Origin of the sequence: Microbispora sp. H13382 (genome assembly GCF_014161445.1) — a bacterium.
In the GTDB taxonomy this organism is placed as follows: domain Bacteria; phylum Actinomycetota; class Actinomycetes; order Streptosporangiales; family Streptosporangiaceae; genus Microbispora.
In genome coordinates, this window is the sequence record NZ_JABBXA010000007.1 from 283,670 (window position 1) to 339,625 (window position 55,956).

Consider the following 55,956-nt stretch of genomic DNA (forward strand, 5'->3'; position numbering starts at 1 on the left):
GTGATGCCGCCGGGATCGGTGGTCAGCCGGACACCGAGGGACCGCAGGAACGCGGCGAGCACCTCCTCGGGCCGCACCGCCCCGTCCGCGCCCCGCAGGTCGAAGTAGAGCTGGCCGTCGGGGAACTCGCCGATCACCTCGTGGGCGAACCGCGTGGCCAGCGCCGATTTACCGACGCCGGCCCGCCCGTAGAGCGACACGACCAGCGGAGCGTCCTGGTCGCCCGCGGAAGGACGGTTCCGGGCGCCGAACCGCTCGCGCAGCTCGGCGAGCACCTCACGCCGCCCAGTGAAGTGCGCGATGACCGGCGGCAGCTCGGCGGGCGGCGGCGTCCCCCTCGCCGCCCGCCGGCCGGACTCCGCGGACTGGGGCGCGAGCGTGGCCCAGGTCAGGGTGCCGACAAGCGCCGCCACCACCACGGTGATCGCCACCCGGGCGGGCACCGGCAGCGTCCAGATGTCGAGCGAGGTGCCGAGAGCGCTCGCCACGGCCGCCCCCACGCCCGCGAGGGCGGGCGCGGCCAGCGAACCACGCCGGCGGGCGGGCGGCCGGGCCGCCGGGACGTCGTCGTCACGCGTGGACGGGAGCATCCGTCTGGTCCTCCAGGACGTCAAACGGCTCGGAGAACGGTCAACGCTACAGTCAAGATTCAACCAGAATGGGATCGACCGCCGCGCCTGACGGGCAAGTTCTCACCCAGTGTTCGTCAAACAGCCGTAATGTATGGCGTCGCGGAGGCTTCTCGATCATCGGATCCGGTGCGACGATCGGGATCGCCGCCGCCACGGACCCCGCCCCAGGCAGCGACACCCCACATGGAGGACCCGGATGGCACGGCCGGCTCACCGGTTGACCATGGCCGCTCTCGCCCTCGCCGTCAGCGGCACGACCGTGGCGCTCCCCACGGCGCCCGTCCACGCGGAGTCCCCCACAGCCGCGACCGCCCGGCGGCACCCCACGTCCTCCGCCGCGCTGAGACCCGCGGCGGTTGGCGGACACCGGAAGGCCGCGCCGCGGCCCGGCGGTGAGGCGCCCGTACGGCGGCGCCTGGTCGGCTCGTGGACCACCTCGACCTACCGCGTCCCGGCGGCACTCGGCGGGCAGACCGTGCGCATGGTCGTGCGTGCCAGCATCGGCGGCAGCGGGATGCGCCTTCGCCTGTCCAACCTCTTCGGCGCGGCGCCGGTGACGTTCGCGAACGTCCACGTGGGCGTCCAGGCGTACGGCGCGGAGATCCTCACGGGCACCAACCGGCCGGTGACCTTCCGCGGGCGCGCGGCGGTGAAGGTGGCGCCGGGCCAGGCCGTCTGGAGCGACCCGATCCCCGGCCGGATCGCCGGCGGCTCCGCCGTCGTCGTCAGCCTCCACCTGCCCGGCACGGTCGACGGGGTCACCGGGCACGAACGCGCCTACAGCACCACCTATCTGTCGGACCCGGGTGACCACACGGCCGAGGAGAGCGGCGAGGGCTTCACCTACACCAGCACGCAGTGGTACTTCCTCGACCGCCTCGCGGTGGAGGCGGGCGCGGCCACGATCGGTTCTGTGGTCGCGTTCGGCGACTCGATCACCGACGGCGCGGGCCAGGCCGTCGACGCCAACCGCCGGTGGACCGACTATCTGCGGCAGCGGCTGGCCCACGAGGCGCCGTCGCGGCGGATGGGGGTGCTCAACGCCGGCATCTCCGGGAACCGGCTGCTGCGGCCCAACGTCGGCCCGAGCGGCGTCACCCGGTTCTACCGCGACGCGCTGTCCCAGCCGGGGGTGCGCACGGTGGTGGTCTACGAGGGGATCAACGACATCTCCCGGGGTGCGTACACCTCGATCAAACCCATCGTGTACGGGTACAAGCGGCTGATCCGCGAGGCGCACGCCCGCAAGGTCAAGGTGCTGGGCGCCACGCTCACCCCGTTCTACGGCTTCGGCACCTGGACCCCGGAGCGTGAGGAGATCAGGCAGCGGCTGAACACCTGGATCCGCACGAGCGGGGCGTTCGACGGCGTGCTCGACTTCGACCGGGCCGTGCGCGACCCCGAGTTCCCCGAGCAACTGGCCCTCTCGTACGACTCGGGTGATCACCTGCACCTGAGCGACGCCGGGCGGCGCGCGCTCGCCGACGCGGTGAACCTGCGCCTCCTCTGATTTCGGACCGGCCGCGGGATCGCTACGGTGTGACCCATGGTCGCCCCCCTTGAGCCAGATGACCCGCGTACGCTCGGCGGGTTCCGTATCAGCGGACGGCTCGGCGAGGGCGGCCAAGGCGTCGTCTACCTGGGCCACGCGCCCGACGGCGCACCGGTCGCGGTGAAGGTGCTCAAGACAGGGCTCGACCCCGTCGTCCGGGCCCGGTTGTCGCGTGAACTCGACGCCCTGCGCGGCGTCGCTCCCTTCTGCACCGCCCGGGTGATCACCGCGGTGGTGGACGGGCGCGAGCCGTACGTCGTGAGCGAGTTCGTCGACGGCCCCTCGCTCCAGCAGCGGGTGAGCGCGTCGGGGCCGCTGCGCGGCGGCGAGCTGGAACGGCTCGCGGTGGGGACGGCGACCGCGCTGGCGGCGATCCACAGCGCGGGCATCGTGCACCGCGACTTCAAGCCGGGCAACGTGCTGCTGGGTCCGGACGGTCCCCGCGTGGTCGACTTCGGCATCGCCCGGCAGGGCGAGAGCGAGACGATCAACGCGGGCCCGGTGGGCACCCCGGCCTACCTGGCGCCCGAGCACATCGCGGGCCATCCGGCCAGCCCCGCCTCCGACGTGTTCGCGTGGGGGGCGACGATCGTCTTCGCCGCGACCGGCCGGGCGGCGTTCGGCGCCGACAACGTCGCCGCCGTGCTGCACCGGATCATGACGACCTTCCCGGACCTGACGCCGCTGCCGCCGCCCCTGCGCGCGCTGGTCGGACGCTGCCTCGCCAAGGACCCCGCCGCCCGCCCGGCCGCCCGCGACCTGCTGCTCGAACTGGTCGGCACCGCGCCCGGGCCGCTGCCTGCGGGCGCGGGCGTGCACGGCGTCCCGCCCGCCGCGCCCGCACCGCCGCACGGCCCGTCCCTGTCGCCGGTGACGTCGCCGTCGGCGGGCCGGGCCGGAGAGGAGACCGCTCCCGGAGGAGGCCGCGGGAGATCCCGCGCCCGTGTCCTGGCCGGGGCCGGCGCGGTCGTGGCGGCCCTCGGGATCACCGCGGCGCTGCTGGTCCCGCGCCTGGCCACGCTGTCGGCCGGCCCGTCCCCCACGCCTCCGGCGAGCGCCCCCGCGCAGAGCACGTACGCGGGGGACCCGACGCCGACCGGCGCCGCGGCCACCGACGCCCCGACCGGCGGCACGGACGGGACCTACCCCACGACCGCCTCCGCCCAGGAGGCGATCCCGCAGGCGTTCGCGGGCAAGTGGCAGGGTCACATCGCGCCCACCGCCGGCCTTCTCACGAGCGAGTACGACATCGAGATCGAGTTGAAGCGCGGCGAGAAGGCGGGCAGGTGGAAGGAGCCGGCGAACTCGTGCGAGGGCACGCTGCGGCTGACCGGCGGCTCCGGCTCCGCGCTCACGTTCCGCCTGGAGGAGGTGCCGGGATGCGTCCCGGGCGACGTCGTGCTCACCCGCAAGGGCGGCGCCCTCGCCTACCGCCACACCGACGACCTCGGGCTGATCGCCTACGAGGGAACTCTCACCAGGGACTCCTGAGGTCGTCCCGGGCTCATCACCTTTCGGGAGCCCTCGCGGCCCCGACCGCGAAGGGGATCGCCAGCAGTCCGAGCAGGACAAGCTGGGTCTGGCGCTGGTCGAGAGAATTCTGGCATGGGATGGGCAGGTCGCCGTACCAGGGGGTGAACACGGCGGCGGGCGGGCCGCACCGCCACCCGGGCGGCGACAACGGCCACAGCGCCAGTGCCAGGATCACGCCGAAGAGCGCGACCAGCGCACGCTCGGCGTCGGACGTCTCGCTTCCGGGATGCCGCAGGCGGCGCCACTGGCCGTATGCCCAGAAGTAGGCGGCGAGCGCCACGGCGGTGAAGACCCTGGCGGCCCGATCGTGGTTGACGCGACCGGGCGCGCAGTCATAGCAGCCGGTGGGTTCGACGAACACGAACAGCAGCAGCGCCGCCGCCAGGCACATCAGGGCGAGCCACCACGCCGGATGCCAGGCGAACTCCCATTGTCCGACACGCGCGCGGCCCGTCTCCGATTCGCGGTTCATGGCATCGAGGGTGGCGTCCCGCGCTTGTGAGCCGGTTGAAAGGCACAAGGACGAGAGCCGGTGCTCCACCGGTGTGATCGGCGCGGCGCCGGGTAGTGCGAGCGCGTCCACGCACAGGAGGAACTCATGGCAACCGACGTCATCAGCCTGATCAAGGAAGATCACCGCGACGTGGAGTCGCTGTTCGAGCGGCTCCAGAAGATGCCGGAGAACCGGCCGGCACTGCTCGCGGAGCTGGCGGCGAAGTTCGTCGCGCACAGCGAGGGCGAGGAGGACGAGGTCTACCCCGCGCTCGCCAGGCGGCGGCCGGAGGAGAAGGAGGAGGTCCACCACGGCGTGGAGGAACACCACGAGGCCGAGGAGATGATCTCCCAGCTCCTGGAGACCGACCCGGACGGCCCCGAGTTCGACACGCTTCTGCAGGAGCTCATCAAGGCGGTGACGCACCACGTCGAGGAGGAGGAGAACGACATCCTCCCGGTCCTGGAGAAGGCCGTCCCCTTCGAGGAGCGGGTCCGGCTCGGCAAGGCCTTCAGCAAGCGGAAGGCCGAGGTGCTGGCCGCCCCGCTCAAGCCGCGCTCGCGGACCAAGGACGAGCTGTCGCACCAGGCCAAGGAACTGGGGATCGAAGGCGCGTCCGGGATGACCAAGGACGAGCTCGTCGCCGCCGTCAGGCAGAAGAAGCAGCAGGGCTGAGGACCTCCCCCATCGCGGCGCCGGACGTCTCACAGGCAGGCGTACAGCGCCGCGACCATGGGCTCCCACCTCGGGTCGGGCCCCGCCGCGCTGACGACGAGGCGGCTCGGCGTGTAGGCGAGGGCCACCCCCGCGTCCGGGTCGGCGAAGGCGAGCGCCCCGCCCGAGCCGCTGTGCCCGAAGGCGCGCGGGTTCGGCGCGAACGGCCGGATCTCGCAGGGCAGCATGTACCCCAGTGCGAACCTGGTCCGCGCCAGCAGGACCTCGTCGTGTCCCTCGCTGCGGGGCGCTACGGCCCGGCCCAGAACGTCAGGGTCGAGGATGCCGCCCTCGCCTCCGGCGGCGCGCCTCCGGCACGACACGAGCCGGCCGTACAGGGTGGCGAGGGCTCTGGCGGTCGCGTGCCCGTTGGACGCGGGGATCTCGGCGGCCCGCCAGCGCGCCGTGTTCGCCAGACCGGGTGTGAACTGCTCGGCGGGGTTGCCGAAGGCCATCATCGTGATCGAGCCGGGTTCGGACATGGCCTTCGTCAGCGCCGCCGGCGGATCGTCCCCGGCCTGCGGCGGGGCGAGGTACGCGGCGCGGCCCGCCTCCGAGGCGGGCAGGCCGATCCACAGGCCGGGGACGCCCAGCTCGTCGCGGACCAGGTCGCGGACCGGCCGCCCGCCCACCCTGCGCAGGATTTCCCCGACGAGCCAGCCGAAGGTCACCGCGTGGTAGCCGTGCCGCTCCCCCGGCGTCCACCACGGGCTCTCGGCCGCCAGCGCGGCGGTCATCGCGTCCCAGTCGAACAGGGAGCCCGGCGGCAGCTCCCGGCGTACGGCGGGCAGCCCGGCCCGGTGCGCGAGCAGGTCGGCGATGGTGGCGGGGGTGGCGAACCCCGGCCAGTAACGGGCCACCGGGGCGTCCAGGTCGAGCAGCCCGCGCTGGACGTACAGGTGCGCGAGCGTCGCCAGCATTCCCTTGGACGCCGAGAAGACGTTGACGACCGTGTCCCGTTCCCAGGGCCGTACGCCGTCCCGGTCGGCCGTGCCCTGCCAGATGTCCACGACCGGGCGCCCGCCCGCGTACACGGCGAGGGCGGCGCCGCCTCTCGCTCCTCCGCCCGTCTCCCGGAACGCGTCGGCGACGGCCGCGAAGGCCGGATCACACCACATGGACACCCTCCAAATTGTTCAACCTAAGTTGCGAAACCATGGTTGAGTATTTGAGTATCCGAACGTGGTGTCAAGCGATCTGACCCTGCTGTTCACGGCCCTCTCCGCGGCCTGCGACGCCGAGGTGCGCGCCCGGATGGCCGCCGCCGGGCACGACCAGGTGCGCACCGTGCACGGGTACGTCTTCCAGCACCTGCTCGCCGGCCCCGTACGCGTCTCCGACCTGGCCGGCCTGCTCGGCATGACCCCGCAGGGCGCCTCCAAGGTGGCGGCGGAGATGGAGCGCATCGGCTACGTGGCACGCCGGACCGACCCCGGCGACCAGCGGGCACGGATCATCGAGCTGACGCCGCACGGCAGGGCCGCGGTCGAGGCGGGCCGGGCCGCCCGCGAGGCGGTGTCCGCCCGGATGCTCGGCCTTCTGAACGCGCCCGGGGAGTTCCTCGCGTCGCTCAACCGCCTCGGGGAGGAGACCGGCGCGCTGCGCGAACTCCTCGCCCGCCGGCTGCGCCCCTGATCAGGTGAGTGCGGGGACCAGGCGGACGAGGTCGGCGAGGCCGTCGGCGACGATGTCGGCCCGGGCGGCGTCCGGGCGGCCGGCGTGGAGGTAGCCCCAGGGCCCCCGGCGCAGCAGGGCGGTCCGCATCCCGGCGCGCGCGGCGGGCAGGACGTCGTTGTCGAGCCGGTCGCCCACGTACAGGATCTGCCCGGGCTCATGGCCGAGGACCGCCGCGACCTTGGCGAAGAACTCCGGGTCGGGCTTCTCCACGCCCCAGGCGGCCGAGGTGTGGATCCCGTCGACCGGCAGGTCCATCGCGACCAGCGCGTCGTACGCCTGCGGCGGCTGATTGCCCGCGACGACCAGGTCGTAGCCGGCCTCCCGCAGGGCCGTGAGAGCGGGCCGCACGTCCGGGTAGAGGTCGTCGGCGTCGAAGTTCTCGCGCAACCCGCCGGTGTCCTCGCGCCGCCACGCCTCGATCTCGGCGTCGAGGTCGATCCCCGGCCTGACCAGCTCGAACGCCTCCAGGTGCCCACGGTCGAGTGCGGCCATGCCGCCGAGCACGCCCATGAAGGTCAGGCGCGGCACGCCCAGCCGGTCGGCCCACCGGGACCAGATCCGGGTCTCGTCGATGAGCGTCTCCCCCACGTCGAACACGAGCGCCCGGACCATGAACGTCCTCCCCATCCGTCCTGATTACGGCAGCCACTCTACGAGGTGCCGTAACATCCCCGGACGTGAGCGAGACTCGGTATGCCCTGAACGGCATGGTGTGCACCGTCGACCATCTGGCCTCCGCGGCGGGCGTCGCCACCCTCGACAGGGGCGGCAACGCGGCGGACGCGGCCATCGCCGCCAACGCCGTGCTGGCGGTCACCGCCCCGCACATGTGCGGTCTCGGCGGCGACCTTTTCGCCCTCGTCCACGACGGTGCCGTGAGCGCGCTCAACGCCTCGGGACGGGCGGGCTCGGGCGCCGATCCCGCCCGGCTGCGGGCGGAGGGTCTCGGCCGGATGCCCCACCTGTACGACATCCGCTCGGTCCCGGTGCCCGGCTGCGCCGACGGGTGGCTCGCGCTGCACGAGCGCTACGCCCGCCTGCCCCTGGCCGACCTGCTGGCCCCCGCGATCCGCCTCGCGGCCGAGGGCTTCCCCGCCTCCCCGCTGCTCGGGCCCGTCGGAGACTTCGTCGGCACCCTGCCCGGGGCCGGGGACTTCGCGGCCGCCCGCCGCCCCGGGGACGTGATCCGCAGGCCCGGCGTCGCCAGGGTCCTCACCGCGCTCGGGGAGGGCGGGCGGGCGGGGTTCTACCAGGGCGAGTTCGGCGAGGGACTGCTGAAGCTGGGCGGCGGCGAGTACACCGAGGAGGACCTGGCCCGGCCCAACGCCGACTGGGTGGAGCCGCTGAGCGTCGAGGTGTTCGGGCACCGCGTCTGGAGCGTTCCGCCGAACTCCCAGGGCTACCTGCTCCTGCTGGCCCTGGAGATCCTCGCGGAGCTCGGCCCGCCCGCCGACCCGGCCGACCCGCGCTGGGCGCACCTGCTGGTGGAGTCGGCCAGGGCGGCCGGGCACGACCGGCTCGACGTCCTGCACGAGGGGGCCGTGGCGCCGCTCGGCACGGCCGCCGCCCGCAGCGCGCTGGTCGACCCCGAAAGGCGCGCCCCGTTGCCCGACGTCCCCGCCGGGCCGGGCGACACGACGTACCTGTGCGTGGTCGACGGCGACGGCATGGGCGTCTCGCTCATCCAGTCGAACGCGTCGGGCTTCGGCAGCCTGCTCTTCGAGCCCGCCACCGGGATCAACCTGCACAACCGCGGCATCGGCTTCTCGCTCACGCCCGGCCACCCCGCGGAGTACGGCCCGCGTCGCCGGCCACCCCACACGCTGTCCCCGGCGCTGGTCACCCGGCCGGACGGGACGCTGCGCACGGTCCTCGGCACGATGGGCGGCGACGCGCAGCCGCAGATCCTGCTGCAGCTGGTCACCCGCCTGCTCGCGAACGGCCAGACGCCCGGCGAGGTGATCGGCGCGCCGCGCTGGGAGCTCGGCACCGGCGGCACCGGCTTCGACACCTGGCGGTCCGTCCCGCTGGTCGAGGTCGAGGAGGGCGCGCCGTGGGCGGACGGCTTGCGCGAGCGCGGCCACACCGTCGAGACGATGGAGTACGGCTCCAACTTCGGCCACGCCCACCTGATCGACGTCCTGCCGTCGGGCGTGCTCGCCGGGGCGGCCGACCCCCGCGCGCTGATCGGCGCCGCGCTCGGCCGCTGAGCCGCCCGGGTCACCCGGCCCGGGCGGCGGACTCGGCCTGCTGCATGGCCTTGCGGATGCGCTTGTCGGAGACCGGGGTGGGAGTGCCGAGCTGCTGGGCGAAGAAGCTCACCCGCAGTTCCTCGATCATCCAGCGGATGTCCCGTACGGCCTTGGCGTCCCGTTCGTCGGGCTTCAACCGGTCGAGCAGGTCGCGGTACTCGTCCTCGACGTCGTGCACGCGGTGCATCCACTCGCGGTCCCGATGGGGATCGTCGGGGAGCTTGTCGAGGCGGCGCTCGACGGCACGCAGGTAGCGCTGCACGTCGGGCAGCCGGTCGTAGCCCGTCTCGGTGACGAACCCGTCGTGCACCAGCCCGTCGAGCTGGTCGGCGATGTCGGCCTTGAGGTCGGCGACGCCGCCGCCCAGCGCGCCGAGCCGGTTCTGCGCCGCGTGCCAGACCGCCAGGACGCGCTCCACGCGGGAGACGACCTCCTCGGTCGTCTCGAACAGCGAGGCGCGCACGTGGTCGCGCAGCCGCTCGAACCCGGCCTCGTCCCAGACGGGCCCGCCCGCCTGCGCCATGAGCTTGTCGGCGGCGCACGCCGTGCAGTCGTCGAACAGGGCGGCGGCCCCGCCGTGCGGGCTGCGGCTGAGGGCGAGCTTCTGCGCGGTGGTCAGGGTCCGCAGGATGGCCTTGGCCGGGTTGACCACGTTGAGCAGCACCAGCCTCCTGGTGCCCGCCCACATGGCCCGGTCGCGCTCCCGCTCGGTCTCGAACATCCGCACCGCGACGCTCGTGCCCTCGTCCACCAGGGCCGGGTAGGCGCGCAGCCTGCCCTGCTCGAACACCTTCGGCAGCGTGCCGATCGTCCAGCCGTGCAGGCCGTCGCGTTCGAGGTCGTCGGCGGCCCTCGACAGCGTGGCGCGCAGCTTGGGCGCGAGCCGCCGCTTGAGCGCCTCCAGGTCCTTGTCCTCACCCACCGTCCGCTTGCGGTCGTCGATCACCCGGTAGGTGATCCGCAGGTGGGCGGGGAGCTGGTCGAGGGCCCACGCGTCGCGCGGCACCTCCACCCCGGTCAGCGCCCGCAGCTCGCGCTCCAGCGCCTCGAGGATCGGCTCGCCGCCGGGCCGTACGCGTTCCAGCACGGCCTTGGCGTAGTTGGGGGCGGGCACGAAGTTGCGCCGCAGGTTCTTCGGCAGCGACCGGATGAGCGCGGTGACGAGGTCCTCACGCAGACCGGGGATCTGCCAGTCGAAGCCGGTGGGGTCGACCTGGTTGAGCACGGCCAGCGGGATGTGGACGGTCACGCCGTCCGCCTCACCCGTCTCCACCGCGCCGGGCTCGAAGCGGTAGGTCAGCCGCATCCGCTGGCCGTTCTGCCGCCAGGCGTCGGGGTAGTCCCCGGCGCTGACCCCGGCGCTGTCGTTGACCAGCATCTCCGGCGAGAACGTCAGCAGGTCGGGCTTGTCCCGCGACGTCGTCTTCCACCAGCTGTCGAAGTGCCTGCCCGAGACCACGTCGGCCGGGATCCGCCGGTCGTAGAAGTCGAACAGCGTCTCGTCGTCCACGAGGATGTCGCGGCGGCGGGCCTTCTCCTCCAGCCGCTCGACCTCCTCCAGCAGCTTGCGGTTCTCGTGGAAGAACTTGTGGTGGGTCCGCCAGTCGCCGTCGACCAGCGCGTGCCGGATGAACAGCTCCCGGCTCAGCTCGGGGTCGATGCGGCCGTAGTTGACCTTCCGCTCGGTCACGATCGGCACGCCGTACAACGTGACCTTCTCCAGCGCGACCACGGCGGCCTGGTCCTTCTCCCAGTGCGGCTCGCTGTAGGTGCGCTTGACCAGGTGCTGCGCGAGGGGCTCGATCCAGTCCGGCTCGATCTTGGCGTTGACCCGGGCCCACAGCCGGGACGTCTCGACCAGCTCGGCCGACATCACCCACTGCGGCTGCGCCTTGGCCAGGGCCGAGCCGGGGAAGATCGCGAAGCGGGCGTTGCGGGCGCCGATGTACTCCGTGATCGGCCGGCGGCCCTCCTGCCTGCGCTTGTCGACGACGTCCTTGACGCCGATGTGCGACAGCAGGCCGGCCAGCAGCGACTGGTGGACGCGCTGGGGATCGGCGGGCACGCTGTTGGGTACGACGTTCAGCGTCCTGGCCACCTGGCGGAGCTGACTGTCGATGTCCTGCCATTCCCGCACGCGCAGGTAGTTGAGGAACTCCGCCTTGCACAGCCGCCGGAACGCGCCGGACGACAGCTCCTTCTGCTTGTCGCGCAGGTAGTTCCAGAGGTTGAGGTAGGTCAGGAAGTCGGACTCCTTGTCGGCGAACCGGCGGTGCTTCTCGTCGGCCGCCTGCTGCTTGTCGGCCGGCCGCTCGCGCGGGTCCTGGATCGACAGCGCGGCCGCGATGATCATCACTTCGCGGGCGCAGCCGTTCTTCTCCGCCTCCAGCACCATCCGGGCGAGGCGGGGGTCCACCGGGAGCTGGGCCAGCTTGCGGCCGAGCGGCGTGAGCTGCGTCCCCTTCCCGGCCTCCCGGCCCGCGCCCCTGTCCGCGAGGGCGCCCAGCTCGATCAGCAGGTTGACGCCGTCCCTGACCTGGCGGCTGTCGGGCGGCTCCACGAACGGGAACGCCGCGATGTCCCCCAGGCCGAGCGAGGTCATCTGCAGGATGACGCTCGCCAGGTTCGTACGGAGGATCTCCGGGTCGGTGAACTCCGGCCGGGAGAGGAAGTCCTCCTCCGAGTAGAGCCGGATGCACACGCCGTCCGACGTACGGCCGCAGCGGCCCTTGCGCTGGTTGGCCGACGCCTGGGAGATCGGCTCGATCGGCAGCCGCTGGACCTTCAGCCGATGGCTGTAGCGGGAGATCCGCGCCGTGCCCGGATCGACCACGTACTTGATCCCCGGCACGGTCAGCGAGGTCTCGGCGACGTTGGTGGCCAGCACGATCCGCCGGCCCCGGTGGGACTGGAAGACCCGGTGCTGCTCGGCGGCCGACAGCCGCGCGTACAGCGGCAGGACCTCCTCGGGACGGCCCTTGAGCGCGTCGGCGGTGTCGCGGATCTCCCGCTCGCCGCTGAGGAAGACCAGGATGTCGCCCGGCCCCTCGGCGCACAGCTCGTCGACGGCGTCGACGATGGCCTGGGTCTGGTCGTCGTCCTCGTCGACGGGGCGGTAGCGCACCTCGACCGGGTAGGTGCGCCCGGACACCTCGATCACGGGCGCCGGCTCCCCCCCGAGGCCGGCGAAGTGCCGGGCGAACCGCTCGGGGTCGATGGTCGCGGAGGTGATGACCACCTTGAGGTCGGGCCGTTTGGGGAGGAGCTGCTTGAGATAGCCGAGGATGAAGTCGATGTTGAGGCTGCGCTCGTGCGCCTCGTCGATGATCAGCGTGTCGTACTGCAGCAGGAGCGGGTCGGTCTGCATCTCGGCGAGCAGGATGCCGTCGGTCATGAGCTTGACCAGGGTCCCGTCGCTGGAGTGGTCGGTGAAGCGGACCTTGTAGCCGACCGCCTCCCCCAGCTCGATCGACAGCTCCTCGGCGATGCGCTCGGCGACCGTCCGGGCGGCGATGCGACGCGGCTGGGTGTGGCCGACGAGCCCGTGGACCCCCCGGCCGAGCTCCAGGCAGATCTTGGGGATCTGGGTGGTCTTCCCCGAGCCGGTCTCACCGGCCACGATCACGACCTGGTGGTCCCTGATGGCCGCCAGCAGGTCGTCCTTGTGCCGGCTGACCGGCAGTTCGGGGGGGTAGCGGAGGTCGGGGACGGCCGCGCGGCGCGCGGCCACGCGGCGTTCCGCGGCCTCCACGTCCCCCGCGATCTCCTCGACGACGGACTGGCGGGCGGCGCGGTCGCGGACCCGGCGCATGCCGTCGAGACGGCGGCGCAGCCTGCGCCGGTCGCGCAGCATCAGGTCGGGAAGGCGGGCCTGGAGATCGGCGAGCGTGTTCATTCCATGCTCAAGGATAGGCAACGCCCCCCGCCGATCTGCCAGCCGTTTTTCGGCGGCCCTCTTGGGGCGAGGTCAGTGGCGGCGCGGCGGCTGGTACTTGTACCCCACGTTGCGGACGGTGACGATGCGGCCCGCGTGCCGGCCCAGCTTGCGGCGCAGCCGCAGAACGTGCACGTCGACCGTACGGCCGCCCTCGTCGTCGTACCTGTCCCAGACGGCCGCCATGAGCTGGCGGCGGTTGTAGACCCGGCCGGGCGCCGAGCTGAGATAGTCGAGCAGCTCGAACTCCCGGAAGGTCAGTTCGACCTCCTCGCCGCCCGCGCGGACCACCCGCGCGGCCCGGTCCAGGACCAGCTCCTCCTCGTCGTGGGCGGGCCGCCGCGGCGGCGGGGCCGTACGCTCCCGCGCCACCGGCGCGTCCGCCGAGCCCCCGGCGGGCACCAGGTAGCCCACGATCATCAGCACGGCGCCGGTCTCCGGCACCGGCAGCACGCCGAGCACGGACCCCTGCCCGAGATCGGGGGGCTCATGGCCCTGCTCGCGCCTGCGCTCCACAAAGTCGATCACGTTCTGGTGGGACATGCCCTCTCCTTGCCTCGTGGCGTACCGGACGGTGGTGACCGCGGTCGTCAACAGGCGGCGGCGCAGACGCGCAGCAGGTCGATGTGCCGGCGCTGGGTCAACCTCCCCGAGGGGTTCATGGGATCATCATGGCAGCGATATTACCCGCTGTCCAGGTAGGAATAAGGGACTTCTATCGCTCAGGGGACGAGCGCGGCTCCCGCGGCGGCCATCGCCGCGCCGATGATCCCGGCCTCGTTCCGCAGCACGGCGGGCATCAGCGGGGTGTCCCCGAGGTCGACGTACGGCAGGAACCTGTCCGCCTTCTTGCTCACGCCCCCGCCGATCAGGATCAAAGTGGGCGACAGCAGGTCCCGCATGTGCCTGAGGTACTCCTCCACGCGCCCGGCCCACTTCTCCCAGCTCAGGTCCTCCTCTTCGCGCACCCGGTCGGAGGCGCGGTGCTCGGCCTTCCTGCCACGGATCTCGACGTGGCCGAACTCGGTGTTGGGCACGAGCGCGCCGTCCACGAAGAGCGCGCTGCCGATGCCGGTGCCGAAGGTCAGCATGAGCACGACCCCGCGCCGGTCGCGGCCCGCGCCGAAGGTCATCTCGGCGACGCCGGCCGCGTCCGCGTCGTTGAGCACGACCGCCTGCTCGCCGAACAGGTCGGCGCCCTTCACCCCGATCCACGACCTGTCCACGTTGGCCGCCGTCCTGATGACCCCGTCGAGGACCACTCCGGGGAAGGTCACGCCCATCGGGCCGGTCCAGGAGAAGTGCTCCGCGATCTCGCGTACGGCCTGGGCGACGGCCCCCGGCACGGCGGGCCGCGGTGTCGGGATGCGCAGGCGCTCCCGGGTGAGCACGCCGGCGGCCGTGTCCACCGTGGCGCCCTTGATTCCGGAGCCGCCGATGTCGATGCCCAGAACTTCCATGACTTTCCTCCTGGTCCGGCACGGCTACCCAGCCGCCCTCACCTCATGCGCGGTCGCGAGTATCGCACGGCGTGATGGGTCGAGCCGGGTTACGGGAGGACAGGCCGGGTACGCCCGAAATCGGGGCAAATCACCACAAGGGGGACACGCATGATCAGGACACTCCACAAGATGGGACTGCGCTCCAATCACATGTACAGCGCCGCTCTGGGGTCAATCGGCATGTCGATCGCCTCATGGGTCGTCTCGAACAAGTACGAGGCGGCCGGCATCGAACGCGCCGACCGCTGGGCGTTGTTCGTCGGCGAGTGGGCGCCGACCTTCTTCGCGATGGGGGTCGCCCTGCGGATGGAGGAGATGGCCCAGGAGAAGGGGCAGGAGACCCCCGAGTGGCAGGAGCAGAGCAGCGACATCCGCCGCCCCACCCGCGCCGGCGTGTAGCGAGGGCGGGCAAGGGCTTCCACGAGCGGCCCGGAGGGACCGGACGGCCCCTCCGGGCCGCCGCATGACCACCCCCGGCCGTTCCGGGAAGCGTCAGGCCACGGCCCGCAGGTGCTCGTACGCCCAGTCCTCGAAGGTCGTGAGCGGGATGCCGAGGGCCCGCGCGTACTCCGGGCGGGCGGGCTGACCGACCACGTTGATGAATTCGTGTGCGGCGACGCCGTAGCCCGGCATCCCCGCGGCGACCGCCTCCTCCACCGTCATGTCGGGCGCGGTCAGCTCGGTGCCCAGAGCCCGGGAGAGGACCGCGGCGATCTCTCTCATCGGCCGGTGGTCACTGGCCAGTTCCAGTTCGACGCCGTGGAACCGTTCCGGTGCCGCGAAGGCCGCGGCGGCCGCCGCTCCGATGTCGTTGACCGCGACGAGGGAGAGCCGGGTGCCGGGCTTCAGCACGGTCACGATGCCCCCCTCGACGCCGCGGGGAAGCAGGTATCCCGCGGACGGGAGGAAGTTCTCCATGAAGAAGCCCGGCTTGATGATCGTCCAGTGCGTGAAGCCCGCCGCACGCACGCGGTCCTGGGCGCCGGCCTTGGCGGTGAGGGCGGGCTCCAGCGACGCCCAGCGGCCTTCGGCCCAGCCGGGGGTCTCGGTGTGCCGCCCCGCGCCGGTGACGGACGTGTGCACGAACTGCGGCACGCCCGCGGCCAGCGCGCCCTCCACCAGGTTGACGGCCTGAACCAGCTCGCCCTCGAAGTCGAAGGCGCCTGCCCGCAACGCCGGCATCTGCACCGAGAAGATGGCCCGGGCTCCTCGCGCGGCCCTGATCACGGAGTCGCGGTCGCGGAGGTCGCCGGCGACCAACTCGGCGCCGAGCGCTTCGACCGCCCTCGCTCGTTCGGTCGCGGGGTCGCGGACCAATGCCCGGACGGGGACGCCGTTCGCCAGCAGGGCACGGGCGGTGGCGCCCCCCTGCTGTCCGGTGGCGCCGGTGACCAGAACGGGTGCGGAAGCGATTGCCATGTGGCCCTCCTGGGCGAGCACAGAAACGGCGGGGCCCGCCGTTTATGTTTCGGTACAATACGGCGGACCCCGCCACTTAGCAACCGATGAGGTGACACGATGCCCGTCCAGCGCGCGGACGCCCGGCGCAACTACGCGCGCCTGCTCGCCGTGGCCAAGGAGGCGATCGCCGCGGAGGGCCCCGACGCGTCCCTGGAGCAGATCGCCCGCACCGCGGGAGTCGGATCCGCCACCGTGCGCCGGCACTTTCCCGATCGCCAGTCGCTGCTGGAGGCGGTCTTCCGCGAACGGGTCGAGGCCCTGTGCGCGCACGCCCGCGAGCTGACCGGCAGGGCCGACACCCGGGCCGCGCTGCTGGAATGGCTGAGCGCCGTCCTCGCGGACGCCGCGACCATCCGGGGGCTGGCCACCGCGCTGACCCGCGACCGGGCGGCAGGCCCCGACGCGGCGCACGAGCACTGCTGCTCGGCGCAGCTCACCGAGGCGGGCGACCCGCTGGTGCGCCGCGCGGCCGACGACGGCGCGCTGGCACCGGGCGTGACCACCGGCGACCTGCTCGCCCTGATCACCGGCATCGCCCTGGCCATGGAACACCACCCGGACTCCGCCGCCGACGCGCAGCGGCTCCTCGGCCTGTCCATGGCGGGGATCAGCCCCCATCAGGGGTGATGGGAGTAGGCGCTCCGGTGCTCCGTCAGGCTCGGCCCGCATGACAGCAGACCCCGCGGCGGTCGCGCGCTGGCTGCGCACGCGGCCCGCCCGCGCGGCCGGCACCCGGGTCCTGGCCGTCGAGGGCCGCTCGGGCGCGGGCAAGTCGACGCTGGCCGCCGCCGTGGCCGCGGCGCTCACCGCGCCGGTCGTCCGGATGGACGACCTGTACGACGGCTGGGACGGCCTGCAGGCCGGGGTGGACGCCCTGCTGGAGTGGGTGCTGCGTCCTCTGGGCCGCGGGGACCGGGCACGCTGGCGGCGCTACGACTGGACGCGGGGCCGGTACGCCGAATGGCACGAGGCCCCCCGGGCGGACACCATCGTCGTCGAGGGCGTGGGCTGCGGCGCCCGCGAGGCGGGGCCGTACCTCAGCGGGCTGGTGTGGCTGGAGGCCGCCGAGGAGGTCCGGCGGGCGCGGGCGCTCGCCCGCGACGGCGAGGTGTACGCACCCCACTGGCGGCGCTGGGCCGAGCAGGAGGAGCGGTACTACGCCCGCCACGACGTGCGCTCCCGGGCCGGCCTGGTCATCGTCACGGGCTGAACCGCGTCGGAAACGGACCCGCACGCCGGCCTCGTCGTCACCGGCCGAGCCGCCTCGGGAACGAACCCGCTTGTCGCCGTCCCCGGCTGAGGCCCGTCAGGCACGGATGCGCACGCCGACCTCGTCGAGCCGCGTCAGCAGCTCGGCGGGGTCGGCGTACACGCGGAAGGCGCCGGCGCGCTCCAGCTCGTCCCTGCCGTAGCCGCCGGACAGCAGCCCGACGCCCAGCGCGTCCGCACGCCGTGCGGCCAGCAGGTCCCACACGCTGTCGCCGACGACCATGGTGAACCTCGGCTCGACGTCCAGCAGCGCGGCGCCCGCGAGGAACAGGTCCGGATCGGGCTTGGCCCGGCGCACCCGGTCGCGGTGGACGAGCGGCACATCGGGCGGCAGTCCGAGCATGTCCAGCGCGTGCCGGGCGGTGCCGGCCCGGCTGCTGGTCGCGATCGCCCAGCGGACGTCGTTGTCGGACAGGCGCCGCAGCAGCTCGGTCGCGCCCGGCAGCGGGCGCACCGAGTCGATCTGCTCCAGATACGCCTCGGCGTGCGCCCGCTGCAGGTCCTCGATCTGCTCGTCGCTCAGCGAGACGCCGGTCTCCCGCAGCAGCGCGTTGACGAGCAGGCCGCCGCTCATGCCGATCCGGCGGTGGACACGCCACACCGACAGGTCGATGCCGACCCCGCGAAGAGCGGTGCGCCAGGCGATGACGTGCTGGTAGACGCTGTCGATCAAAGTGCCGTCGAGATCGAAGAGGAAGGCCGGGACGGGCGGCTCCGGGTAGTCGAATCGCGTGTTCATCCGGGCAGTTCTCACCGGCCGGCGCCCGCCGAAACACGTCCGGCCGCTTTCACCGCGGCGGGCGGACCGAAACCGTGGAGACCGTGCTCAGCCGAGGCCGGCGCGGTACTCCTCGTCGGTCACCGGCCCGTGCCAGTGGGTCTTGCCGCTCGCCGTGACGGCGATGTGCACCAGCGTGTCGTCGTCGACGGCGCCGTGCCAGTGCTTCTCGCCCGGCTGGACGTGGACCCAGTCGCCCGGCCCGATGAGCGTGCCACCGGTCTCACCCCAGCGCGTCACCACGCCGCGTCCCGACAGCACGTACAGCGCCTGCTCCCCGTCGTGGGTGTGCCACCCCGAGCGGGCCTGCGGGTCGTAGGAGAAACGCTGGGCGCGCAGGCCGTCCGGCTCCACCTCCTTCAGCGTCTCCGCCTCCCACACGCCGTCGGTGAACCTGTCCGGTCCCGGCCGGGTGGCCTTGATCTCGCCTTCGCGTACGAACCTCATCGCGCACTCCCTTCGCCGCGGGCCGCGTCATGCCGGCGCCGCCCGCACCCATCCACGATCGCAGCCGAGGAAGCCCTCCATCGTGAGCCCGGCCTCGCGCAGCAGTTCCCCGAACCGGTCGTCGGTACGGCGCCTGCTGACGAACGTGTGCGTCCATCGCCGGTCCCCCACGACGTACTCCATCGTCGCGTCGAGCAGATCCGGCTCGGGGCGGCTCACGTCCGTCATCCGGACCACCCGTCCGTCGCCGCGCCTCTCCGACGGCCCCACCGTGTCGTACCACTCGGGCGGACGGCGCTGGAGGATCACGCGCCCGTCCGGCGCGACGTGACGGCGGCAGGTCCGCAGGAACGCCCGGCACAGATCGTCGTCGGCGGTGTCGATCACGTACGACATCAGCAGGACCACGTCGAACCTCCGGGACAGGGACAGGTCCTGGATGCGGGACAGGACCGTCTCCGCCCCCTGGATGTGCGCGAGCATCTCGGGCGACTCGTCCACGGCCACCACCTCGTGGCCGAGCGCGAGGAGGGCGTGGGTGATCCGGCCCACCCCCGCGCCGAGTTCGAGGATCGCCGCGCCCTCGGGTATCGCGGCGTGGACGATCCCGGGTTCGCCGTCGGGCGTGAGCGTCGCGTAGTAGTCGACCGCGCACCCGTCCGGAGTGATCGGCCCGGGGCCGGTGCCGTGATAGATCCGTTCTGGCAGCATGATCACCATCCTGCATCACGGACTCACCGATAGTCCGACTGTGGCGATTTGTCCGATTTCTGCCGGGTATTTCTTCCATGATGAGTTCTGCCGGACGGAGGTGACAGGCATGAGCGTTCCGATGCGACGGGAGTCCAGAGGTCTCGTTCCCGACCTGTTCGACCTGCTGGAGGCGCCGATGGCCGCACTGCGGCCGATGGCCGGGCAGCAGATGCGGCTTGAGGACTACGTCGAGGACGACCGGTACGTGCTGCGCGCCGAACTGCCCGGGATCGACCCGGACAAGGACGTGGAGATCAGCGTGTCGAACGGCGTGCTGACCATCCACGCGGAACGGCGCCACGAGGAGCGGCAGGCGCACCGCACCGAGTTCCGGTACGGAGCCTTCACCCGGTCGGTCGTGCTGCCGCAGAACGTGGACGAGAACGACGTGAAGGCCACCTACGACAAGGGGGTCCTCGAGGTGAGCGTGCGGCTCGCCGAGGAGCGGGAGGAGCGCAGGCGAATCCCGATCGAGAAGCCGGGAGCCGGGCAGCCGCAGAGCTGAGGCGGCTCACGCCGGGCCCGTCCGCGCCGCGCGGACGGGCCCGGGTCGTGTCCCGCCCGTCCCGGAGCGCGTCCTGACCGGCTCGGTGCCACCCGGCCCTGCTCGGGTCGGCCCCGCTCACCTGCTCAGGTCGTCGGCCCTGCTCAGGACGACGACGGGGACCGCACGACGGCGACCGGGCACTCGGCGTGGTGCAGCACTCCCCGGCTGACCGAGCCGAGCATCGCCGAGCCCAGCGCGCCCCGTCCGTGGGAGCCGACCACGAGCAGGCCGGCCCCGCGCGAGGCCTGGACGAGCGCGTCGACCGGGTGCCCGTAGACGATCTCCTCCCGCACCGGCACCTCGGGACACCGCCCGCGCGGGTCCGCCAGCTTCTCCCGGGTCACGTGCCGGTGGGCCTCGCGCACCTCCTCCACGTCGTAGGTGATCTCGGGCGCGAGCGGATGGGCGGGCAACTGCCATGCGTGCACGGCCCGCAGCGCGCCGCCGTGCGCTTTGGCCTGTTCGAGGGCGTACGCCAGGGCGGGCTCGCATTCGGGCGAGTCGTCCACGCCCACCACGATCTCTCCCCTGCCTCCGCTCCACCCGGGCCGTACGACGACGACCGGGCAGGGGGCGTGACCGGCGACGTGGGTGCTGACCGACCCGACGACGATGCCGGCGAAGCCGCCGAGTCCCCTGCTGCCGAGCACGATCTCGACGGCCTCCCTGGCCTTGTCGCGCAGGACGCGGGCGGGGATGCCCTCGACGATCTCCGTGCTGATCTTCACGTCCGGCTGCCGCTCGCGGGCCACCGCCTCCGCGGCGGACAGGGCCCGCTCGGCGTGGGAGGTGAGCGGATCGCCGCCGGAGACGGGGAACTTGGGGATGCCGTACGCCCAGTGGTCCACGACGGAGACGAAGCGCAGCGGGCAGCCGCGTCGGGCCGCGTCGTCGGCGGCCCACCGCACGGCGGCCGTCGCGGCGGGCGAGCCGTCGGTGCCGACGATGATCGAGCCGGACATGGACGCTCCTTCCTGGCCTGTGCCTTCCTCACCTGGCCTCTCCATGTCACCACCACCGGCGGCGGCGCTCCAGGGCCGCAGGTCCTCATTACCGGGCCCGATGCCGGGGCCGTCCGGCCGGGAGGGATGCTGGAGTCCTGGAGGTGGTCCGACATGGAATCGAAGCGCTGGACCGTCGAGATCTTCGTGAACGAGGACGACAACGACGACGTCACCACCGCGACCGCCGTGCTGTACACGCCCGCGGGACGACGCCACGAGAGCGTCGGCCGAGCCCGCCGCAACCCGGTCGACCGGCCCGTGCCGGAGATCGGCGACGAGCTCGCGGCCGGACGGGCCCTCGCCGACCTGGGGGCGAAACTCATCGGGGACGGTGCGGAGGACGTGGCCCAGCTCGCAGGCCCCGCCTACGAGTCGTACTGAGGTCCCGGCCCGCGTCCGGCGGCGGCCGACGCCTGCCGGGGCCGGAGCGCCGGAGGACGGGCCCGCCGGCGAAGCCGGATCCCGGGGGCTCCGCGGCGAGCCCCCGGAGTCCGGCCGCACGTCCTCATTCCGCCGGGCCGGCCGGGTCCTCGCCGAGGAGCCCCGCGGCCCGCATCTCCTCCCGCAACCAGGCCATCGCCGCCTGCTCGTACGCGGCCGGGCCCGCTCCCGCGACCGGAGTGCCGTTCGCCGTGCGCGGACCGGCGGGGACGTCGCCGGCCGCGCCGTCAGGCGCACGGCCCCCGCCGGGGCCGGGCGCGTACGGCCGCCCCGCGGCCGTTCCCCTTCGCTTGGCCCCTGTCCCGGGGCCGCCGGACGCTCCGCCCTGGTCGGCCGCCGGGACGCCACCGGCCGCCGCGGCCCGTCGGCGCGGGCCGCCGGGCACGAGACGACCTGCGGGCACCGGCCCGTTGGGCGTCGCGCCTCCGCCGTACGCCGCCTGGGGCGCCATGCCGGAAGACACCCCCGGGCCCGCCTGGCCGCCCTGGCCCGCCCGCCCGGAGTCGCCGCCCGGGCCGCAGGCTTCCGGCACGAGCAGTCCCGCGCCGGTCATCTCGGCCGTGAGCTGCCCGAGCAGCGCGTCCGCCTCGACCGGCTCGGGGGTGATCTGCGCGAGGGCCGGCGCGAGCGCGCGCAGCGCGTTCGGCATGCCCGCGCCGGTGCGGTGGAGATCGCCGAGGTTCAGCGGGACGCAACTCGACCTGATGATGTGGAAGAGGTGGTCGACCCGCCGCGCGTCCCGCCCGCTGAAGGGACCCCGGAAGTCGCCGTGGTGCGCGAGCACCAGCGCCGCCAGGCCGGCGACGTGCGGCGCGGCCATCGAGGTGCCGTCCAGCGCGGCGTACCCGTCCGGGGGCACGGCCGACAGGACGGCCACGCCCGGGGCGCACACGTCTATCTCGGGGCCGTGGCAGGTGAAGCGCGGCGAGAAGTAGCCGTCGCCGGTCACCGGCCCGCGGATCTCGGCCTCGTGGGCGGTGCCGGGCGGGAACGCGTCGGCCTTGCCGACGGCCGCGACGGTCAGCACGCCGGGCAGGGTGCCGGGGAAGCCGACCGGTCCCCCGTCGTTGCCGGCGGCCACCACGCACGCCACGCCCGCCTCGCGCGCCTGCTCGATCTTCGCGGCGACGAGCGGTGAGTGGTGCCTGCTCGCCAGGCTCAGGTTGACCACGTCGATCCGCTGCTCGACGCAGTAGTCGAGCGCCTCGATGAGGTCGCTGAACCGCCCGCCCGGAAAGATCTTGCACGCGTGCACCTCGGCCTCGACGGCGAAGCCGACGACGCCGCGGCCGTCGTCCGCGCCGGAGACTATGGCCGCGCAGTGGGAGCCGTGGTAGGCGGCGTCGACGGACCAGCCGTCCGGCTCGCCGCCCACGAGGTCGACCCCGGCACGGACGCGGTCACGCAGGTCGGGATGCCGGAGGTCGGCCCCGGAGTCGACGACGGCGATCCTGATCCCCGCGCCGCGCAGCGTGGGCGGCAGGCGGTCGAGGTTCATCGCCTGCTGGCCCCAGCCGAAGACCTGCTTGCCGGGGAAGCCGTCGAAGGTCTCCGACAGGCGCATCGGCTCGATCAGGTTGTCGCGGGTCGTGGACAGGGCCGGGCGGTCGATGTGCACGCTCCAGTAGCCGGAGCGCGGCCGGACGGTCACCCCGCTGATCGACTCCGGGGTCTCCCCCACCATCGTGACCACGGCGCGGCCGTCGGCCCCGGTGGACGTCTGGGCGGGCCAGCCGTGCCCGGTCACCAGGACGCTCGCGCCGGGCAGCGGCGTGCCGTCGGCGTCCCTGACCAGGAAGGCGAACGTGCTCTCCACGCCCGGCGGCACCACCGCCGGGGCGGGCCGCCGCCTGCGCGGCGGCCGGGGCACGTCGCTGTAGGTGAGCAACCGGTCGCGCTCGAAGTAGAGCTGCGGATACTGCCGCCGCAGCGCCTCGACGTGCTCGGCGGTCATCTCCGCCACGACCACAGCGGGGAACCCGGGCGCCTGAGCCCCCGGGTTCCCCGCCGTCCCCCGCAGGCGGCGCAGCACGCGCACCTCGGGGTCGTCCTCCAGCAGCCTGCGCACCGTGTCACCGTCGAGAGCCGGCGCGGCCGCTCCCGGCGCCGCCGGATGCGACTGGGGCAGCGCGGCCACCATGTAGCGCCGCGGCCGGGGCTCCACCGGCTGCGGCGCCTGGCGGGATGCCTGCCGCCCCCGCGGGGACGCCGGGCGCGGCTCCTCGCTTCCGTCCTTGGGCTTGTCGTTACTGGTCACCACGTCTCGACTCTCCCCAGCTCAGGCTGGTGTGGCCGACCGCGCCCCGTACGGCGCGGCGGGCGGTTCAGGCTCTGTCATCCCATTCGCCGCTCTCGGGACGGCGGGGGCCCGGACCGGCCGCCGACCGGTCCGGGCCACCGAAGTGATCACGTCACAGCAGTGGAACCGTGGGCCGTCCGGGGGTGACGACGCCGAGCGCGAACTGGATCTGCGCCAGGCACGCGTCGTACCGCCCGGCCCGGTACAGCTGTACCGCCTGCACCAGCAGCGGGATGATCCCCGCGACCTGGGGCGCCTGCGGGAGTGACGCCTGCAGCCAGCCGTACAGCCGCTGGAGCGTCACGGCGCAGTGCGCCTGTAGCGGCGCGACCGGCGCCGGATGCCCCGTCACGACTCCCACGGCCGGGGGCGTCACCGGACCCATCCCGGGACCCATCGACTCCACGGTGTTCCTCCGATCAGAGAGCGGCACCGGCCGGCACCGGGACCTGCTGGTGCGGCTGGCCGTAGGCCTGGCCATAGGCCTGGCCGTAGACCTGCGACAGCGGCTGCGTGGTCATCGGGACCTGCTGCCCGTACGCCGCCTGCACGTGCTGGGGCATCACGGGCTGGGGCATCACGGGCTGGATGCCGAGGTGCAGGGCCTGCTGGCCGGGGTGCTGCGCGTACGCCTGGGTGGCGTACGGCTGGCCGTAGACCTGCGGGATCTGCTGGGCCTGGGCCTGGATGGCCTGCAGGGCCTGCAGAACCTGCGGCGGAAGCACCTGCTGCTGAACCTGCTGCTGGATCTGCTCACGGACCTGGTGCTGGTAGAGCACGCCCTCCAGCATCTGGCGGGCCGCGGGAGCGCCGTACCGCACGCTGCACCGCGCGACCTTGGTCCAGAAGGTCACCGGGCTCACCAGGTGCTCCTGCGGGAGGATCTGCTCCTCCTGCTGCTGGATCATCGCCAGCGGCGACAGCTGCTGCTGCGCCGCCGGGATCTGCTGACCGAGCTGGAGAGGCGAGATCTGCTGCTGAGCGCCGTACCCCAGCGTGGTCGCCATGGACGCGGGGTTCATAGTTGTGAACGTCATTGTCACTCCTTCGGAGCCAGTAGGTCCGGCCCATCGCCGATGTGATTACATCGCGTGACAGATCGGTAGCACAACGTTATAGGCGTAATGAGTGGCTAAGGCGGATTTGAGACTCGATCGCCGACACGTCTCTTTGCCTTGACAAAAATATTCGTCGGAAGCCATGCTTGGGACATGAAGGATGTGGCGGTGATCGAGGACCCGGCGGCGGCGGAGGCCTCCCTGGATCCGATCCGGGTTCGGTTGCTGGCCGAGCTGGCGGAGCCCAACTCGGCGACGATGCTGGCGGCCAAGGTCGGGCTGCCGAGGCAGAAGGTGAACTACCACCTCAAGACCCTGGAGCGGCACGGCCTCGTGGAGCTGGTCGAGGAGCGGCGCAAGGGCAACGTCAACGAGCGGGTCATGCGGGCGACGGCGGCGTCGTTCGTGATCTCTCCCGCCGCGCTGGCGTCGGTCGCGCCCGATCCGTCGCGCGCACCCGACCGGCTGTCGGCGCGCTGGCTGCTGGCCCTGGCCGCCCAGCTCGTGCGCGACGTCGGCACGCTCATCACCGGTGCGTCCCAGGCGCGCAAGAAGCTCGCGACGTTCGCCGTCGACGCGCAGGTGCGCTTCGCCTCGGCCGCCGACCGGGCCGCGTTCGCCGAGGAGCTGTCGGCCGCCGTGGCTGCGCTCGTCAGCAAATATCACGACGAATCGGCCGAGGGCGGGCGCGAGCACCGCCTGATCCTCGCCGTCCATCCCGCCGTCCCCCGGACGGTTTCCCCCCAAAGTGACGAGGAGGCCTGATGGCCCACGAATTCGAGCTCAGCAAGGAAATCGAGCTGGACGCGACGCCCGAGCAGGTCTGGGAGGCCATCGCGACCGGACCGGGCGTGGACTCCTGGTTCATGGGGCGCACAGAGATCGAGCCGGGTGAGGGCGGACGCGGCCGGTTCACCATGTTCGGCGGCACCGAGACCTCCACCGTGACCGCCTGGGAGCCCGGCAAGCGGTTCGCGTTCCGCAGCGACGAGAACCCCGACGGCCTCTTCATGGCGATGGAGTACCTCGTCGAGGGCCGCGACGGCGGCAGCACGGTTCTGCGCCTGGTCCAGCACGGCTTCCTCGGCGACGACTGGGAGACCGAGTACGAGGCGATGGTCACGGGCTGGGACCTGTACCTGCACAAGCTCGCCCAGTACCTCACGTACTTCCGCGGGCGGCCCGTCACGGTCGTGTCCGCCGCCCGCCCCCACGCGCCGGAGAGGGAGAAGGCGTGGGCGGCGATCAAGGACAAGCTGGGCCTCACCGGCACGTTCCGCGAGGGCGACCCGGTGCGGCTCGCGGTGGACGGCCTGCCCCCGGAGGACGGCGTCGTCGACTACGCGGCCCTGCCGGACTTCCTGGGCGTGCGCACCGCCGACGGTCTCTACGGGTTCATCCACTCGGGGCCGACGCGCGGGAACGTGGTGGTCCTCGGGCACCACATCTTCGCCGAGGACACCGGCCAGGAGCGCGCCGAGAGCGCCTGGCAGTCCTGGCTCACCCGGCTCTTCCCCTGAACGCGCCGGACTCCTGACCGCGCCTGTCCGACGACGAGGCCGAACCACGGCCGACCGGCGGAACAGCCTGCAAGGGCCGTCGTCAGGCCCAGATGGCACAGGGGATGCCGTCGGAGAAGACCTCGGGAGGATCGGGCAGGGGCCGGGCCCGCCCCGCGGCCACCAGCAGGGCGGTCCAGGCGGCGGCGCCCGCGTCGAGCACGTCGTCCACCCCCGCCGCCGCCCCTGCCGGGCCGAGGTCGCCCGCGAGCACGACGCCCGCCGCCGCCAGCAGTTCGCGCCGGCGCTCGGCGCCCGCCCACGTCGTCTTGGGGTGCGGCAGGGGCTCCCCCGCGAGCCGGGCGAAGCTCAGCTCGGGGTGGATCTCGACGACCCGCCTGCCCGCCTCCCGCACCCAGCGCTCGACCTCGAACAGCTTCTCCTTGAGCCCGAACGCCTGGCGGGAGACTCCTTCCCCGGTCAGGCGGCGGTTGACCGCCACGGCCGAGGCGTGGTCGTCCGCCTCCAGCGCGGCGCGCACCGGGGTCATGAACACCGACCGCCACCGGGGGCCGAGCTCCGCGCGCGCCAGCACGTCGGCCCGGCGCCGGCCCCGGCCCGGCGGGCCGCCGGGGTGGGCATCGGGCAGCCCGATCGGCATGTCCACGGCCACGACGGCGACCTCGCCGTCCGCGTCCGCCAAGGCGACCAGATCGGCGACCCGGGTCGCGAAGTAGGCACGCGCCGTACTTCCGTCCCGGGGGCCGGCGGACGGGACCACCCCGATCCAGCCCGCCCTGCACGCGTCGACGCCGAGCACACGAGCACCGTTCATGTGACCATGCTCAGCCCTGGCGGGGGACGACGTGACCGAAGCGGAACAGGTTCGCCGGGTCGTAGACCTCGCGCAGCTTCACCAGCCGCCGCAGCGTCTCCTCGGGCCAGGCCCGGGAGATCTGCTCGGGAGCCAGGGCGCTGCCCTGGAAGTTGATCTGCGCGCCGCCGGTGGACCAGGGCGCGGCGGCCTCCACCACGGCCCGTACGGCGGCGGGCACGGCCGTGTCCATCAGCTCGGGCACCGGCGCGCCGATGGCCAGCAGCGTGAAGGCGGCGTCGCGCCCGCCCACGGCGTTCGGCTCCTTGGGCTGACGGGCGAGCGCGCCGCCGAGCTGGCGCAGCTCGACCACGGCCAGCGGGACCTGCGCGGCCGGCCCGGCGACCGCGAGCAGCGCCTCCACGGTCTCGGCGGTCAGCTCGCGCAGCAGCGCGCCCCGCTCCGCGACCGGCATGGGCTGGGTCGGGTCCCGGTGGATGGAGTCGATCGCCGCGTACGGCAGGGGCCCGACGGCGTCGAGCACCGGCTCGGCAACGGCCCGCATGGGGGCCAGCAGCGCCTCGGCCTCCTGCCCCTCCCCCACGTGGGCGACCCTCAGGTGGACCACGAACTTGCCGCTGAGCTGCGGCGGCAGCTCGGGCAGCGGGGGCAGGCGCAGCAGCGCGACCGAGGTGGTGGTGGTCTCCGGCAGCGTGCCGGTCCAGGTGCGGTAGGCGTGCAGGACCCGCCCGGCGTCCTCGGCGGCGTAGAACAGGCCGCCGCCGTACAGGCCGGTGAGCGGAAGCAGGTCGACCGTGATCGAGGTGACCACGCCGAACCCGGCCTTGCCGCCGCGCAGCGCCCAGAACAGGTCGGGCTCGCGGTCCGCGTCGGCGGTGCGGATCACGCCGTCCCCGGTGACGACGGTGAGCTCCCGCACGTGGTCGGCCGCGAACCCGAAGGTCCGCGCGATCGGTCCGAGGCCGCCGCCGAGCGTGAAGCCGACCACGCCGACGCTGGTCGCCGATCCGCACAGCGGAGCCAGGCCGTACGGCGCCGCGGCGGCGACGACCTCGCCCCACGTGCAGCCCGCCGCGATCGTGGCGGTGCGTGCCGAGGGGTCCACCACGACCTCCCCCATGGCGCGGGTGCTGATCAGGACCGCGCCGTCGGCCGCCTGCACGGCGCCGTGGCCGGTCGACTGCACGGCCACGGGCAGCCCGTGCTCGGCGGCGAGCCGTACGGCGGCGGCCACGTCGCCGGCGTCCCGCGCCGCGACGACCACGGCGGGCCGGTGGCGCACGGCGAGGTTGAACCCGGCGGCCTCCTCCTCGAACCCGGCCTGCCCCGGAGCCAGGACCCGGCCGGCGATCCGTCCCCGCAGCGCGTCTTCGATGGTGCTGTGCATGTCCGTCCTTCGGATGTCGTCGTCTGTGACGGGAACAGTTGTCGCATCGGGGTCTTGGTGTTCGCTTGCGCCGATCGGGCCGGCGTTCCGCCGGGCGCCGGAAGGCCGCCTAGAGATGTCCTAGTGGCTTCCAAGACGTCCCCCGCACGCTGGGGCGATGCCGCCGCCGTCCGACAATCACCAGCCGCCGTACGCCGGGGATCCGGGCCCGCCCGATCCCCGGCGCGATCCGGCGCGCGTCATGCCGGACGTCCGGCCCGACGCGCGCCCCCGCTCCGCCGACGACCCGCGGGCCGGTTCCGCGCGTGCCATCGCACCGGCCGGCACGCTGCTGCTGCGCGAGGTGCCGGCGCACGCGGGCGCGCCGGGGGCCCGTGTCATCGGCCCGGCGCTCGAAGAGGCTCTGCGCGTGCTGCCCGCCGCGCGGTGCCGCCTCTACGTGCTGACCGACCTCGCCCTCCCGGCCGCCGCCGCCCCGCTCGCCGCCGCGCTGCTCGAAACCGCGCTTTTCGAGACCGCGCTTCTCGACACCGGGGCGCCGGCGGAGACCGGGGTCCCCGGGCACGTCCCGCGGTGGGCCCTGCTGCGCGCGCTCGCCGTGGCCGCCCCTCACCGCGGCCGGGGACTGGACCGCCGCCTGCTCGACGACCTGCTCATGGAGTTGCGCGCGGACGGCGTACGCGCCGTGTGGTTCCTCCCCCGCCCCGGTGACGAGGACGTGTCCGCCCTGCTGAGGAGCGCCGGATTCACGGACGGAACCGGCCCCGGTTTCCCTCGCGGGAACGAGCGGACATACGGGTATCATGAGCCAGAAATCCGACCCTGGGCCGCCTGGCTCGTTCGGGAGTTGTGATGCGCACGGGCATCGACGGCGCGCGCTCAGGGGCGCCGCGCCAGGGCCAGGGCCAGGACGGTCGTCAGGGCCCCGCTCTGGACTTCCGCCTCCTCGGCACGCTTGAGGTGGCCGACGGCACGGGGACGATCCTCGATCTCGGGCCCCGCAAGCAGCGTGCCGTGCTGACGCTCCTGCTGCTGAACGCGCCCCACGTCGTGCCCCTCGACCAGCTCATCGACCGGCTGTGGCGGGACGAGCCGCCCTCGAGCGCCACGGGAACGCTCCAGGCGTACATCTCGCACCTGCGCAGGACGCTCGAACCCCGGCGCAGCCCGCGCTCCCCCGCCCGGGTCCTGCGTACGCGGGAGCCCGGCTACCTGCTGGACATCGAGCCGGACCAGGTCGACGCCGAGCGGTTCGGCCGGGCGGCGGAGGCCGCGCACGCCGCCCTGGCGGCGGGCCGCCCCGAGGAGGCCGAGCGGATCCTGGGCCCGGCGCTGGCGCTGTGGCGGGGCGAGCCGCTGGCCGACCTGGCCGACGAGCCGTTCGCCCGGTCCACCGTGGCCCGCCTGAGCGAGATCCGCCTGTCCGCGCTGACCGTACGTGCCGAGGCGTGGCTCGCGCTGGGACGGGCGGCCGAGGTGACGGTCGAGGTCGAGCGCCTGCTCGAACAGGACCCCTACCGCGAGGGCCTGTGGGCGCTGCTCATGCGGGCCCTCTACCGAGAGCGCAGGCAGGTCGAGGCGCTGGCCGCCTACCAGCGCTGCCGCGCCCTCCTCGGCGACGAGCTGGGCCTCGATCCGAGTCCCGAGCTGCGGCGGCTGGAGCAGGCCATCCTCCTCCAGGACGAGTCGCCCGCGGGCGTGTGGGCCCCCGTGGTCGCCGTGCCGCCGGAGCAGGGCCCGGGGGGAGGTGCGGAACCCCCGGAGGACGGCCGGGCGTACGGGAACGCCGATGACGACAGCGCCGGGGACGCGGCCGGAGAGGGGCCGCTCGGAAGAGGGCTGGTGGGGCGGGAGCCGCACCTGAGGCGCATCGCCGAGCGGCTCGACGACCTGCGCCGGGGCGTCGGCGGGGTCTTCCTGGTGAGCGGGGAGTCCGGCATCGGCAAGACCCGCCTCGCCGAGGCCGCCGCGAGCATGGCCGCCGAGCGCGGCGCCGCGGTGGCCTGGAGCAGGTGCGTCGAGGGCAGCGGCGCGCCCGCGTTCTGGCCCTGGATCCAGGCGCTCAACGCTCTGGACGCGCACGGCGCCCCGGGAACCGCCCGGGCTCCGGGAGCGGACGGCATCCGGGGAGCGGGCAACGCTCCGGAGACCGGCCAGGCAATGGCGATCGTCAATGGCGGGCAGACGGGCGGCGATCTCGCCCGGCTCGCCCACCGCCTCCTCGACGGCGACCGGACGGACACGGCCGACCCCGACACCGCCCGCTTCCTGCTGCACGACAGCGTGGCGCGGGCCCTGGCGCGGCGGGCCTCCGCCACACCGGTCCTGGTCGTGGTGGAGGACCTGCACTGGGCCGACGCCGCCTCGCTGAAGCTGCTCACCTTCCTCGGCGCCGACCTGCACCGCGTCCCGCTCCTGGTGCTCGCCACCGTACGGCCCGAGCCGGCGGTGGACAGGCAGGCGCTGACCGAGACGCTCGGCGAGCTGACCCGCCAGCGCGGCACGGAACGGATGACCGTCGCTCCGCTCACTCCCGAGCAGATCGCCGACTACCTGCGCGAGGCGGGCCGGGCCGGACTCGGGCCGGAGCTCGCCGCCGCGCTGCACGACAGGACCGGCGGCAACCCGTTCTTCCTCGGCGAGCTGCTGCGCCTGCTGACCAGCACCCATCCCGGCGACCGGGTGGGCGTGACGGACGTGCTCGCCCTGGCGGTGCCCGACGGCGTGCGCGACGTGATCAACCAGCGTGTGTCACGGCTGCCGGAGGACTCCCAGACCCTGCTGCGGGCGGCCGCCGTGATCGGCAGGGACGTGGACGCCGACGTGCTGGAGACCGCGACCGGGGTCGGCGGCGCCCGGGTGATGATGCTGCTCGAACCGGCCGTCGCGACCGGGCTGCTGCTGGAGGTGGACGGCGGCTGGGACTACCGCTTCTCGCACGCCCTCGTGCGGGAGGCGTTGTACTCCGGGCTCAGCCGCAGGCAGCGCGCCCAGCTCCACGGCCGGGTGGGCGAGGCCATCGAGACCCTGCGGTGGGGCGAGGCCGGCGCGCGGCTGCCCGCCCTGGCCCACCATTTCGGGCTGGCCGCCAGGGTCGGCTACGCGGACAAGGCCGTCTCGTACGCCGTGGAGGCGGCCGGGCAGGCGACGGCCCGGCTCGCCTACGACGAGGCCGTCCTGCACTGGGAGCAGGCCCTCGAGGCCTTCGCCGCCGGGCCCGCGGCGGCCCGCTGCGCCCTGCTGATCGGCCTCGGCAAGGCCCTGCGGGTGACCGGCGACGTGGAGGGGGCGCGCCGCGCGCTGGACGAGGCCGTGACGCTCGCGACCGGCGTCGGCGACGACGACGCCGTCATCGAGGCGGCCACCGTCTTCGGCGGCGTCACCCTCTGGAACTGGCGCTCGTACGGCGTGGTGGACCGGCGCATGGTGTCCGTGCTGGAGGATCAGCTGTCCCGGCTCGGCCCGGAGGCCGTGCGCACCCGCGCGGAGCTGCTCGGCACGCTCGGCGTGGAGCTGTACTACGGCGAACGGCGCGAGGAGGGCCGCCGCCACGCGCTGGAGGCCGTGGAGCTGGCCCGGGGGACCGGCGACCCCCTGCTGCTGGCCCGCACGCTGAACAACTTCGTCATCGCGGCCTGGACGCCCGAGCACGAGGAGGAGCGCTACCGGGCGGCCGAGGAGATGCTGAGTCTTCCCGGCCTGCCCAGGGCCACCGAGATCGTCGCCCGCCTGCACCGCATGCCCAAGTTCTTGAAGGCGGGGCTGCTCGCCGACTACGACGCGGAGCTGGCCCGCTGCCTGCGCCTCACCGCCGAGGTGCGGATGCCGGAGATCGAGACACAGGTCGCGTACGCCGCGGCCGGGCGAGCGGTTCTGGCGGGCGACTGGGCGGAGGCGAAGCGCCTCGCGGACCTCGGTACCGGGAGCTACCGCCGCACCAGCCTCTGGGGGCCGGACGTCCTGAAGCGGATCCACTCGTTCTTCGTCGACTGGGGTCAGGGCCGGGGCGGCGAATTCCTCGCCGAGCTCGTCGACACCGCGGCCGACGAGTCCAACCTGGTCGCGCGGCCCACGGCCGTGCTCGCGGCGATCGAGGCGGGGGACCGCGACCTGGCCCACCGGCTGGTCGACCGCTGGGGAACCGTGGCACCGCAGGACTGGACGTGGCAGTTCGTCGTCTGGCAGTGGGGTCTGGTCGCCGCGCGGCTCGGCCGTCCCGACCCCCACGCCATGCTCGCGGAGCTGCGGCCCATCGCCCACGAGCTGGTGATCATGGGCACCGGCTGCGTCGCCTGGGGCACGCTTCACGACGTGGTCGCCCGGCTCCTGCACCGGGTCGGCGACGTTCCGGCGGCCCTGGCGCACGCGGAGTCCGCGCGGGACGCCCACCGGCGGCTCGGCCTGCCTCATCTCATGAGTCGCAGCGAGGCCCTGCTGCGCGAGATCCGCGAGGGCGCGGCGGACTCCGGGCGAGCCGGCGGCGCGCCCACGTGACGCCGGGGCGCCTGGGCGCAGCCTTGGACCCCGTTCCGGGGTCCTGGACGCGGTTCTCATCCGGTTCCGGGCCCGGCTTCGGGGGCGGCTCTCGGCACGGTTTCGGGCTCGGCAGGTGCGGGACGCTCGCACCTGCGCCGCACCCGCTGTTGTCGAGGTGCTGCGACGGGTTTTCCGCGCCATTGTGGACGTCATGAGCCAGGAACAGGCCGCCCCCGAATACGGGCACGGGCATGGCCACGGGCACGGGCACGGGCATGGCCACGGGCACGGGCACGGGCATGGCCACGGGCACGGTGCGGGAACGTTCCGGGCGCGGATGGCGCATCTGCTGCGCCCGCACTCCCACGAGGCCGCCGACAAGATCGACCCGGTGATGGAGTCGTCCGCCCGGGGGATGCGCGCGCTGTGGGTGTCGCTGGCCGGTCTCGGCGCGACCACGCTGGTCCAGGCGGTGGTGGTGGCGCTGTCCGGGTCGGTCGCGCTGCTGGGCGACACCCTGCACAACGCGGCCGACGCCCTGACCGCCGTGCCGCTCGGGATCGCGTTCCTGCTCGCCCGCCGCCCGCCCACCCGCCGCTACACCTACGGGTACGGCCGGGCCGAAGACCTGGCCGGTGTGGTCATCGTCGTGACGATCGCCGCCTCCTCGATCGCCGCGGCGTACGCCGCGATCGGACGGCTCCTGCAGCCGCAGGAGGTCTCCCACCTGGGGGCCGTGGCGGCGGCGGCGCTGGTGGGCTTCGCCGGGAACGAGCTGGTCGCCCGCCACCGCATCCGCGTCGGGCGGGAGATCGGCTCGGCGGCCCTCGTCGCCGACGGGCTGCACGCCCGGACCGATGCCTTCACCTCACTGGCCGTGCTGGCCGGCGCCGGAGGGGCCGCCCTCGGCTGGACCTGGGCCGACCCCGCCGTCGGCCTGCTCATCACGGTCGCGATCCTGGCAGTGCTGCGGCAGGCGGCGCGGGAGGTGTACCGCCGGCTGATGGACGCCGTCGACCCCGCGCTCGTGGACCGCGCGGAGGCGGCCCTGCGGGGCACTCCCGGCGTGCTCGGCCTGGGCCAGGTGCGGCTGCGCTGGATCGGCCACCGGCTCAGGGCCGAGTGCGAGGTCGTCGTCGACCCCGCGGCCACGGTGGTGGAGGCCCACCGGGTCGCCGCCGAGGCCGAGCACAACCTGATCCACGCGATTCACCGGCTGACGGCCGCCATCGTGCACGCCGACCCGCTGGCCCGCGACGGTGTGGACCACCACGCCGTCCTCGACGGCCACCGGCACGACCCCCCTTCGGCCGGCCTCGTACGGCACCGTCCCGGCTGACCGGCGTTCGAGGGCTTCTCTGTTCAGGGGCGGGGCATCGCCATGGCGTTGGGGAAGGGCAGTCCTCCCTCGTCGACGATGCGGGCGGCGAGCGGGCGCAGGAGCCGCGCGAGCCGGGCCGCGCCGGCCTCGCCCAGGGCGTCCAGCGGCGGCCGCGCGAGGCGTTCGGTGAGGGCCTCGACGGCGTCGCGCTCCCGGCGGCCCCTCTCGGTCATCGCGCCCTCGCGGTCGAGCACGCCGCGCTCGCGCAGCCGGTCGGCCGCGGCCCGCCACTCCTCCTCGGTCCACCCCCGGTAGGCCCGCTGCTCCGGCGGCACGAGCCCGAGCGCCGACGCGACGACGTTGGCCTCGCAGCCGTCCAGTCCAGCGGTGACGAGGGCCGCGACGTGCCCGTCGCCGCGGAACTCGCGCAGCGCGGTGAGCGCGTGCCACAGCGCGGCGAGCGGCTCGCCGGGCGGCGGCAGGGCGGCGTGCGCCGCGAACAGCACCCTCCCGGCGGCGGGACAGGCCTCCACCGCGGCCCCGGCCAGGCCCGCCGCCTCCCGCACGTCCGGGTGGTCGGCGAGGCCGCCGAGGAGGCGGCGCAGGCACCGGCCGGCCACCTTCAGCCGCGCCTCGAGCACCTTCTCCGGCGGGCAGAACCGCCAGGCGTCGGGGATCGCACGGGCGACCATCGCCGGGGCGAAGTTGTAGAACGCGGCGGTGACGACCTGCGGGGAGACCGGGCCGAGCGCGGCCGACCTGGAGGCGAAATACCCCATCCAGAAGCCCTTGAGCCCCGCGGCGGCGTACGCGTCCTTGGCCTCGGGCGCGAAGTAGACCGGTGCGTGGCAGCACTCGATCAACCGCCAGATCTCGTCCATGCCCGCCAGGCTAGATCACCCCGTACGGCTGCCGCCGGGACGGGTGGAAGCCGTACGGGCACGCGTCGGCCGCCCCACCGGGCGCCGGCACCGGCGTGCTTGCCGACGCTCGGCCTGTCGTCGTCGGAGGCGACGGCGCCGAGGTCAGAACCAGCCGCGGTGCCGGGCCATGGCGGCCAGGCCGGCGCGCAGCGCCTGCTCCACCGCGCCGGGGTGGTCGCCGTACCCGACGCGGAAGCGGTTGTAAACGTCGTGGCTGGAGGTGAGGAAGCCGCCCCGCTTGTCGGCCTCCAGGATCACGTCCATCGAGTGCGGCCCCGCGATGAAGGTCAGCTCCAGCTCGTTGAAGTGGCGCCGCCACTCCGGACCGGCGTGATACTCGATCTCCTGGTAGAAGGGCATGGTCGAGCCCCGGAGCGTGCCGCGCTCCAGGTCGGCCCGTTTGAAGTGGAAGCCCATGCGGACCAGTGCCCCCAGCAGGTGGTCCTGGGCCGGCAGCGGGTTGACGTACAGCGGGTCGAGGTCGCCCTTGTCGAGCGCGCCCGCGAGCGCCAGCTCGGTGGCCACGCCGAGCCGCATGCCGGGCAGCGGGCGCCCGCCGACCGCGCTGACCGGGGTCTCCCACGGCACCGGGATCGCGAACGGCAGCGCACGGGTCTCCCCCGCGCGCAGGTCGAACGGTCCCGACACCGGCGCCTTCAGGAAGCTGTAGGTCGCGTGGTATTCCTGGTCCCCGCGCTCGACCTCCACGACGGCGGTGAAGTCCACGGTGATGTCGTCCACCTTGTGGTCGGACGACCCGCCCCTGAAGCGGACCTCGCCGTACAGGGTCTCCCCCGGGCGCACGTGCGGGTCGCGCAGCACCGTGTCGACCTCGACGCCGGCCCCGAACGCGGCCATCAGCTTACGGAACACCGATCACTCCCTTGGTCGCGGACCGTTCACCGCTGCCAACGACCCGTTCCGCCGCCCGGTTCCCGCCCCTCACGAGGCGAGCAGGTCGAAGAGGAAACCGACGGCGAACATGGCGAAGGCGAGCCAGCGCAGCAGATGGAACGGGCGCGTCCGGTCTATCCCGAAGGCGACGGGCCGCAGCAGGCTCCGGTGGACCCACCAGCGCAGGGCCGACCGCGCGTCCCCCGGAGTGACCGCGAGCAGGAGTCCCAGCGCGGCCACGACGCCGAGCGCGACCAGCCGGAAGGCCGAGGCGGACGACTGGACCGACACCGCCAGCCAGATCAGCGCGGCGGCGCCGGCGAGGAGAGAGACGACCTGGATCGCCACGGTCTGTTCGGCCGCCCTCCCGGCCCGGCCCAGCAGGGTTCGCTCACGCTTGGGCAGGAGCCGGCCGAGGAAGTCGTCGATCCGGCCGAGCACGTGATCGTACTGCTCCGGGCAGGGCTCCGCGTGGTCGTGGCGGCATCCGTGCGCCCCGGGAAGCTCGGCGATCACCTCGGTCCAGAAGGCGACCAGTTTCGCGTGATCGACGCCCTCCGGAGCACGCGCGGGAGGCTTCTTGTGGATCCCCCTCACCGGTTTGACCGCCGGTCTGCCCCCGGACGTCACCGTGTAGAAGAAGCCGTCGTACAGCTCCTTCCGCATTTTGGCGTAGCGCTGGACCCTCGCCTCGATCCTGCCCCTGCGCGTCACCCGCTCGTATCGCCGTTCCTGGCGCCCGAGCCAGCGGACGAGCCGGTCGAGGCCGATGAGGTCGAACACGGCCACCAGTCCCGCCGCGAACTGCACGATCTTGCCCAGGCGTCCCCACCACAGCATCGTGTGGCCCCACAGCACGAGGCCGGACGTGGACCGTCCGTCCAGCCAGACGGACACCACGTCGGGCAGGCCGACGTCGAAGGCCGCCATCGATGTCTCCTCCTGAGTCGGCGAGCACGCGTCGAACAATCGGGTGAACGCTCGCCACGCCGGACGAGTGCCTGCGGTGTCCTTTCCGGGCCGTCCCATTCGTCGTACGGACATGATGGGATACGGGCCCGAGGAGGACGGATGAAATACGTGCTGCTCATCTGCGGCGACGAGTCGGCGGCCGAGCACGCCTACGACGGGTGCGGCGGATGGTCCGAGACGATGGCGGAGCGCGGCGTGCTCCGGGGAGGCGCCGGGCTGCGCCCGCCGGGTGACGCCACCACGTTGCGCGTGCGCGAGGGCGAGGTGCTGCTGTCGGACGGGCCGTTCGCCGAGACCAAGGAGCAGCTCGGCGGGTTCTGCCTGATCGAGTGCGCCGACCTGGACGAGGCCATCGAGATCGCCGCCGCCCATCCCGCCGCGGCGTACGGCACGATCGAGATCCGGCCGCTCACAGACCTGTGACGCCGCCGGTCGAGGCCGCCGTCGACCGGGCCTTCCGGGAGGAGTGGGGGCAGGTCGTGGCCACCCTCATCCGCTGGACCGGCGACTGGGACCTGGCCGAGGAGTGCGCGCAGGACGCCTTCGCCCAGGCCCTGCGCACCTGGCGGCGCGACGGCGTGCCGCGCCGCCCCGGCGCGTGGCTGACCACCGCCGCGCGCAACCGGGCCGTGGACCGGCTGCGCCGCGAGGCCACCGGCGCGGCCAAGCTACGGGAGGCGGCGGACATGCTCGCGGCCCAGGACGGCGACGCCGCCGACGAGCCGGGCGTGCCGGACGACCGGCTCCGGCTGATCTTCACCTGCTGCCATCCGGCGCTCGCGCTGGAGGCCAGGGTGGCGCTGACCCTGCGCACCCTCGCCGGGCTCACCACGGCCGAGATCGCGCGGGCGTTCCTGGTCGGCGAGCAGGCGATGGCAAAGCGGCTGGCCCGGGCCAAGCAGAAGATCCGGCACGCGGCCATCCCGTACCGCGTGCCGCCTGCGCACCTGCTGCCGGAGCGCCTCCCGGCGGTGCTCGCGGTGCTGTATCTGCTGTTCAACGAGGGCTACTCCGCGACGGCCGGCGCCGGTCTCGTACGGCACGACCTCGCGTCCGAGGCGATCCGGCTGGCCCGGGTGCTGGTGCGGCTGATGCCGGACGAACCCGAGGCGGCGGGCCTGCTCGCGCTGATGCTGATGCACCACGCGCGCCGCGCCGCGCGGCTGGACGAGGCCGGCGACCTGGTGGTGCTGGAGGACCAGGACCGCGGCCGGTGGGACGCCGGTCAGATCGCCGAGGGCGTGGCTCTGCTGGACGGCGCGCTGGGGCGCGGGCGGCCCGGCCCGTACCAGGTGCAGGCCGCCATCGCCGCCTGCCACTCCACCGCCGCCCGCCCCGAGGACACCGACTGGGCGCAGATCGCCGTCCTGTACGGGCTGCTCGCGCGGCTGGTCCCGTCGCCCGTCGTCGAGCTGAACCGCGCGGTGGCGGTCGGCATGGCGCACGGCCCTGCCGCGGGCCTGGCCCTGGTCGACGCCCTGCGGGAGACACTGCGGGAGTCGGGCGCCCTGGCCGGCTACCACCTGCTGCCCGCCGCCCGCGCCGACCTGCTGCGCCGCCTGGGCCGTACGGCCGAGGCGGCGCAGGCCTACCGGGAGGCGGCCGGCCTGGCGGCCACCGACGCCGAGCGCCGCTATCTCGCCCGCCGCCTCGCCGCCCTCGAATAGGTGTCCGTACGGGCCGTGCCCGTTCGTCGGAAGGACGAACACGTACGGCACGGACGGAAGGCGACGACCGATGGATACGGATGTACGACGGCAGATAGCGGCGGAACGCCGCGAACTGGCGGACCTGCTGGGCGAGTTGCCGCCGCAGTCGTGGGACGCGCCGTCGCTGTGCGCGGGATGGCGGGTGCGGGAGGTGGTCGCGCATATGACGTCGCCCTACCGGCGCTCCGGGCTGAGCGTGCTGGCCGGTCTCGTCAGGGCCCGGGGGAACTTCGACCGGCTGGCCGACCGGCTCGCGCGCGGGGACGCGGCTGCGTTCGGCCCCCGGGAGCTGACCGCGTGCCTGCGGGACAACGCCGAACATCCCTGGCGGCCTCCGGGCGGCGGCTACGCGGGCGCGCTGTCCCACGACGTGATCCACGGCATGGACATCACCGTGGCGCTGGGGATCGACCGGCGGATCCCCGCCGACCGGCTGCGCGTCCTGCTCGACCACGGGATGTCACCCCGGAGCCTCAGGTATTTCGGCGTCGAACTGGACGGCGTCGAACTGCGCGCCGACGACGTCGACTGGTCGCTCGGGACGGGCACCCCGTTGTCCGGCGCCGCGCAGGACCTGGTGCTGGTGCTGTGCGGCCGCCGGCTGCCGGAGGGCCGGCTGCGCGGCGAGCCCGCAGCACGCTTCACCCGCTCCGTCCGCTGAACGCGCCGCTTCGGCCGCTGGTCGCAGAGCCGGGGAGGTCTGTGCCCTTTCGGGCGTCGTGCGCGTTAACGTGCTCGGGATCACGGACCTCTCCGGTCGGAGCGACGAGGCTCCCGGCGAGGTCTCCTCCGCTCTGAGCACTCCTGGAGGCCCTTACATGCCGCCCCGCTCCGGTTTCGATCCCGACCCGCTGATCAGGAAGCACCGCACCGCCGGCGCCACGCTCACCGTGACCGCGGACGGAGCGCCGCTCGCCGGCCGGGAGGTCGTCGTCGCGCAGCGCCGGCACAAGTTCCTGTTCGGCTGCATCGGGTTCGACTTCATCCCGCTGGCCAACGGCGAGATCTCGGCGGGCACCGGCGGGCGGCCGTCGCTGGGCGAGTCCCCCGCGGCCGGGTCCCAGCAGGTCGCCGACCTGTGGTTCGACCTGTTCAACTTCGCCACGCTGCCCTTCTACTGGGGGCAGTTCGAGCCGGTCCGTGGCCGTCCGGACACCGAGCGGCTGCTCACCACGGCGCGGTGGTTCGCCGACCGGGGCGTCCCGGTCAAGGGGCACCCGCTCGCCTGGCACACCGTGACCGCCGACTGGCTGATGGACCTGTCGAACGCCGAGATCGCCAAGGCCCAGGTGGACCGGATCCGGCGTGACATGACCGACTTCGCCGGCGTCATCGACATGTGGGACGTCATCAACGAGGTCGTCATCATGCCGATCTTCGACAAGTACGACAACGGGATCACCCGGATCTGCCGGGAGATCGGCCGGATCCCGATGGTCCGGATGGTCTTCGACGCGGCCCGTGAGGCGAACCCGCACGCCACTCTGCTGCTCAACGACTTCGACATGTCCGCGGCGTACGAGTGCCTGATCGAGGGCGTGCTGGAGGCGGGCATCAAGATCGACGTACTCGGCCTGCAGAGCCACATGCACCAGGGCTACTGGGGCGAGGAGAAGACGCTCGCCACGATCGACCGCTTCGCGCGGTACGGCCTGCCCATCCACTTCACCGAGACGACCATCGTCTCCGGCCACATCATGCCGGAGGAGATCGTCGACCTGAACGACTACCAGATCCCCGAGTGGCCGAGCACGCCCGAGGGCGAGGCCCGCCAGGCCGACGAGGTCGTGCGCCACTACAAGACCCTGCTGTCCCACCCGGCCGTGGAGGCGACGACCTACTGGGGCCTGTCGGACGGCGGCTGGCTGGGGGCGCCGGGCGGCTTCGTCCGCGTCGACGGCACTCCCAAGCCGTCGTACGACGCGCTGCGCTCGCTCGTCAAGGACGAGTGGTGGCTGCCGCCCACGACGATGATGACCGACGACGACGGCCGTGTCCGCTTCGACGGCTTCCTCGGCGAGTACGAGGTCAGCGCGGGCGGCCGGACGGTCACGTTCGCCCTGGACGAGCCCGGAGACGCCGAGGTGGCCGTGTCCCTCTGAGTCCCTCTGACTTTCGCCCCCGGCCGCGGGAGATTTTTCGAGATTTCCTCGTGGAGGATGTCGAGAATCGGGGAGCCGGCTTCTACCCAGGGGTGAGCGCGCCCACGAGGGGCGGGCGGCAGGAGGAGCGAGACATGAAGTACATGCTGCTGATGCAGTTCGGCCCGCAGAGCGGCATCGCCTCGATGGACACCTGGACGCCGGAGGACGTCAAGGCGCACATCGAGTTCATGCACGACGTCAACCGCGGGCTCGTCGAGGCCGGCGAGTTCGTCGACGCGCAGGGGCTGGCGATGCCCGACCAGGCGCGGATCGTGCGGGCCGGAGAGGGCGGCGTCCCCGTCGTCACCGACGGCCCGTTCCCCGAGACCAAGGAGTTCCTGGTCGGCTACTGGATCATCGACTGCGAGGGTCCGGAGCGGGCGTACGAGCTGGCGGGCCACATCTCGGCCGCGCCCGGCCTGAACGGCGAGCCGCTCAGGATGCCGATCGAGGTGCGGCAGGTGATGGCGGCCCCTCCGCAGGAACTGTGACCGCCGCCCACCCACCCGTCGGCGACCTGCTGCGCCCGCTGGCGCCGCAGGTCGCCGGCGTGCTCACCCGCAGGTTCGGCGACTTCGACGCGGCCGAGGACGCGGTCCAGGAGGCGATGCTCGACGCCCTCGCCCAGTGGCCCGCCGAGGGCGTGCCGGACAACCCGAAGGGCTGGCTCGTCCAGGTCGCGTACCGGCGGATGATCGAGCAGGTGCGGGGCGAGCAGGCGCGCCGCCGCCGCGAGGAACTCGTGGCCGCGCGGTCGCCCGCCGACCACTGGACCTCCCCGGCCACCGACCGGGCGCCCGGGACGGACGGGGACGACACGCTCGTCATGTTGTTCCTGGGCTGCCACCCCGCGCTGACGCCCGCGTCCGCCATCGCCCTGACCCTGCGCGCCGTCGGCGGGCTGACCACGGCCGAGATCGGCAGGGCCTTCATGGTGCCCGAGGCGACGATGGCGCAGCGGATCAGCCGGGCCAAGCAGCGCATCAGGGCGTCGCGCGTGCCGTTCCGGATGCCGGAGCCGGAGGAACGCGCCGAGCGGCTCGCCGCCGTGCTGCACGTGCTCTACCTGATCTTCAACGAGGGGTACGCCTCCAGCGGCGGCCCGGGTCTGCACCGCGTCGAGCTGTCCCGCGAGGCGATCCGGCTGGCCAGGACGCTGCATCGCCTGCTGCGAGGTCAGCCGCACGGTGAGTGCGAGGCGGCCGGGCTGCTCGCGCTGATGCTGCTGACCGACGCGAGGCGGCCCGCCAGGACCGGTCCGGGCGGTGTCCCCGTTCCCCTCGCGGAGCAGGACCGGAGCCTGTGGGACCGCGAGGCGATCGCCGAGGGCGTCGCGCTGCTCACCACCGCCCTGCGCCGGGGCGCCGCCGGGCCGTACCAGATCCAGGCGGCGATCGCCGCCGTGCACGACGAGGCGGCGACGGCCGAGGAGACCGACTGGCCGCAGATCCTCGCGTTGTACGGCCTGCTCGAGCGCATGTCGCCCAACCCGATGGTCTCCCTCAACCGCGCCGTCGCCGCCGCCATGGTGCACGGCCCCGCCGCGGGGCTGGCCCTGCTCGAACCGCTGGCGGACGGCCCGCTGGCGGGTCACCACCGTCTGCACGCGGCGCGCGCCCACCTGCTGGAGATGACCGGTGACCACCGGGCGGCCGTCGAGGACTACCGTGCGGCGGCGAGCCGTACGGCCAGCGTTCCCGAGCGCGACCACCTCATCATGCGCGCCGCCCGCCTCACCGCCTCCCTGTGAGCGGTCTCACCGTGGTGCTGCTCGGTCTCTCCGCCACTCGGCTGGTCCTGCCCGGCGTCAGGGGCGGCGGGAAGCCGATCCGGGCGCCAGGCGGCGGGCAAGGAACTCGAGCGCCGCGACGACCTCGGCGACCTGCGCCGGATCATCGGTGCCCAGAGCCGCCGCGAGGGGCTCTTCGACACCGGCCGCCCGCACGGCCTCCACCCGCGCGGAGTGCCCGGGCGCCTGCCTGATCACGACCCGGCGCCGGTCGGCCGGATCGGGGGCCGTGACGACCGCCCCGGCCTCCTTCAGCCGGGCGACGGCCCCCGACACGGCGCTCTGCGGCAGGCCCGTCCGCGACGCGATCTCCCCCACGGAGGTCTCCGGGTGCGCGCGCAGGTCGGCGACGACCACCAGCACCGTCCGGGCACTGGCGGCCTGCGTCGTTCTCGACGCGGCGATGTCCTCGACCGGCATGGCCTCTTCGCCGATCTTCATGAGGGTCCTGCCGAGCAGGAAGAGGTCGACTCCGTTCACCACACCAGAATACATCAGGCTTGATGCATCAAACCCGATGGAATATTGTCCGGATCACCCGAGTGAGAGGACGACCCGTGAACGGCATGCTCCGTACGACCGGCGCCACCGTCTACTACGAGGTGCGCGGCGCCGGCCCCGTGCTCCTCATCTCGCAGAGCGGTGAGGGGGACGCGGACCGGACCGCCGACCTGGTCCGCCATCTCGCCGCCGACCACACCGTCATCACCTACGACCGCCGGGGCCTGTCCCGCAGCGTCCTCGACGACCCCGGCCGGGGCGCGACCATGGCCGACCACGTCGACGACGTCCACCACCTGCTCGCCGCCGTGACCGACCGGCCGGCGAGCATGCTCGGATGCAGCTTCGGCGCCGTCATCGGGCTGCACCTGGCCGTCGGGCATCCGGAACAGCTCGGCACCCTGATCGCGCACGAGCCGGTCGCCCCCTCACTCCTCCCCGCCGCCGAACGGGTCCGTCACGTACGCGAACTGGAGGAGCTGCAGGACCTCTACCGTGCGCGCGGCCTCGCCGACGCGTTCGCCGGGATCGCCGAAACGCTGGGTATCGACCCCGTCGCCCAGGACACCGAACCCGGCCTCACCCCGCGTCCCCTGGACGACCGGCGGCGGGCCGGCTTCGACTTCTTCATCCGCAACGACTTCACCGCGATCGCCCGCGACACGCTGGACATCGCCGCGCTCAGGGACACCACCGTCCGCGTCATCCCGGCCTTCGGCCGCACCACGCCCCGGCACGTCTTCGACCACCGATGCGCGCAGGAGCTCGCGGCGCTTCTCGGCGTCGAGGCGAGGGAGTTCCCCGGTGGGCACAACGGCAACACGACCCACCCCCGCGGGTACGCCACGCGGATCCGCGAACTTCTGGCGACCTGAACCCGCAACCGGCTCGCTCATGGGCGGCGGCGCGCTTGACGTGGGAGGACGCCGCGCTCTAGGTTGCTGCCGCAGTCTGACAGTTTTCGTGCAGCAATCGAAAATTTCTGGGCGGCCGACAGTCCGCGCGGGCCGGGCACCGCACGGCTCGTCCGCGATCCCACCATTCGGAGTCCGTGTGAAGGTCCTCTACATCGGCGGCACCGGGACGATCAGCTCGGCCTGCGTGGCCGAGTCGGCACGCCGGGGTCTCGACGTCCACGTGCTCAACCGGGGCCACACCGCCCGGCGCCGTCCGCTGCCCGACGGGGTCACGACGCTCACCGCCGACGTACGGGACCGTGACGCGCTCCGCCGGGCCCTGGCCGGGAGCGCGTACGACTGCGTCGTCGACTTCCTCGGCTACACGGCTGAGGACGCGGCGGCGAGGGTGGACCTGCTCGACGGCCGCACCGGCCAGTACGTCTACATCAGCAGCGCCTCCGTCTACCACAAGCCGGTGCGGCGGGCGCCGTTCACGGAGTCGACCACCCGGCGCAACCCCTATCTCGGCTACGCCAGGGACAAGATCGCGGCCGAGGACGTCCTGCGCCGCGCGTACGAGGAGCGCGACTTCCCCGTCACGATCGTGCGCCCCTCGCACACCTACGACGACGCGCATCCGCCGCTGCCCGGCGACTGGACGGCGTGGGACCGGGTCGTGCGCGGCGACGAGATCGTGGTGCCCGGCGACGGCACCAGCCTGTGGACGCTGACGCACGCGGACGACTTCGCCGTCGGCCTGGTGGGCCTCATCGGCGCCTGGCAGGCGGTCGGCGAGGACTTCCACATCACCTCAGGCGAGGCGCTCACCTGGAACGAGATCTACGAGGTCGTCGGGCGCACGGCCGGGACGCCGGCCCGGCTCCTCCACCTGCCCGCGGAGTTCCTGCCGATCGTCGCGCCGGACTGGTTCTGGTCCGATTTGATCGTCGGCGATCTCCAGCACACCGCGTTGTTCGACACGACGAAGATCAGGCGCTTCGTCCCGTCGTTCCGGCCGGTCGTCACCTGGGCGGAAGGGGCCAGGCGACTGCACGCCCGGCGGGCCGCTCATCCGGAGGAGACCCTGCCCGACGCCGCGACCGACGCGGTGCTGGCCCGGCTGGCCGAGGGACACCGGCTCGCCGCGGCCGCCGTGGCGCGGCTGGCGCCGGGCACCGCTGACGGCTCGTGACGGAAGGACGCACCCCGATGCCCCACGACGCCCGCGACGACCTGACGGTCCCGGACCCGGCGCTGCGCCGGCCGTTCGGGCGTACCGGCCTGGCGGTGACGCCGGTATGCGTCGGCACCAGTCCCCTGGCGAGCATGCCGGGACTGTACGGGTACGAGGTCGGCGAGGAACGCGCGCGGGCCACCGTGGAGGCCGTGTTCGACGGGCCCTTCAACTTCCTCGACACCTCGAACAACTACGGCGGCGGCAGCGCCGAACGGCGCATCGGCGCCGTGATCCGCCACCGCGGCGTCCCCGCCGGGTTCGTCCTCGCCACCAAGGTCGACGCGGACACCGGCACCGGCGACTTCTCCGGCGAGCGCGTGCGCCGTTCGGCCGAGGAGAGCCTGGAACGGCTCGGCGTCGGCCACGTGCCGCTGCTGTACCTGCACGATCCCGAGTTCCACATCACGTTCGAGGAGGCCATGGCCCCCGGCGGGGCGGTGGAGGCGCTGGTCGCGCTGCGGGACGCCGGCGTCGCCGGTCACATCGGCATCGCGGGCGGCCCGGTCGGCCTGTTGCGCAGGTACGTCGCGACCGGCGTGTTCGACGCCGTGATCAGCCACAACCGCTGGACCCTGGTGAACCGCGAGGCCGGCCCCCTGCTCGACGAGGCCCGCGATCGCGGCGTCGCCTTCGTCAACGGCGCGCCGTACGGCGGCGGGATGCTGGTCAAGGGACCCGACGCCCAGCCCCGCTACGCCTACCGGGACACCGGCGAGCCGGTCCGGAACGCGGTCCGCGCCATGCGACGGGTCTGCGACGCACACGGTGTGCCCCTCGCGGCCGCCGCGCTGCAGTTCTCGCTGCGCGACCCCAGAATCGCGTCCACCATCGTCGGCGTCTCGGAACCCGAGCGGCTCGAGGAGACGCTGCGCCTCGCCGCCACCCCGATCCCACCCGATCTGTGGGACGAGCTCGACCGGCACCTGCCCTCTCCCGCCGCCTGGCTGGACTGATCGTCCGCCCGGCTTCCCGGTTGTCGGTCAGGGTTCCGCGAGGAGTCGGCCTGCCGTCATCGCACCGTGGTCCGGGTCCGCGAAGACTGTGCCATGCGCAAAACCCTCCTCGCGGCGTCCGCTCTCGCCGCGTCGCTCGCCGCCGTGATCGCGCCCCCCGCACTGATCACCCCCGCACTGGCCACCCCCGCACCGGCGCGCTCCGGCAAGGGGCCGGCGGTGACCTTCGCCCTCATCGGCGACACGCCGTACGGCGACGACCAGCGGGCCCGGTTCCCCGCCCTGGTCGACGCGATCAACTCCGACACAGACGTGCGCTTCGTGCTGCACGCGGGCGACGTGAAGAACGGCTCGAGCACCTGTGACGACGCCCGGTTCGCCGACCTCGCCGGGCTGTTCGGCACCTTCGCCGACCCCTTCGTGCTGACGCCGGGCGACAACGAGTGGACCGACTGCCACCGCACCGCGGCGGGCGGCTACCTGCCCACCGAGCGCCTCGACGCGGTCCGCCGCGTGTTCTACCCGGTGGCCGGCCGCACGCTCGGCCGTCACCCCATGCCGGTGCTGTCGCAGGCCGCGGACCGGCGCCACCGCGACTACCGGGAGAACGTGCTGTTCACCAAGGGACGCGTCGTGTTCTCCACCGTCCACGTCGTGGGCAGCGAGAACGACCTGCAGCCCTGGTCCGATCTGCCCGGCGGGGACCGTCCCGAGCTGCGGACGGCGGAGTTCGAGGCACGCAGGAGCGCGGCGCTGGACTGGATCGACACGACGTTCGACCGGGCACGCCGCACCCACGCGCCCGGCGTCCTGCTCATGATGCAGGCCGAGCCCGTGCAGAGCCCCGGCTTCGCCGACATCCGCGCCCGCCTCGTCGCCCAGGCCCGCGCGTACGGCAAGCCGGTGCTGCTCGTGCACGGCGACGAGCACGTCTACGAGGTCGAACCCGGGTACGCCGGGGTGCCGAACCTGACCAGGTTGGAGACCTTCGGCTCCACCGCGAGCCAGTGGCTGCGGGTCACGGCCGACCCCAGGACGCCATCCGTCTTCTCCTGGCAGCCCCAGACGGTGCCCGGGGCCTGACCTCCGCCCTCCCCGGGCGCCGGCTCCTGCCCGGCGCCCCGAACCTGGAGAACGGTCGCGTCCGGTGGGCGGTCCGGACGCGGCGCCGCTCATCTCGGCTCGGGTACCTGGGTCCTAGCCGGACCCGGCTCCTCCCGCAGCAATGCGGTGAGGACGTCGGCGGCGTCAGCATCTCTGCAGGCGGTCGTGACCAGGCAGTAGAGCAGGTCACGGGCCTGGCCGGGAGACTCGGCCCCGACCAGTCTGGCCAGGCCCCGCAGCCGGGTGCCGACCGGAGTGGGCGTGGTGGCCTGGGCCAGGACGGCGGGCCCGAGGGCGGGCAGGAGCGGCGCGGCGAGTGGAAGCGCCTTGCAACGGGCGGGGCAGGCGGCGCACCCGGGCAGTTCGCTGGGCGGGTCGCTACGCAGCAGCGTGTCGAGCTCCCTCCCTACCTGCTCAATGCTCTCTGCGGCCGCGCCCTCGAAATCCTCGGCGTCGCACAATACGGCACACAACCGCCCTATCCAGCGGGCCGCGCGCTCGCGGCGAATCCGCTCGGCGGGCCGAGGGCCCCCAGCGCCCACCGCCGTGTCGCGGGCCGCGACGAGCTCGCCAAACCAGCGGTGGGCGTCCTGGGTGGCGGCGCAGTACATGAGCCCCGACCTGGCCGTCGCGGTCGAGGACTCCCACCGGTCCGCCCTGGAACGCCAGATCGTCCTCCATCGGCTCCACGCCTGCCACGCGGTGTCCGCCCGGCCGTCGATCAGTTCCGTGAGAAAGGGCGCGAGATCGGGGGTCCCGATCCGCTCCGCTCCGTCGATGAAGTCGCAAGGGCTCGCACAGTAGTGGCACCCCGCGTTGCGGTGCAGGTAGGACAGGTCGTTGCTTGGGGCGCCGGTCACGGTGTCCCGCCGGTCGCCCGTCGCGTCGTGCTCGAGAGGGTGCATGCCGACCAGCACCGGCGCGGCCAGACGCGCGTCGTGCACGATGGCCTGGCCGGGCGGGAGGGTAGCCAGGTGGCGGCTCTGCGCCTCGGTGAGGTTGACCGCCACCGACACCGCGGCACGATCGTCCGACGCGACGAGGCGGTGCAGGATCTTGATGTTGGAGTTCTTCAAGGTCTCCGGCGCGAGCTTGGTCGGGATCTGATCGGCGATCAGGAACCCCTCACCGTACGCGCGCATCTCGGCGAGCATGTCCGTGAACATGGTGACCGCCTTCGCCTGCGCGTCCGCACCCTCCAGTCCTGCGGAGGACCGTACGGCGCGAAGCAACCGGTGCGACTCCTCGATGAGAGTGAGATGGCGCAGGCGCTCCTGGGTCGGCCCGAAGGCGCGGGCCTCGGCGTACTCGTAGAGGAAGCACAGCAGCAGCGCCATGACGAAGGACTTCTCCTCGTCATCACCGAGGTTGCGCAGCTCGATCACACAGGGCTGGGTGAAGAGCTCGTCCACCGGCACCGAGCGCCTGGTGTCCAGCGCCATCCCCTTGCTGCCAACCATCAGGCTCTTCAGCCGGGCGCGTAGCGCCGCGCCCATGTTCTGGTGCACCTCTCTGCCATACCGCTTGCGGTCGAGCACCTCGTCGATCTTGCTGTAGAGGTCGCTCAGGGTAGGTGTGAGCGCGCTGAGGTCCTCGGCGGACGGGGCCGGGCCCAGGGCGTCGTTGGCCGAGGAGAAGAGGTTCCACCCTCGCTCGGTGTATACCTCCAGCATCGCCTCCTCCAGCACGTACGGCATACCGGCGTACATGGGGAACGCCGCGTTGAAAACCGCCTTCAGCAGGTCGATGTGACGGACGAGTGACACCCCCGCGACGGGCTCGAAGGGATTCAGGCGGAGCGGCAGCGGGGCGTCCGACCCGATCGAGTAGACGCGGAGCCGGCCACGCAGCGCCGGATGACCGGCCAGTGCCCGGTACTCGGCCTTCACCGGTTCGATCACGAGGAACGGCACGCCGAGGCCGGCGTACGCCTCGGCGAGCAGATTCTTGGCCGTGGTGGTCTTGCCGTATCCGGTCATGCCGCAGATTAGGACGTGCCTGTTGAGCGCCTCGGCGGTCAGGGTCATGGGGTCCAGTCGACGCCCGAGCGGATCGAGCAGGAGGCCGAGCTCGACTGACCGCTCACAGGGTGGCGGGGTGGCGAGCGAGAACTGCCCTATCTCCCGCATCGGCAGCCCCGGGATGTCGTTGCGGGGTAAGTTCACGAGGACGGCCAGTTCGCCGGAGGTGACGCAGGTCGCGAGCGTGTCGAAGGCACCTCCGAGCGGGTGCCCCTGTTCTCCGGCGGCGGGGCGCAGCGTCAGAGTCTGCCCCCTCGTCATGGCCGAGCGGATCAGCCATGGCTCCGGGCGTACGACACGGAGCGGTTCCAGCGAGGTGCTCTCTCCGCTGCAGACGGCCCGCAGAGCGCCGGCCACCGCGTCCAGCGTCGACTCCTCGTCGGCCGCCAGATAGACGGAGGTGCGCCACCAGCCGTCCGCCCTGGCGCGCTGAATTCTCTCCATGTGCCGCGTGAGAAGCTGCTCGCACGCCTCGGCGGAGGCGTCGAGCCGTTCCACGGTGAGAGATGTGCCGCTGCTGTCGGAGTGACTCACCGTGCTGCTGGAACGGCTCTGGAACTGCTGCCCGAGGATGCCCGTGGCGCCCGCGAGCATCAGCGCCGGTTGCGCGAAGCCGGCCGCCGCGCCGGTCAGCAGCCCGGCGAGCCCGCAGAAGGCGGCCAGGCCGTACAGGGAGGCCATCGCCACGGCCGCGCGGTTGTCGCCCTTTTCCGTGGTGGCAGTGGAGACGGAGTCGCTCTCGCCGCGGGTCTCGCCCACGGTCTGGCGGACAAAGGAGTGCACGTCGCTCTTGAGCCTGCGGCACAGGTCCAGCGTCTCATCGGTGTGCCGGGGGCTGATCGGCTCCGCCACCACGACGATGGCGTAGCGCCGGTCACCCACAGCGTTGACGAGCCGGTCGATGCCCTGGAAGGCGGCCGAGCCGACGCGGGCGGAGGGGATTCCAGTGATCATCGCGACGGCGGGCGCCGACTCCAGGAATGCCGACAGCTCCGGGGTGCCCGTTCCGTCGAGCGGCGAGGCCGCACCGAGCTCCAGGCCTGGAAGGTGCGCCCGCATGACACTCGCCTGGGCCGCGAGATAGTCCTCGGTGGAGCCGCGTGACCGCCCGGCGAGGCGGCGTCCGCCGAGATAGATGTGTTGCCGCGGGCCCTCGCTGTGCACGGCGGTGATCACGGAGTGCCCGTGCCAGTGGGCCGCGGCGAGCGCATGGGCCATGCCGTTGAGCGTCTCCTCCCGGGGACGGCCGAGGCCTGTCACCTTCGCCAGTAGCGGACGCAGGGTGTCGTCCGGCGCGCTGATCCGCCAGTAGCCCGGCTGGAAGTCGTCGAGATAACGGCGTTCAAGCAGCGAGACGAGCAGTTGCGGCATCGCTGTGCCGAGGGCGATCGTGTCGATCGCGGCGCTGCCGGGAACACCCCCCGGCGATATCCCCATCGGGCTTCCCGGCGCACCCGCCCCCGGCCCGTCGGCGGAGAACCGGGCCACCGAACCGCCCGGCACGTCGCCCGTCAGGGCGATCTCCCTGCCGTCCGTCATCGGTCTTCCCTTCTTCTCAGCCACGGGGGCAGCTCGGATGCGTCCACGGCGGGCGCCGCCGCCCCGGCCTCATCGCCCTGCGCGCCGGTTTCGCCGGGCTCGTGCTCGACAAGCGAGCGAGGCGAGGCTGGCCGGAAAGTCGGCGCCTCGGCGAGCTGCGTCCGCAGCTCGGGAAAGTGCACAGCACCGGCGGCGAGGTCGCGTTCCGGCTCGTTGCTCTGCCAGATCTGGCCGAACTGCCGCAGAGCATCGGCGTACCAGGGCCAGACGGCGCCCACCCCGCCCAGCAGCACAAGGGCGGTCTGCCGCGGCGGAAGCCCCGCCGCGTGCACCATGCCGGACAGTTCGTCGGTGATCAGGCGGACACTCTCCCAGCTGGACAGCTCGGCGCGGCTCAGGCGCAGCGGGGTATAAAGCCGGGCGGCGTGCGGCCCGGTCCACTCCAGCGGCCGGATCGCGTCCCGGCCACGCAGCCGCGCGCCGAACTCCAGCACCCCGTCCGCCATGACCAGCGGAGAGACCCGCTCACCCGCGCACCGCTCGGTGACTCTGCGCACCAACTCCGCGCACCAGGCGCCCGAACCGTGGGCGGCGTGGACGGGCACCGTGGACAGCCGGGAGATCCGCGGTCCTCCGCCACCGGCGTCCTCGCCGCGGGTCACCCGGTAAACGGCGACCGCCGTCCAGGTCTCCCCGCAGGCGACGGCGACGACGTGACCCGCGTACGGCAGCGCCGAGGGCTCCGCCAGCCACCGGCACACAAGCGCCTCGGCCGGGTCGACGATGGTCGCTCCCGGCATTCCCGCGGCGGCGAATCGCGCGCGTACGGCGTCGGCCGACACGGCACCGCCGGGAGGGGCCGAATCCCTCCCGGCCGGCGGCAGCACCACGCTGACCTGGTATCCCTGCTCGAGGTCGGGTGGCACCCGGCCGAGATAGCTCCACAGCCGGTCGCGGAGCCCGCGCAGAAATCCGTCCGACCACGGATCGACCGGCCATCCGTCCGGCTGTGCCTCCGCCGCCACGCTTCCCCACATGCCCGGCGCGCATGCGTTGGGAACCAGGTGGCGGCACCCGTCTCCAACCGAGGTCAGCCGGGTCTCCACGATCCCGTCGGCGCGGCCGGTCTCCCCGAGCACCACACAGGTCCGGCTGCGCTGCGCGTCCACACCGATGACACCGATCACGTCTTGTGAGCCCCTCCCGCTCTCTCGAGACAGTCGTCCGCAACGTTCCGCAAGTGATCCCTGAGTGCCTCGATGGCGATCACCGCCTGCTGGTCCGGGACGTGGGGCTCGTCGCCGACCGGCAGGCAATCGCGCAGAGCGAGCCGTACCACCGCGCTCTGCCGCCCCGCCAGCTCCGCGGCCGCCGCCGCACCCGCGGACAACGCGCTTGCCTGCGCCTCGGCCAGGTCTTTGGTCTCGGTACGGCCGCTGAACTCCCGGCCGAAATCGACGGCCCGGTCACGCAGTCCACGTAGCAGGGACAGTTGGGTCGGCGGCGCCTTGTCGATGGCACGGTCGACCGCCGCGGCGAACCTTCCGTGGCCGAGCGCGTTCATGGGGACCGGCACGATGAGATCAGCCGGTTGGAGCATGCGCTTCAGCGAGGACCTGGCCTGCTTCGGCAGCCGGTTGTGGCCGCAGTCCTCCGCGCAGCGGTCGATCGCGTCCTTCAATCCCCGGTCGAGGTCGTCGGCGACCGCACGGAACCGCCGGGCCAGTGACAGGCCGTAGCTGTTGTCCCGCCGCAGTGGACCGCGCGCCATCTCGGCGGCGACGGCCGGGCCGCAGGCCTGCGCCGCGGTCCCGGCGTTCCGAAAAGCCGCCCCCACGGCCCGACGCACCTCTTTCCGGAACCGCTCCACCCGGCCCGTCCGTTCCTTACGGAATCGGGCCAGCTCCATAGTCGCCCGGTCGATCTGCTCGTTCTCGCGCCGGGCCAGTTCGTCGAGCATCCGCGCGGTCTCCGCGAGCCGGTGCGAGGTCCGCTCGAGGCGGGCCGCCCGCACGCGGGCGTCCCTCGGCCCGGCCAGTTCCTTCATCAGCCGCCGCACCTCGGGGAGACCGAAGTCCCCCGGGTCGCCGGCGGCGGCCCGGGCGGAGACGAACACGACCTCGGGCGACGTCTCGCCGAAGGACGAGGCGATGCGGTCACGGAAGTAGCCGGCGCGGTCCGTCAGGAAACGCGTCCAGGCCTCCCGGGTGTCCCGCGTCAGGAACACGTTGACCACGAAAAGGACCCCGGCGGCACCGTGCCGTTCGACGTGGGACTGGAGGAAGGACTGCTCGGTCAGCGACATCGGCTGCCGCGAATTGACCACCCATACCAGCAGGTCCGCCTGGGCGGCCGTCCGCCTGGCACGCTCGGTCATCTCCTCGGTGTCGTTGATGCCGGGCGAGTCGATCCACGTCGCCCAGGGCGGGATGGCCCCGGAGCCGACCGTGACGAGCAGCCGGTCGACCCGCCGGACCTCCTCGCGGTAGTCGCCCGTGGCCCCGATCAGGGAGACCTCGCGGGCGATCGACTCGGTGCTGAAGTCGAGGGGGACCTTCCTGTCGGCAATGTAGGCGATGGCGCTCTCGGCGGCCCCGGGACGGATCCAGCACGGCACTCCGGTCTCCGGAAAGTCGCCGGTCGGCAGCAGCGGCCGGCCGATCAGCGTGTTGATGAGGCTCGACTTGCCGCAGCTGAAGTGGCCGCCGAAGACCACCCACACGGTCTTCTCGGCGAGGGACGCGTCGGCGTGGGCGACCACGGTGCTGACGCGGTCGCGTAACTCGGTGCCGCAGTGCCGGGCGAGCTCACCGAGCAGGGGCTCGGCCCTCTTGGTGAACTCGCCGCGGCCGGTGGGGCGTGCGTCGGACCTGGTTGGCACGGCCCGCCTCAGACCTGCTGCGCGATCGTGAGCGCCCGCTGGAGCTCTAGGCGGTGCGCCGCCACCGCGGCCGCCGCCTCCGTCAGGGAGGCCAGGATACGGTCCCGGTCCGCCTGGTCACGCTGGTTGAGCTCGACGGCTTGCCGGATATTGCGTTCCTCCTCCGCGATCATCTTGTTGATCTCCGCGGTGACCGCCTTCTCGATGGCCCTGAACTTTCGCGCCAGCTCGCGTTCGATCTGTGCGATCTTCTCCTCCGGCATCTTGCTGAGCTGCTCGTCGGCCGCCTCCGAGGCCTTCTTCCTGGCACGTCTTCCCAGACCCATGTTGCCGCCGACGATTCCTGTCACGGCCGCGGCGACGAGGGCGACCGGGATGACGACAGGAGCCGCGGTGATGCCCAACACGCCCAGCACGAAGCCCGCGCCAACCGCGCCCACCGCGCCACCGAGCGCGCCGCGCCAGCCGCCCGCGCCGCCGCCGATGGCTCCGGCCACATTGCCGATGAGCAGCGACGCCACGATGCCGACAACGCGGTCTGTGGTGCCGACGATGGCGCTCTCCCCCGGCTTCACCTCCCAGCCGCTCAGCTCGAGATGGATCTCGTCGAACTCCCGCCCGATCGCGGCGATCTCCTTCTCCAGGTCCTCGCCGAGCGACTCGAGCACGGACCGCAGTCGATCGGCCGACTCCTTCTGCCCCCATTCCGCGATGCGTTCCGAGACGAAGCGGCTGGCGAGATCGGCGGCTTCGGCAGCCAGCTTCTTCTGCTGGAAGACTCGACGGACGTCACGCTCCGACGGCAACTCGTTGTCCGCCATGTGTTGCCGCAGGTCCACGCGGATCTTGGCGATCTCGGCGATGAAGCTGGCGCTGAGCTCTGCCTGCGCCTGGGCCTGGTACTGCTCGAAGATCACCGGGATTTTCTGCGGGCGGGCGCGGATGGCCGTCAGGCTGGGCAAGATCGCGGCGTACGCCTCCCGGAGGCGTGCCTGGTCGGCCTGGGCCGCCGTGCGGCGCTGCTTGATCTGCTGCTCAATCGACGTCGCCAGGTCCGTGGCCTGCTTGGCGTACTTCTTCAGGTGCACGTGCAGCCGCTCCCGCCTGAGGAAATCACCCAACCGGCGCTCGAACAGCGCCAGGCCCGACTCCTCCACGCCCCCCTCGTCACCGGTGTAGCGGGCTTCTCTGGCTTTCTCGGCGTCGACGAAGTAGATGTCCCGGGAGGCGAGGTCCTGGCCCGCCCACTGCGGGCCGCCGAGTTGAGCGCGCACGTACCGGTTCCAGACGAAGCCGCGCAGCCGCTCGTCGACCTGCCGCCCGCCCCACAGATTGACCACGGTGAACACACGGGTCCCCTCCGCGACGGCCGCGGCGTCGGTGAGCTCCCCCTGGCCCATCAGGACGTCGCTGCGGAAGACGATGACGGCGGCGTCGCAGCGGGCCGACGCCTCCTGTGTCACCAGCGTGCGGGTGGGGTGATCGTCAAGGCCCGGTGAGTCGTAGACGACCACCCCGGCCTCACACAGCCTGGCGGGAAAGCCCATCTCGAACTCCCTGATGGGCGCGAAGCGCTCCAGGTTCTTCGTCTCGTCGATGTCGAGGGTGGACTCCCTCAGATAGCGGCTGAGCGGCCACTCCTCGGACTTCCCGTCGAAACCCCAGGCTTTGACGGTGGGCGTGTCGGCATACCTGACGCCGGTCAGGATCGCGGTCGCCGGCAGGTCGTCGACGACCATCGGGCCCTTGTGCCCTTGAAGGTCGACCGGGTGGGTGGTGCCGCCCATGAGGGCGTTCAGCAGGGTCGACTTGCCGTTCTTGAACCGGCCCATCACGATGATATTGAAGGTGTCCGACTTCAGGCCTTCCTTGGCGGTGCCGAGGTTGGCTGCGGTCTCCTTCATGCCCAGGGTGCCGGCGACCTTGACGAGACCCTCGATCGCCGTGAGCGCCGAGGTCTTGGCCTGGTCCACGCCCTGCCTCATCATGTCGGCGAGGCCGTTTGCGGGGTGCGACACGCACGGTTCCTTTCTGTGGGGGTGCGGGAGTCCGCTGCTTACAGGTGGGCGGCGTCCAGACGGCGGCGGAGCCCGGTGATGGAGCCGAGCGCGGAGGACGAGGCCGCCTCTCGCGACCCGGAGCGCGGCGCCACATCGGTGAGCCCTCGCTCCAGCGCGTCGAACTCCTCCCGAACGGCGGTCCGGACGGCGTCCGCGGCGCCGCGCATCTGCTCGTGCACCGCGTGCTGCACGGAGGCGAGGCCACGGGTGATGAGGTCCCCGGCGTAGTCGGCGGCCTCCCGCTCGGCCTGGCCGCCGAGCAGATACCGGCCGACCAGGTTTCCCCCGGTCGCTCCGAGTGCGGCCGCCACCGCTGTGCCCAGACCGCCGGTACCGATGGTCAGGGCCACGGTGACGCCGAGCACACCCCCGACAAGGGTGGTCGGCATCTCAGGCGAACGACCGCCCTGTGGCCGTCCGGAAGTGCCGGACCTGCGCACCGTCTCCATCTGGTCATGGCTCAACT

51 protein-coding genes (2 of these 51 only partly in view) are annotated in these 55,956 nt (G+C 73.1%); 25 read left to right on the top strand and 26 right to left on the bottom strand.

The annotated features are described in order from the left end of the window. A protein-coding gene (locus tag HHX41_RS17110) for a tetratricopeptide repeat protein (RefSeq protein ID WP_182906727.1) crosses the window boundary here: on the bottom strand, positions 1-590 show its 5' end (the start). The gene continues 1,975 nt to the left of window position 1, outside the view; 590 of the gene's 2,565 nt are visible here — the first part of the coding sequence; the start codon lies at positions 588-590; its stop codon lies off the left edge, out of view. Positions 591-828: 238 nt separating this feature from the next. On the opposite strand from HHX41_RS17110, the gene HHX41_RS17115 reads away from it, so the two are divergent. Further along, a complete protein-coding gene (locus HHX41_RS17115) occupies positions 829-2,142 on the top strand; it encodes an SGNH/GDSL hydrolase family protein (protein WP_182906728.1) in 1,314 nt (437 codons plus the stop codon). A 36-nt stretch (positions 2,143-2,178) separates the two neighbouring features. Beyond that, positions 2,179-3,675 carry a serine/threonine-protein kinase gene (locus HHX41_RS17120; RefSeq protein WP_182906729.1) on the top strand — a complete coding sequence of 499 codons (1,497 nt, stop codon included), beginning with the start codon at positions 2,179-2,181 and terminating at the stop codon, positions 3,673-3,675. Between the two features lie 16 nt (positions 3,676-3,691). Here the strand turns inward: HHX41_RS17120 and HHX41_RS17125 are convergent, their stop codons facing one another. After that, the gene (locus HHX41_RS17125; RefSeq protein WP_182906730.1) at positions 3,692-4,189 is read right to left on the bottom strand and encodes a hypothetical protein; all 498 of its coding nucleotides are present in this window, start codon (positions 4,187-4,189) and stop codon (positions 3,692-3,694) included. A gap of 126 nt (positions 4,190-4,315) precedes the next feature. Here HHX41_RS17125 and HHX41_RS17130 point away from each other — a divergent pair, with 126 nt between their 5' ends. Next, on the top strand, positions 4,316-4,885 hold the full coding sequence (locus tag HHX41_RS17130; RefSeq protein WP_182906731.1) for a hemerythrin domain-containing protein: 570 nt from the start codon (positions 4,316-4,318) through the stop codon (positions 4,883-4,885). A 29-nt stretch (positions 4,886-4,914) separates the two neighbouring features. Here HHX41_RS17130 and HHX41_RS17135 read toward each other — a convergent pair whose 3' ends face one another. Next, positions 4,915-6,042: a serine hydrolase domain-containing protein gene (locus HHX41_RS17135; protein ID WP_259401054.1), complete on the bottom strand. Its 1,128-nt coding sequence runs from the start codon at positions 6,040-6,042 to the stop codon at positions 4,915-4,917. Positions 6,043-6,106: 64 nt separating this feature from the next. Here HHX41_RS17135 and HHX41_RS17140 point away from each other — a divergent pair, with 64 nt between their 5' ends. Then, positions 6,107-6,559 (top strand): MarR family winged helix-turn-helix transcriptional regulator, encoded by a 453-nt coding sequence (locus tag HHX41_RS17140; RefSeq protein WP_211591620.1) that lies wholly within the window; start codon positions 6,107-6,109, stop codon positions 6,557-6,559. Here HHX41_RS17140 and HHX41_RS17145 read toward each other — a convergent pair whose 3' ends face one another. Beyond that, a complete protein-coding gene (locus tag HHX41_RS17145) occupies positions 6,560-7,228 on the bottom strand; it encodes an HAD family hydrolase (RefSeq protein ID WP_249349703.1) in 669 nt (222 codons plus the stop codon). A gap of 50 nt (positions 7,229-7,278) precedes the next feature. Here HHX41_RS17145 and HHX41_RS17150 point away from each other — a divergent pair, with 50 nt between their 5' ends. Then, positions 7,279-8,811 (top strand): gamma-glutamyltransferase, encoded by a 1,533-nt coding sequence (locus HHX41_RS17150; protein ID WP_182906733.1) that lies wholly within the window; start codon positions 7,279-7,281, stop codon positions 8,809-8,811. Positions 8,812-8,821: 10 nt separating this feature from the next. Here HHX41_RS17150 and hrpA read toward each other — a convergent pair whose 3' ends face one another. From hrpA to ppgK, 3 genes are all read right to left on the bottom strand, one after another. Beyond that, a complete protein-coding gene (hrpA, locus tag HHX41_RS17155; protein ID WP_182906734.1) occupies positions 8,822-12,748 on the bottom strand; it encodes an ATP-dependent RNA helicase HrpA in 3,927 nt (1,308 codons plus the stop codon). Between the two features lie 72 nt (positions 12,749-12,820). After that, positions 12,821-13,330, bottom strand: a complete 510-nt coding sequence (locus HHX41_RS41810; protein WP_182906735.1) for a winged helix-turn-helix domain-containing protein — start codon at positions 13,328-13,330, stop codon at positions 12,821-12,823. A 179-nt stretch (positions 13,331-13,509) separates the two neighbouring features. Further along, complete coding sequence (gene ppgK, locus HHX41_RS17165) at positions 13,510-14,247, bottom strand: polyphosphate--glucose phosphotransferase (protein ID WP_182906736.1); 738 nt, start codon at positions 14,245-14,247, stop codon at positions 13,510-13,512. 150 nt (positions 14,248-14,397) lie between these two features. Between ppgK and HHX41_RS17170 the strand changes: the two genes are divergently transcribed. Then, positions 14,398-14,688, top strand: a complete 291-nt coding sequence (locus HHX41_RS17170) for a hypothetical protein (protein WP_139580668.1) — start codon at positions 14,398-14,400, stop codon at positions 14,686-14,688. Positions 14,689-14,781: 93 nt separating this feature from the next. On the opposite strand, the gene HHX41_RS17175 is transcribed toward HHX41_RS17170, so the two are convergent. After that, a complete protein-coding gene (locus tag HHX41_RS17175) occupies positions 14,782-15,708 on the bottom strand; it encodes an NmrA family NAD(P)-binding protein (protein WP_182906737.1) in 927 nt (308 codons plus the stop codon). A 99-nt stretch (positions 15,709-15,807) separates the two neighbouring features. Here HHX41_RS17175 and HHX41_RS17180 point away from each other — a divergent pair, with 99 nt between their 5' ends. Next, a complete protein-coding gene (locus tag HHX41_RS17180; protein WP_169980003.1) occupies positions 15,808-16,377 on the top strand; it encodes a TetR/AcrR family transcriptional regulator in 570 nt (189 codons plus the stop codon). 40 nt (positions 16,378-16,417) lie between these two features. Continuing rightward, positions 16,418-16,960 (top strand): dephospho-CoA kinase, encoded by a 543-nt coding sequence (locus HHX41_RS17185; protein ID WP_182906738.1) that lies wholly within the window; start codon positions 16,418-16,420, stop codon positions 16,958-16,960. 96 nt (positions 16,961-17,056) lie between these two features. Here HHX41_RS17185 and HHX41_RS17190 read toward each other — a convergent pair whose 3' ends face one another. The 3 genes from HHX41_RS17190 to HHX41_RS17200 all read right to left on the bottom strand — a co-directional run bounded on the left by HHX41_RS17190 (position 17,057) and on the right by HHX41_RS17200 (position 18,955). After that, the gene (locus tag HHX41_RS17190; protein ID WP_182906739.1) at positions 17,057-17,758 is read right to left on the bottom strand and encodes an HAD family phosphatase; all 702 of its coding nucleotides are present in this window, start codon (positions 17,756-17,758) and stop codon (positions 17,057-17,059) included. A gap of 87 nt (positions 17,759-17,845) precedes the next feature. Further along, positions 17,846-18,244 (bottom strand): cupin domain-containing protein, encoded by a 399-nt coding sequence (locus HHX41_RS17195; protein ID WP_169979997.1) that lies wholly within the window; start codon positions 18,242-18,244, stop codon positions 17,846-17,848. A gap of 27 nt (positions 18,245-18,271) precedes the next feature. Beyond that, positions 18,272-18,955: a bifunctional 2-polyprenyl-6-hydroxyphenol methylase/3-demethylubiquinol 3-O-methyltransferase UbiG gene (locus tag HHX41_RS17200; RefSeq protein WP_220504124.1), complete on the bottom strand. Its 684-nt coding sequence runs from the start codon at positions 18,953-18,955 to the stop codon at positions 18,272-18,274. A 109-nt stretch (positions 18,956-19,064) separates the two neighbouring features. Here HHX41_RS17200 and HHX41_RS17205 point away from each other — a divergent pair, with 109 nt between their 5' ends. Continuing rightward, complete coding sequence (locus HHX41_RS17205) at positions 19,065-19,502, top strand: Hsp20/alpha crystallin family protein (protein WP_169979994.1); 438 nt, start codon at positions 19,065-19,067, stop codon at positions 19,500-19,502. A 143-nt stretch (positions 19,503-19,645) separates the two neighbouring features. Here the strand turns inward: HHX41_RS17205 and HHX41_RS17210 are convergent, their stop codons facing one another. Further along, a complete protein-coding gene (locus HHX41_RS17210; RefSeq protein WP_182906741.1) occupies positions 19,646-20,506 on the bottom strand; it encodes a universal stress protein in 861 nt (286 codons plus the stop codon). Positions 20,507-20,659: 153 nt separating this feature from the next. On the opposite strand from HHX41_RS17210, the gene HHX41_RS17215 reads away from it, so the two are divergent. Beyond that, on the top strand, positions 20,660-20,929 hold the full coding sequence (locus HHX41_RS17215; RefSeq protein ID WP_169979990.1) for a DUF1876 domain-containing protein: 270 nt from the start codon (positions 20,660-20,662) through the stop codon (positions 20,927-20,929). A gap of 124 nt (positions 20,930-21,053) precedes the next feature. Here the strand turns inward: HHX41_RS17215 and HHX41_RS17220 are convergent, their stop codons facing one another. The 3 genes from HHX41_RS17220 to HHX41_RS17230 form a co-directional block, all read right to left on the bottom strand. Further along, on the bottom strand, positions 21,054-23,249 hold the full coding sequence (locus HHX41_RS17220; RefSeq protein WP_182906742.1) for a S8 family serine peptidase: 2,196 nt from the start codon (positions 23,247-23,249) through the stop codon (positions 21,054-21,056). 151 nt (positions 23,250-23,400) lie between these two features. Then, a complete protein-coding gene (locus tag HHX41_RS17225; RefSeq protein WP_182906743.1) occupies positions 23,401-23,685 on the bottom strand; it encodes a hypothetical protein in 285 nt (94 codons plus the stop codon). A gap of 22 nt (positions 23,686-23,707) precedes the next feature. Beyond that, positions 23,708-24,325, bottom strand: coding sequence for a hypothetical protein (locus HHX41_RS17230; RefSeq protein WP_182906744.1), 618 nt, complete (start codon positions 24,323-24,325; stop codon positions 23,708-23,710). 174 nt (positions 24,326-24,499) lie between these two features. Between HHX41_RS17230 and HHX41_RS17235 the strand changes: the two genes are divergently transcribed. Beyond that, positions 24,500-25,111, top strand: a complete 612-nt coding sequence (locus HHX41_RS17235; RefSeq protein WP_182906745.1) for a helix-turn-helix domain-containing protein — start codon at positions 24,500-24,502, stop codon at positions 25,109-25,111. Beyond that, entirely contained in the window at positions 25,111-25,866 is a 756-nt protein-coding gene (locus tag HHX41_RS17240; RefSeq protein WP_182906746.1) for an SRPBCC domain-containing protein, read from the top strand. The genes HHX41_RS17235 and HHX41_RS17240 overlap by 1 nt, the downstream gene beginning before the upstream one ends. An 82-nt stretch (positions 25,867-25,948) precedes the next feature. Here HHX41_RS17240 and HHX41_RS17245 read toward each other — a convergent pair whose 3' ends face one another. Next, the gene (locus tag HHX41_RS17245; protein WP_182906747.1) at positions 25,949-26,680 is read right to left on the bottom strand and encodes a DUF429 domain-containing protein; all 732 of its coding nucleotides are present in this window, start codon (positions 26,678-26,680) and stop codon (positions 25,949-25,951) included. 10 nt (positions 26,681-26,690) lie between these two features. After that, positions 26,691-28,067: an FAD-binding oxidoreductase gene (locus HHX41_RS17250; RefSeq protein WP_182906748.1), complete on the bottom strand. Its 1,377-nt coding sequence runs from the start codon at positions 28,065-28,067 to the stop codon at positions 26,691-26,693. Between the two features lie 157 nt (positions 28,068-28,224). Between HHX41_RS17250 and HHX41_RS17255 the strand changes: the two genes are divergently transcribed. The 3 genes from HHX41_RS17255 to HHX41_RS17265 all read left to right on the top strand — a co-directional run bounded on the left by HHX41_RS17255 (position 28,225) and on the right by HHX41_RS17265 (position 33,882). Then, positions 28,225-28,920, top strand: coding sequence for a hypothetical protein (locus HHX41_RS17255; protein ID WP_182906749.1), 696 nt, complete (start codon positions 28,225-28,227; stop codon positions 28,918-28,920). Continuing rightward, entirely contained in the window at positions 28,920-32,561 is a 3,642-nt protein-coding gene (locus tag HHX41_RS17260; RefSeq protein WP_182906750.1) for a BTAD domain-containing putative transcriptional regulator, read from the top strand. Before HHX41_RS17255 ends, HHX41_RS17260 begins: the two co-directional genes overlap by 1 nt. 193 nt (positions 32,562-32,754) lie before the next feature. Further along, positions 32,755-33,882, top strand: a complete 1,128-nt coding sequence (locus HHX41_RS17265) for a cation diffusion facilitator family transporter (RefSeq protein WP_182906751.1) — start codon at positions 32,755-32,757, stop codon at positions 33,880-33,882. 23 nt (positions 33,883-33,905) lie between these two features. Here the strand turns inward: HHX41_RS17265 and HHX41_RS17270 are convergent, their stop codons facing one another. The 3 genes from HHX41_RS17270 to HHX41_RS17280 all read right to left on the bottom strand — a co-directional run bounded on the left by HHX41_RS17270 (position 33,906) and on the right by HHX41_RS17280 (position 36,611). Further along, positions 33,906-34,745, bottom strand: coding sequence for an SCO6745 family protein (locus HHX41_RS17270; RefSeq protein ID WP_182906752.1), 840 nt, complete (start codon positions 34,743-34,745; stop codon positions 33,906-33,908). Positions 34,746-34,889: 144 nt separating this feature from the next. Then, positions 34,890-35,660: a sporulation protein gene (locus tag HHX41_RS17275; protein ID WP_310742031.1), complete on the bottom strand. Its 771-nt coding sequence runs from the start codon at positions 35,658-35,660 to the stop codon at positions 34,890-34,892. A 69-nt stretch (positions 35,661-35,729) separates the two neighbouring features. Further along, positions 35,730-36,611 carry a hypothetical protein gene (locus HHX41_RS17280; RefSeq protein WP_182906753.1) on the bottom strand — a complete coding sequence of 294 codons (882 nt, stop codon included), beginning with the start codon at positions 36,609-36,611 and terminating at the stop codon, positions 35,730-35,732. 141 nt (positions 36,612-36,752) lie between these two features. On the opposite strand from HHX41_RS17280, the gene HHX41_RS17285 reads away from it, so the two are divergent. The 6 genes from HHX41_RS17285 (at position 36,753) to HHX41_RS17310 (ending at position 42,256) form a co-directional block, all read left to right on the top strand. Then, a complete protein-coding gene (locus HHX41_RS17285) occupies positions 36,753-37,076 on the top strand; it encodes a YciI family protein (RefSeq protein ID WP_169979947.1) in 324 nt (107 codons plus the stop codon). Next, positions 37,073-38,320 (top strand): RNA polymerase sigma factor, encoded by a 1,248-nt coding sequence (locus HHX41_RS41815; protein ID WP_182906754.1) that lies wholly within the window; start codon positions 37,073-37,075, stop codon positions 38,318-38,320. Before HHX41_RS17285 ends, HHX41_RS41815 begins: the two co-directional genes overlap by 4 nt. A gap of 70 nt (positions 38,321-38,390) precedes the next feature. After that, positions 38,391-39,023: a maleylpyruvate isomerase family mycothiol-dependent enzyme gene (locus tag HHX41_RS17295; RefSeq protein WP_182906755.1), complete on the top strand. Its 633-nt coding sequence runs from the start codon at positions 38,391-38,393 to the stop codon at positions 39,021-39,023. Between the two features lie 157 nt (positions 39,024-39,180). After that, positions 39,181-40,464 (top strand): endo-1,4-beta-xylanase, encoded by a 1,284-nt coding sequence (locus HHX41_RS17300; RefSeq protein ID WP_182906756.1) that lies wholly within the window; start codon positions 39,181-39,183, stop codon positions 40,462-40,464. A 134-nt stretch (positions 40,465-40,598) separates the two neighbouring features. Beyond that, a complete protein-coding gene (locus HHX41_RS17305; RefSeq protein ID WP_182906757.1) occupies positions 40,599-40,997 on the top strand; it encodes a YciI family protein in 399 nt (132 codons plus the stop codon). Beyond that, on the top strand, positions 40,994-42,256 hold the full coding sequence (locus tag HHX41_RS17310) for an RNA polymerase sigma factor (RefSeq protein ID WP_182906758.1): 1,263 nt from the start codon (positions 40,994-40,996) through the stop codon (positions 42,254-42,256). Before HHX41_RS17305 ends, HHX41_RS17310 begins: the two co-directional genes overlap by 4 nt. A 57-nt stretch (positions 42,257-42,313) precedes the next feature. Here the strand turns inward: HHX41_RS17310 and HHX41_RS17315 are convergent, their stop codons facing one another. Then, the gene (locus HHX41_RS17315; RefSeq protein ID WP_310742032.1) at positions 42,314-42,775 is read right to left on the bottom strand and encodes a MarR family transcriptional regulator; all 462 of its coding nucleotides are present in this window, start codon (positions 42,773-42,775) and stop codon (positions 42,314-42,316) included. Positions 42,776-42,861: 86 nt separating this feature from the next. Between HHX41_RS17315 and HHX41_RS17320 the strand changes: the two genes are divergently transcribed. The 4 genes from HHX41_RS17320 (at position 42,862) to HHX41_RS17335 (ending at position 46,968) form a co-directional block, all read left to right on the top strand. After that, positions 42,862-43,671 (top strand): alpha/beta fold hydrolase, encoded by an 810-nt coding sequence (locus HHX41_RS17320; RefSeq protein WP_182906819.1) that lies wholly within the window; start codon positions 42,862-42,864, stop codon positions 43,669-43,671. Positions 43,672-43,849: 178 nt separating this feature from the next. Further along, positions 43,850-44,887 carry an NAD-dependent epimerase/dehydratase family protein gene (locus HHX41_RS17325; protein WP_220504126.1) on the top strand — a complete coding sequence of 346 codons (1,038 nt, stop codon included), beginning with the start codon at positions 43,850-43,852 and terminating at the stop codon, positions 44,885-44,887. Positions 44,888-44,904: 17 nt separating this feature from the next. Beyond that, positions 44,905-45,885, top strand: a complete 981-nt coding sequence (locus tag HHX41_RS17330) for an aldo/keto reductase (RefSeq protein WP_182906761.1) — start codon at positions 44,905-44,907, stop codon at positions 45,883-45,885. 93 nt (positions 45,886-45,978) lie between these two features. Beyond that, a complete protein-coding gene (locus HHX41_RS17335) occupies positions 45,979-46,968 on the top strand; it encodes a metallophosphoesterase (RefSeq protein WP_182906762.1) in 990 nt (329 codons plus the stop codon). Positions 46,969-47,057: 89 nt separating this feature from the next. On the opposite strand, the gene HHX41_RS17340 is transcribed toward HHX41_RS17335, so the two are convergent. The 5 genes in view from HHX41_RS17340 to HHX41_RS17360 are tightly spaced (at most 38 nt apart) and all read right to left on the bottom strand, a layout consistent with a single transcriptional unit that may run on beyond the window. Continuing rightward, positions 47,058-50,549: an ATP-binding protein gene (locus tag HHX41_RS17340; RefSeq protein ID WP_182906763.1), complete on the bottom strand. Its 3,492-nt coding sequence runs from the start codon at positions 50,547-50,549 to the stop codon at positions 47,058-47,060. After that, entirely contained in the window at positions 50,546-51,736 is a 1,191-nt protein-coding gene (locus HHX41_RS17345; protein ID WP_182906764.1) for a hypothetical protein, read from the bottom strand. The genes HHX41_RS17340 and HHX41_RS17345 overlap by 4 nt, the downstream gene beginning before the upstream one ends. Further along, positions 51,733-53,430 (bottom strand): dynamin family protein, encoded by a 1,698-nt coding sequence (locus HHX41_RS17350; protein ID WP_182906765.1) that lies wholly within the window; start codon positions 53,428-53,430, stop codon positions 51,733-51,735. The genes HHX41_RS17345 and HHX41_RS17350 overlap by 4 nt, the downstream gene beginning before the upstream one ends. 8 nt (positions 53,431-53,438) lie before the next feature. Beyond that, on the bottom strand, positions 53,439-55,448 hold the full coding sequence (locus HHX41_RS17355; protein WP_182906766.1) for a dynamin family protein: 2,010 nt from the start codon (positions 55,446-55,448) through the stop codon (positions 53,439-53,441). Positions 55,449-55,486: 38 nt separating this feature from the next. Next, a protein-coding gene (locus HHX41_RS17360) for a hypothetical protein (RefSeq protein ID WP_182906767.1) crosses the window boundary here: on the bottom strand, positions 55,487-55,956 show its 3' end. 1,060 nt of this gene lie beyond the right edge of the window; 470 of the gene's 1,530 nt are visible here — the last part of the coding sequence; the start codon falls outside the window, past its right edge; it ends in the stop codon at positions 55,487-55,489.

What these genes read in the sequence shown, in the direction of transcription:
- HHX41_RS17320 (WP_182906819.1), top strand. Translation starts at nt 42,862, where the DNA reads ATGCTCCGTACGACCGGCGCCACCGTCTACTACGAGGTGCGCGGCGCC.
- HHX41_RS17145 (WP_249349703.1), bottom strand. Translation starts at nt 7,228, where the DNA reads ATGGGGAGGACGTTCATGGTCCGGGCGCTCGTGTTCGACGTGGGGGAG.
- HHX41_RS17230 (WP_182906744.1), bottom strand. Translation starts at nt 24,325, where the DNA reads ATGACGTTCACAACTATGAACCCCGCGTCCATGGCGACCACGCTGGGG.
- HHX41_RS17135 (WP_259401054.1), bottom strand. Translation starts at nt 6,042, where the DNA reads ATGTGGTGTGATCCGGCCTTCGCGGCCGTCGCCGACGCGTTCCGGGAG.
- HHX41_RS17255 (WP_182906749.1), top strand. Translation starts at nt 28,225, where the DNA reads ATGCCGCCGCCGTCCGACAATCACCAGCCGCCGTACGCCGGGGATCCG.
- HHX41_RS17245 (WP_182906747.1), bottom strand. Translation starts at nt 26,680, where the DNA reads ATGAACGGTGCTCGTGTGCTCGGCGTCGACGCGTGCAGGGCGGGCTGG.
- HHX41_RS17225 (WP_182906743.1), bottom strand. Translation starts at nt 23,685, where the DNA reads ATGGGTCCCGGGATGGGTCCGGTGACGCCCCCGGCCGTGGGAGTCGTG.
- HHX41_RS17215 (WP_169979990.1), top strand. Translation starts at nt 20,660, where the DNA reads ATGGAATCGAAGCGCTGGACCGTCGAGATCTTCGTGAACGAGGACGAC.
- HHX41_RS17250 (WP_182906748.1), bottom strand. Translation starts at nt 28,067, where the DNA reads ATGCACAGCACCATCGAAGACGCGCTGCGGGGACGGATCGCCGGCCGG.
- HHX41_RS17125 (WP_182906730.1), bottom strand. Translation starts at nt 4,189, where the DNA reads ATGAACCGCGAATCGGAGACGGGCCGCGCGCGTGTCGGACAATGGGAG.
- HHX41_RS17185 (WP_182906738.1), top strand. Translation starts at nt 16,418, where the DNA reads ATGACAGCAGACCCCGCGGCGGTCGCGCGCTGGCTGCGCACGCGGCCC.
- HHX41_RS17190 (WP_182906739.1), bottom strand. Translation starts at nt 17,758, where the DNA reads ATGAACACGCGATTCGACTACCCGGAGCCGCCCGTCCCGGCCTTCCTC.
- HHX41_RS17170 (WP_139580668.1), top strand. Translation starts at nt 14,398, where the DNA reads ATGATCAGGACACTCCACAAGATGGGACTGCGCTCCAATCACATGTAC.
- HHX41_RS17330 (WP_182906761.1), top strand. Translation starts at nt 44,905, where the DNA reads ATGCCCCACGACGCCCGCGACGACCTGACGGTCCCGGACCCGGCGCTG.
- HHX41_RS17200 (WP_220504124.1), bottom strand. Translation starts at nt 18,955, where the DNA reads ATGCTGCCAGAACGGATCTATCACGGCACCGGCCCCGGGCCGATCACT.
- HHX41_RS17240 (WP_182906746.1), top strand. Translation starts at nt 25,111, where the DNA reads ATGGCCCACGAATTCGAGCTCAGCAAGGAAATCGAGCTGGACGCGACG.
- HHX41_RS17260 (WP_182906750.1), top strand. Translation starts at nt 28,920, where the DNA reads ATGCGCACGGGCATCGACGGCGCGCGCTCAGGGGCGCCGCGCCAGGGC.
- hrpA (WP_182906734.1), bottom strand. Translation starts at nt 12,748, where the DNA reads ATGAACACGCTCGCCGATCTCCAGGCCCGCCTTCCCGACCTGATGCTG.
- HHX41_RS17180 (WP_169980003.1), top strand. Translation starts at nt 15,808, where the DNA reads ATGCCCGTCCAGCGCGCGGACGCCCGGCGCAACTACGCGCGCCTGCTC.
- HHX41_RS17205 (WP_169979994.1), top strand. Translation starts at nt 19,065, where the DNA reads ATGAGCGTTCCGATGCGACGGGAGTCCAGAGGTCTCGTTCCCGACCTG.
- HHX41_RS17280 (WP_182906753.1), bottom strand. Translation starts at nt 36,611, where the DNA reads ATGGCGGCCTTCGACGTCGGCCTGCCCGACGTGGTGTCCGTCTGGCTG.
- ppgK (WP_182906736.1), bottom strand. Translation starts at nt 14,247, where the DNA reads ATGGAAGTTCTGGGCATCGACATCGGCGGCTCCGGAATCAAGGGCGCC.
- HHX41_RS17270 (WP_182906752.1), bottom strand. Translation starts at nt 34,745, where the DNA reads ATGGACGAGATCTGGCGGTTGATCGAGTGCTGCCACGCACCGGTCTAC.
- HHX41_RS17305 (WP_182906757.1), top strand. Translation starts at nt 40,599, where the DNA reads ATGAAGTACATGCTGCTGATGCAGTTCGGCCCGCAGAGCGGCATCGCC.
- HHX41_RS17300 (WP_182906756.1), top strand. Translation starts at nt 39,181, where the DNA reads ATGCCGCCCCGCTCCGGTTTCGATCCCGACCCGCTGATCAGGAAGCAC.
- HHX41_RS17210 (WP_182906741.1), bottom strand. Translation starts at nt 20,506, where the DNA reads ATGTCCGGCTCGATCATCGTCGGCACCGACGGCTCGCCCGCCGCGACG.
- HHX41_RS17335 (WP_182906762.1), top strand. Translation starts at nt 45,979, where the DNA reads ATGCGCAAAACCCTCCTCGCGGCGTCCGCTCTCGCCGCGTCGCTCGCC.
- HHX41_RS17235 (WP_182906745.1), top strand. Translation starts at nt 24,500, where the DNA reads ATGAAGGATGTGGCGGTGATCGAGGACCCGGCGGCGGCGGAGGCCTCC.
- HHX41_RS17295 (WP_182906755.1), top strand. Translation starts at nt 38,391, where the DNA reads ATGGATACGGATGTACGACGGCAGATAGCGGCGGAACGCCGCGAACTG.
- HHX41_RS17115 (WP_182906728.1), top strand. Translation starts at nt 829, where the DNA reads ATGGCACGGCCGGCTCACCGGTTGACCATGGCCGCTCTCGCCCTCGCC.
- HHX41_RS17340 (WP_182906763.1), bottom strand. Translation starts at nt 50,549, where the DNA reads ATGACGGACGGCAGGGAGATCGCCCTGACGGGCGACGTGCCGGGCGGT.
- HHX41_RS17130 (WP_182906731.1), top strand. Translation starts at nt 4,316, where the DNA reads ATGGCAACCGACGTCATCAGCCTGATCAAGGAAGATCACCGCGACGTG.
- HHX41_RS17195 (WP_169979997.1), bottom strand. Translation starts at nt 18,244, where the DNA reads ATGAGGTTCGTACGCGAAGGCGAGATCAAGGCCACCCGGCCGGGACCG.
- HHX41_RS41810 (WP_182906735.1), bottom strand. Translation starts at nt 13,330, where the DNA reads ATGTCCCACCAGAACGTGATCGACTTTGTGGAGCGCAGGCGCGAGCAG.
- HHX41_RS17175 (WP_182906737.1), bottom strand. Translation starts at nt 15,708, where the DNA reads ATGGCAATCGCTTCCGCACCCGTTCTGGTCACCGGCGCCACCGGACAG.
- HHX41_RS17285 (WP_169979947.1), top strand. Translation starts at nt 36,753, where the DNA reads ATGAAATACGTGCTGCTCATCTGCGGCGACGAGTCGGCGGCCGAGCAC.
- HHX41_RS17120 (WP_182906729.1), top strand. Translation starts at nt 2,179, where the DNA reads ATGGTCGCCCCCCTTGAGCCAGATGACCCGCGTACGCTCGGCGGGTTC.
- HHX41_RS17265 (WP_182906751.1), top strand. Translation starts at nt 32,755, where the DNA reads ATGAGCCAGGAACAGGCCGCCCCCGAATACGGGCACGGGCATGGCCAC.